At 64.5% G+C, this 56,619-nt stretch carries 54 protein-coding genes (2 of these 54 cut by a window edge); 28 read left to right on the top strand and 26 right to left on the bottom strand.

Annotated features, from left to right (window positions below):
• From CK218_RS03520 to CK218_RS03490, 7 genes are all read left to right on the top strand, one after another.
• On the top strand, positions 1-598 hold the 3' portion of the coding sequence (locus tag CK218_RS03520; RefSeq protein ID WP_095826885.1) for a ThuA domain-containing protein. The gene continues 44 nt to the left of window position 1, outside the view; only the last 598 of its 642 coding nucleotides appear in the window; its start codon lies off the left edge, out of view; it ends in the stop codon at positions 596-598.
• A 169-nt stretch (positions 599-767) separates the two neighbouring features.
• The gene (locus CK218_RS03515) at positions 768-1,511 is read left to right on the top strand and encodes a FadR/GntR family transcriptional regulator (RefSeq protein ID WP_082953630.1); all 744 of its coding nucleotides are present in this window, start codon (positions 768-770) and stop codon (positions 1,509-1,511) included.
• Positions 1,512-1,601: 90 nt separating this feature from the next.
• On the top strand, positions 1,602-2,765 hold the full coding sequence (gene dgoD / locus CK218_RS03510; protein WP_245299514.1) for a galactonate dehydratase: 1,164 nt from the start codon (positions 1,602-1,604) through the stop codon (positions 2,763-2,765).
• Between the two features lie 2 nt (positions 2,766-2,767).
• Entirely contained in the window at positions 2,768-3,544 is a 777-nt protein-coding gene (locus CK218_RS03505; RefSeq protein ID WP_066990055.1) for an SDR family oxidoreductase, read from the top strand.
• 83 nt (positions 3,545-3,627) lie between these two features.
• Positions 3,628-4,620, top strand: coding sequence for a substrate-binding domain-containing protein (locus CK218_RS03500; protein ID WP_082980319.1), 993 nt, complete (start codon positions 3,628-3,630; stop codon positions 4,618-4,620).
• 64 nt (positions 4,621-4,684) lie between these two features.
• A complete protein-coding gene (locus CK218_RS03495) occupies positions 4,685-6,205 on the top strand; it encodes a sugar ABC transporter ATP-binding protein (RefSeq protein WP_095826838.1) in 1,521 nt (506 codons plus the stop codon).
• Positions 6,202-7,191, top strand: a complete 990-nt coding sequence (locus CK218_RS03490) for an ABC transporter permease (protein ID WP_082953629.1) — start codon at positions 6,202-6,204, stop codon at positions 7,189-7,191. Before CK218_RS03495 ends, CK218_RS03490 begins: the two co-directional genes overlap by 4 nt.
• Positions 7,192-7,203: 12 nt before the next feature.
• On the opposite strand, the gene CK218_RS03485 is transcribed toward CK218_RS03490, so the two are convergent.
• The 3 genes from CK218_RS03485 to CK218_RS03475 all read right to left on the bottom strand — a co-directional run bounded on the left by CK218_RS03485 (position 7,204) and on the right by CK218_RS03475 (position 10,544).
• Positions 7,204-8,559, bottom strand: coding sequence for a glutamine synthetase family protein (locus CK218_RS03485; RefSeq protein ID WP_095826837.1), 1,356 nt, complete (start codon positions 8,557-8,559; stop codon positions 7,204-7,206).
• A gap of 274 nt (positions 8,560-8,833) precedes the next feature.
• Positions 8,834-9,532 (bottom strand): GntR family transcriptional regulator, encoded by a 699-nt coding sequence (locus CK218_RS03480; RefSeq protein WP_095826836.1) that lies wholly within the window; start codon positions 9,530-9,532, stop codon positions 8,834-8,836.
• A 202-nt stretch (positions 9,533-9,734) separates the two neighbouring features.
• Positions 9,735-10,544, bottom strand: a complete 810-nt coding sequence (locus CK218_RS03475; protein WP_095826835.1) for a LuxR C-terminal-related transcriptional regulator — start codon at positions 10,542-10,544, stop codon at positions 9,735-9,737.
• 119 nt (positions 10,545-10,663) lie between these two features.
• Between CK218_RS03475 and CK218_RS03470 the strand changes: the two genes are divergently transcribed.
• The 5 genes from CK218_RS03470 to CK218_RS03450 all read left to right on the top strand — a co-directional run bounded on the left by CK218_RS03470 (position 10,664) and on the right by CK218_RS03450 (position 15,467).
• A complete protein-coding gene (locus CK218_RS03470; RefSeq protein WP_095826834.1) occupies positions 10,664-11,800 on the top strand; it encodes an ABC transporter ATP-binding protein in 1,137 nt (378 codons plus the stop codon).
• Positions 11,781-12,944, top strand: a complete 1,164-nt coding sequence (locus CK218_RS03465; RefSeq protein ID WP_095826833.1) for a spermidine/putrescine ABC transporter substrate-binding protein — start codon at positions 11,781-11,783, stop codon at positions 12,942-12,944. Before CK218_RS03470 ends, CK218_RS03465 begins: the two co-directional genes overlap by 20 nt.
• A 74-nt stretch (positions 12,945-13,018) precedes the next feature.
• Complete coding sequence (locus CK218_RS03460) at positions 13,019-13,882, top strand: ABC transporter permease (protein WP_066990457.1); 864 nt, start codon at positions 13,019-13,021, stop codon at positions 13,880-13,882.
• Positions 13,882-14,694 (top strand): ABC transporter permease, encoded by an 813-nt coding sequence (locus CK218_RS03455; protein ID WP_066990030.1) that lies wholly within the window; start codon positions 13,882-13,884, stop codon positions 14,692-14,694. The genes CK218_RS03460 and CK218_RS03455 overlap by 1 nt, the downstream gene beginning before the upstream one ends.
• Positions 14,695-14,705: 11 nt before the next feature.
• Positions 14,706-15,467 (top strand): glucose 1-dehydrogenase, encoded by a 762-nt coding sequence (locus tag CK218_RS03450; protein WP_066990027.1) that lies wholly within the window; start codon positions 14,706-14,708, stop codon positions 15,465-15,467.
• 19 nt (positions 15,468-15,486) lie between these two features.
• Here the strand turns inward: CK218_RS03450 and CK218_RS03445 are convergent, their stop codons facing one another.
• A complete protein-coding gene (locus CK218_RS03445) occupies positions 15,487-15,927 on the bottom strand; it encodes a GFA family protein (protein ID WP_095826832.1) in 441 nt (146 codons plus the stop codon).
• A 498-nt stretch (positions 15,928-16,425) separates the two neighbouring features.
• Between CK218_RS03445 and CK218_RS03440 the strand changes: the two genes are divergently transcribed.
• Together CK218_RS03440 and CK218_RS03435 are read left to right on the top strand one after the other, a co-directional pair.
• Positions 16,426-17,799, top strand: coding sequence for a glutamine synthetase family protein (locus CK218_RS03440; protein WP_095826831.1), 1,374 nt, complete (start codon positions 16,426-16,428; stop codon positions 17,797-17,799).
• A gap of 2 nt (positions 17,800-17,801) precedes the next feature.
• Entirely contained in the window at positions 17,802-19,094 is a 1,293-nt protein-coding gene (locus tag CK218_RS03435) for an FAD-binding oxidoreductase (protein ID WP_066990019.1), read from the top strand.
• 80 nt (positions 19,095-19,174) lie between these two features.
• Here CK218_RS03435 and CK218_RS03430 read toward each other — a convergent pair whose 3' ends face one another.
• From CK218_RS03430 to CK218_RS03405, 6 genes are all read right to left on the bottom strand, one after another.
• A complete protein-coding gene (locus tag CK218_RS03430) occupies positions 19,175-19,681 on the bottom strand; it encodes an L-2-amino-thiazoline-4-carboxylic acid hydrolase (protein ID WP_095826829.1) in 507 nt (168 codons plus the stop codon).
• Complete coding sequence (locus tag CK218_RS03425; RefSeq protein ID WP_095826828.1) at positions 19,678-20,457, bottom strand: ATP-binding cassette domain-containing protein; 780 nt, start codon at positions 20,455-20,457, stop codon at positions 19,678-19,680. The genes CK218_RS03430 and CK218_RS03425 overlap by 4 nt, the downstream gene beginning before the upstream one ends.
• Positions 20,454-21,278, bottom strand: a complete 825-nt coding sequence (locus CK218_RS03420; protein ID WP_095826827.1) for an ABC transporter ATP-binding protein — start codon at positions 21,276-21,278, stop codon at positions 20,454-20,456. The genes CK218_RS03425 and CK218_RS03420 overlap by 4 nt, the downstream gene beginning before the upstream one ends.
• The gene (locus CK218_RS03415) at positions 21,275-22,105 is read right to left on the bottom strand and encodes an ABC transporter permease (protein ID WP_095826826.1); all 831 of its coding nucleotides are present in this window, start codon (positions 22,103-22,105) and stop codon (positions 21,275-21,277) included. The genes CK218_RS03420 and CK218_RS03415 overlap by 4 nt, the downstream gene beginning before the upstream one ends.
• Positions 22,102-23,088, bottom strand: a complete 987-nt coding sequence (locus CK218_RS03410; RefSeq protein ID WP_095826825.1) for an ABC transporter permease — start codon at positions 23,086-23,088, stop codon at positions 22,102-22,104. The genes CK218_RS03415 and CK218_RS03410 overlap by 4 nt, the downstream gene beginning before the upstream one ends.
• 114 nt (positions 23,089-23,202) lie before the next feature.
• Positions 23,203-24,813, bottom strand: coding sequence for an ABC transporter substrate-binding protein (locus tag CK218_RS03405; protein WP_095826824.1), 1,611 nt, complete (start codon positions 24,811-24,813; stop codon positions 23,203-23,205).
• Between the two features lie 342 nt (positions 24,814-25,155).
• Between CK218_RS03405 and CK218_RS03400 the strand changes: the two genes are divergently transcribed.
• Entirely contained in the window at positions 25,156-26,346 is a 1,191-nt protein-coding gene (locus CK218_RS03400) for a Xaa-Pro peptidase family protein (RefSeq protein WP_095826883.1), read from the top strand.
• 183 nt (positions 26,347-26,529) lie between these two features.
• On the top strand, positions 26,530-26,937 hold the full coding sequence (locus tag CK218_RS03395) for a nuclear transport factor 2 family protein (protein ID WP_067318995.1): 408 nt from the start codon (positions 26,530-26,532) through the stop codon (positions 26,935-26,937).
• Positions 26,938-27,077: 140 nt separating this feature from the next.
• Here CK218_RS03395 and CK218_RS03390 read toward each other — a convergent pair whose 3' ends face one another.
• Genes CK218_RS03390 through CK218_RS03380 form a run of 3 tightly spaced genes read right to left on the bottom strand, consistent with a single transcriptional unit; the run spans position 27,078 to position 29,577 of the window.
• Complete coding sequence (locus tag CK218_RS03390) at positions 27,078-27,500, bottom strand: cupin domain-containing protein (protein ID WP_067318993.1); 423 nt, start codon at positions 27,498-27,500, stop codon at positions 27,078-27,080.
• A gap of 4 nt (positions 27,501-27,504) precedes the next feature.
• Entirely contained in the window at positions 27,505-28,368 is an 864-nt protein-coding gene (locus CK218_RS03385; protein ID WP_067318991.1) for a phosphoenolpyruvate hydrolase family protein, read from the bottom strand.
• 12 nt (positions 28,369-28,380) lie between these two features.
• On the bottom strand, positions 28,381-29,577 hold the full coding sequence (locus CK218_RS03380) for a Tm-1-like ATP-binding domain-containing protein (RefSeq protein ID WP_095826823.1): 1,197 nt from the start codon (positions 29,575-29,577) through the stop codon (positions 28,381-28,383).
• A gap of 118 nt (positions 29,578-29,695) precedes the next feature.
• Here CK218_RS03380 and CK218_RS03375 point away from each other — a divergent pair, with 118 nt between their 5' ends.
• From CK218_RS03375 to CK218_RS03345, 7 genes are all read left to right on the top strand, one after another.
• Positions 29,696-30,385 (top strand): TetR/AcrR family transcriptional regulator, encoded by a 690-nt coding sequence (locus CK218_RS03375; protein WP_095826822.1) that lies wholly within the window; start codon positions 29,696-29,698, stop codon positions 30,383-30,385.
• Positions 30,386-30,737: 352 nt separating this feature from the next.
• Entirely contained in the window at positions 30,738-32,054 is a 1,317-nt protein-coding gene (locus CK218_RS03370; protein WP_095826821.1) for an extracellular solute-binding protein, read from the top strand.
• Positions 32,055-32,121: 67 nt separating this feature from the next.
• Positions 32,122-33,027 carry a sugar ABC transporter permease gene (locus CK218_RS03365; protein ID WP_095780122.1) on the top strand — a complete coding sequence of 302 codons (906 nt, stop codon included), beginning with the start codon at positions 32,122-32,124 and terminating at the stop codon, positions 33,025-33,027.
• Between the two features lies 1 nt (position 33,028).
• Positions 33,029-33,985, top strand: a complete 957-nt coding sequence (locus tag CK218_RS03360) for a carbohydrate ABC transporter permease (protein WP_066989974.1) — start codon at positions 33,029-33,031, stop codon at positions 33,983-33,985.
• The gene (locus tag CK218_RS03355) at positions 33,982-34,203 is read left to right on the top strand and encodes a hypothetical protein (RefSeq protein WP_066989971.1); all 222 of its coding nucleotides are present in this window, start codon (positions 33,982-33,984) and stop codon (positions 34,201-34,203) included. Before CK218_RS03360 ends, CK218_RS03355 begins: the two co-directional genes overlap by 4 nt.
• Positions 34,200-35,303 carry an ABC transporter ATP-binding protein gene (locus CK218_RS03350; RefSeq protein WP_095826820.1) on the top strand — a complete coding sequence of 368 codons (1,104 nt, stop codon included), beginning with the start codon at positions 34,200-34,202 and terminating at the stop codon, positions 35,301-35,303. The genes CK218_RS03355 and CK218_RS03350 overlap by 4 nt, the downstream gene beginning before the upstream one ends.
• Entirely contained in the window at positions 35,303-36,406 is a 1,104-nt protein-coding gene (locus CK218_RS03345) for an ABC transporter ATP-binding protein (RefSeq protein ID WP_095826819.1), read from the top strand. The genes CK218_RS03350 and CK218_RS03345 overlap by 1 nt, the downstream gene beginning before the upstream one ends.
• A gap of 33 nt (positions 36,407-36,439) precedes the next feature.
• Here CK218_RS03345 and CK218_RS03340 read toward each other — a convergent pair whose 3' ends face one another.
• Positions 36,440-36,871 carry a DUF4437 domain-containing protein gene (locus CK218_RS03340; protein WP_095826818.1) on the bottom strand — a complete coding sequence of 144 codons (432 nt, stop codon included), beginning with the start codon at positions 36,869-36,871 and terminating at the stop codon, positions 36,440-36,442.
• Between the two features lie 110 nt (positions 36,872-36,981).
• Complete coding sequence (locus CK218_RS03335) at positions 36,982-37,950, bottom strand: AraC family transcriptional regulator (RefSeq protein WP_095826817.1); 969 nt, start codon at positions 37,948-37,950, stop codon at positions 36,982-36,984.
• 138 nt (positions 37,951-38,088) lie between these two features.
• Here CK218_RS03335 and CK218_RS03330 point away from each other — a divergent pair, with 138 nt between their 5' ends.
• A complete protein-coding gene (locus CK218_RS03330) occupies positions 38,089-39,303 on the top strand; it encodes an MFS transporter (protein WP_095783570.1) in 1,215 nt (404 codons plus the stop codon).
• A 59-nt stretch (positions 39,304-39,362) separates the two neighbouring features.
• Here CK218_RS03330 and CK218_RS03325 read toward each other — a convergent pair whose 3' ends face one another.
• On the bottom strand, positions 39,363-39,710 hold the full coding sequence (locus tag CK218_RS03325) for a GFA family protein (RefSeq protein WP_095826816.1): 348 nt from the start codon (positions 39,708-39,710) through the stop codon (positions 39,363-39,365).
• Between the two features lie 113 nt (positions 39,711-39,823).
• Here CK218_RS03325 and CK218_RS03320 point away from each other — a divergent pair, with 113 nt between their 5' ends.
• Positions 39,824-41,119, top strand: coding sequence for an amidase (locus CK218_RS03320; RefSeq protein ID WP_095826815.1), 1,296 nt, complete (start codon positions 39,824-39,826; stop codon positions 41,117-41,119).
• 19 nt (positions 41,120-41,138) lie between these two features.
• Here CK218_RS03320 and CK218_RS03315 read toward each other — a convergent pair whose 3' ends face one another.
• Genes CK218_RS03315 through CK218_RS03300 form a run of 4 tightly spaced genes read right to left on the bottom strand, consistent with a single transcriptional unit; the run spans position 41,139 to position 44,957 of the window.
• A complete protein-coding gene (locus CK218_RS03315) occupies positions 41,139-42,116 on the bottom strand; it encodes a hydroxyacid dehydrogenase (protein WP_095826814.1) in 978 nt (325 codons plus the stop codon).
• Between the two features lie 5 nt (positions 42,117-42,121).
• A complete protein-coding gene (locus tag CK218_RS03310; RefSeq protein ID WP_067318961.1) occupies positions 42,122-42,838 on the bottom strand; it encodes a FadR/GntR family transcriptional regulator in 717 nt (238 codons plus the stop codon).
• 2 nt (positions 42,839-42,840) lie between these two features.
• The gene (locus CK218_RS03305; RefSeq protein ID WP_095826813.1) at positions 42,841-44,010 is read right to left on the bottom strand and encodes a mandelate racemase/muconate lactonizing enzyme family protein; all 1,170 of its coding nucleotides are present in this window, start codon (positions 44,008-44,010) and stop codon (positions 42,841-42,843) included.
• Positions 44,011-44,069: 59 nt separating this feature from the next.
• Positions 44,070-44,957, bottom strand: a complete 888-nt coding sequence (locus tag CK218_RS03300) for a sugar phosphate isomerase/epimerase (protein WP_066989944.1) — start codon at positions 44,955-44,957, stop codon at positions 44,070-44,072.
• A 399-nt stretch (positions 44,958-45,356) separates the two neighbouring features.
• Between CK218_RS03300 and CK218_RS03295 the strand changes: the two genes are divergently transcribed.
• The 3 genes from CK218_RS03295 (at position 45,357) to CK218_RS03285 (ending at position 48,688) form a co-directional block, all read left to right on the top strand.
• The gene (locus tag CK218_RS03295) at positions 45,357-46,412 is read left to right on the top strand and encodes a sugar phosphate isomerase/epimerase (protein ID WP_095826882.1); all 1,056 of its coding nucleotides are present in this window, start codon (positions 45,357-45,359) and stop codon (positions 46,410-46,412) included.
• 152 nt (positions 46,413-46,564) lie between these two features.
• Positions 46,565-47,752, top strand: a complete 1,188-nt coding sequence (locus tag CK218_RS03290; protein ID WP_095826881.1) for a Gfo/Idh/MocA family oxidoreductase — start codon at positions 46,565-46,567, stop codon at positions 47,750-47,752.
• Between the two features lie 84 nt (positions 47,753-47,836).
• Complete coding sequence (locus CK218_RS03285) at positions 47,837-48,688, top strand: sugar phosphate isomerase/epimerase (protein WP_095826812.1); 852 nt, start codon at positions 47,837-47,839, stop codon at positions 48,686-48,688.
• A gap of 472 nt (positions 48,689-49,160) precedes the next feature.
• On the opposite strand, the gene CK218_RS03280 is transcribed toward CK218_RS03285, so the two are convergent.
• The 6 genes from CK218_RS03280 to CK218_RS03255 all read right to left on the bottom strand — a co-directional run.
• Positions 49,161-50,177: a zinc-binding alcohol dehydrogenase family protein gene (locus CK218_RS03280; RefSeq protein WP_095826811.1), complete on the bottom strand. Its 1,017-nt coding sequence runs from the start codon at positions 50,175-50,177 to the stop codon at positions 49,161-49,163.
• Between the two features lie 68 nt (positions 50,178-50,245).
• Complete coding sequence (locus CK218_RS03275) at positions 50,246-51,211, bottom strand: ABC transporter permease (RefSeq protein ID WP_067004136.1); 966 nt, start codon at positions 51,209-51,211, stop codon at positions 50,246-50,248.
• Positions 51,208-52,761 (bottom strand): sugar ABC transporter ATP-binding protein, encoded by a 1,554-nt coding sequence (locus CK218_RS03270; RefSeq protein WP_095826810.1) that lies wholly within the window; start codon positions 52,759-52,761, stop codon positions 51,208-51,210. The genes CK218_RS03275 and CK218_RS03270 overlap by 4 nt, the downstream gene beginning before the upstream one ends.
• A 154-nt stretch (positions 52,762-52,915) precedes the next feature.
• Positions 52,916-53,911 carry an ABC transporter substrate-binding protein gene (locus CK218_RS03265; protein ID WP_067004132.1) on the bottom strand — a complete coding sequence of 332 codons (996 nt, stop codon included), beginning with the start codon at positions 53,909-53,911 and terminating at the stop codon, positions 52,916-52,918.
• Positions 53,912-54,102: 191 nt separating this feature from the next.
• Positions 54,103-55,101, bottom strand: coding sequence for an aldo/keto reductase (locus CK218_RS03260; protein WP_095826809.1), 999 nt, complete (start codon positions 55,099-55,101; stop codon positions 54,103-54,105).
• A gap of 43 nt (positions 55,102-55,144) precedes the next feature.
• Positions 55,145-56,619: the 3' portion of an altronate dehydratase family protein gene (locus CK218_RS03255; RefSeq protein ID WP_067004128.1), read on the bottom strand. It continues 31 nt past the right edge of the window; only the last 1,475 of its 1,506 coding nucleotides appear in the window; its start codon lies beyond the right edge, outside the window — the gene reads right to left on this strand; it ends in the stop codon at positions 55,145-55,147.

The raw sequence follows: 56,619 nt of genomic DNA, 5'->3' as shown, positions 1-56,619 counted from the left end.
ACCCGAAGCCGGGGCGCGAGTCGTCAAAGCTATGCTTGAGGAGCAAGGCTTTGCCGTGCGCTTGGAAAATACGACCGCGGTGTTCGCCGACCCGGCGATCGCCGACCTCAGCCTGATCGTGCCGATCTACACCATGTCCAAGATCGCCAAGGCCGAAGAGGCGAACCTCACCAAAGCGGTCGAAAACGGCGTCGGCCTCGGCGGCTATCACGGCGGCATGGGCGACGCGTTTCGCGAATCGACGGACTACCAGTTCATGTGCGGCGGCCAGTGGGTCGCCCATCCCGGCAACATCCTCGACTATCGTGTGAATATCGTGCGGCGCGACGACCCGATCGTGGCAGGCATCGACGATTTCCAATACCGCTCCGAGCAATATTACATGCATGTCGATCCATCGAACGACGTGCTGGCGACCACCACCTTCTCGGGCGAGCACGCGCCGTGGATCGCCGGCGTTGTCATGCCCGTGATTTGGAAGCGCCGGCACGGCAAAGGGCGGGTGTTCTATTCGTCGCTCGGCCACGCGGCCAAGGAATTCGAGGTGCCGCAGATGCGCACCATCCTGCGCCGCGGACTTGTGTGGGCGGCGCGCTGAACGCGCCCGTCGGTGCGGGCTGACGCCGGTGGCGGCCGGATTTCCCGAACCGAAAGCATCACCGACCCGCTCCTATGATCATAACAGATCATATGAATGAGTGATTTACATAAGACATAAGCTTTCATACAACTGCCGGCAGCAACTTGCTCTATCGGGAGAGGATTGCGTGGAAAATATCGTTCCTTCGGACGCAACCGGGTGGATGCCTTCGGTCGACCAGGGCGGCGCAAGCGTGCACAACGCCGTCGTCAGCGTGCTGGGCAGCCGCATCCTGGGCGGCGACTATGCTCCCGGTGCAGCCTTGCCGCGCGAGGAGGAGCTCTGCGCCATGCTGGGCGTCAGCCGCACCTCGGTTCGGGAAGCGGTCAAGGTGCTGTCGGCCAAAGGTCTTGTCGAGGCCAGGCGGCGGGCGGGCGTGCGCGTGCTGCCGCGCGACAGCTGGCGCCTGCTCGACCCGGTGGTGCTCGGCTGGCACCCTTCCATCCAGGATGACGAGGAGCTGGTTTCCGGCCTGCTCGAGGCGCGCCGCATCTTCGAGCCGGCGGCGGCCGAGCTTGCGGCAAGGCGCGCCAGCGCCGCCGATCTCGCCGAAATCGAACGCGCGGTCGTCGGCATGCGCGACAATATCCCGGGCGACCTCAACGCGGTCTGCCAGGCGGACCTTGCCTTCCACAAGGGCGTCATCGCCGCCAGCCATAATGTCGTGCTCAAGGGGCTGGTCGGCATGCTGGAAGCTGCCCTGCGCGCCACCTTCCTGGTCACCAATCCGTTGATGGAGGCGCAATCGCGCGCGCTGTCGGCGCATGTCGCGGTGCTGGAGGCGATCCGCGTCCGCGATACCGCCGGCGCCCGCGGCGCCATGAACAGGCTGCTTGACATCGCCGCCGACGATCTTCACGCCAGAGGGTGACGTTTCCGGCTTGACGCCATTTTTTATCATATGATATTTCAATTTCATATGATCTAATTAGCGTCATGGGAGGAGTTGCGCTTGAGGATCGTGGCCATCACCACGCGCGTCGTGAACGCGGATATGCGCAACTGGGTGTTCGTGCGTGTCGAGACCGACCAGCCGGGCCTCTACGGTTGGGGCGAGGCGACGCTGGAATGGAAAACCCAGGCCGTCGTCGGCGCCGTCAATGACCTCGCGCCGCTTCTGGTCGGCCGCGACCCGCGCGACATCGAGCAGGCGGTGCGCATCCTCAAAAAGCACTCGTTCTGGCGGCTCGGCGTCATCGGCATGTCGGCGGTTTCCGGCATCGAGCTGGCGCTCTGGGACATTTTTGGCAAATGGCTCGATCAGCCGGTCTGGCGCTTGCTCGGCGGCAAGGTGCGCGACCGGGTCAAGGTCTACACGCATCTCGGCCTCGGCGACATGCGCGCCGTCTACGAAACGTTGGAGACCGAGCCGTTGGTGCGGCGCGCCTCCGAAGTGGTTGCCACGGGCTATCGCGCGCTGAAGGCCGTCTTCATCCCCTACAGCCACTATCATGCGCCGCTCGTCGAGGTCGACAAGGTCGGCCGCCTAATGGAGGCGCTGCGCAAGACAGTCGGTCCCGAAGTCGAGATCATGGTCGATTTCCACGGCCGTCCCGCCTCGGCCTCCACCGCGCTCGCCTATATCGACGCGCTTGCGCCCTACCGACCGATGTTCGTCGAAGAGCCGCTGCCGCCGGGTGAGACCGGCGCGCTGGCGCAGCTCGTCGCCAAATCGCGCGTGCCGATCGCCACCGGCGAGCGGCTGATCGATCGTCCCGAATTCGACGACCTTTTCCGGGCAAGGGCGGTCGACATCGTGCAGCCGGACATCTGCCACTGCGGCGGCCTGCTCGAGGCGAAGAAAATCGCCGCCATGGCCGAGGCGGTCTCGGTGGGTGTGGCGCCGCACAATCCGCTCGGTCCGATCGCCGGCGCGGCGGCGCTGCATTTCGCGGTCTCCACGCCCAATCACCTGATCCAGGAAGAGATGGTCGGTGCCGTGCCCTGGTATTTCGAGGTGGTGAAAGGGCCGATCCGCATGATCGACGGCTGCTGGCAGGTGCCGGATGCGCCCGGGCTCGGCGTCGAGGTCGACGAAGCGGTCGCCGATCGGCATCCCTACAGGCCGGAGGTCATGCACACCACCAATGCCGTCCTTGCCGACGGCACCATCGTGGACTGGTGACCATGGCCGGGCGACTGAAGGACAAGGTGGTGATTGTCACCGGCGCCGGGCGCGGCATCGGCGAGGCGACGGCGCGCGCGATGGCCGCCGAGGGTGCGGCCATCGTCGTGGCCGAAAAGGATGCGCTCAGCGGAAAGAGCGTTGCCGCGTCGCTGGTCGAAGCCGGCGCTCGGGCGCTGTTCGTGGAGACCGACGTCGCCGATATCGCATCCTGCAAAGCGATGGCCGAGCAAGCGCTTGCCACCTTCGGCCGCATCGACGTGCTGGTCGCCAATGCCGGCATCAACGTTTTCCACGAGCCGCTGGAAACCACGGAAGAGGAATGGCGGCGCTGCTTTGCCGTCGATCTCGACGGGGTGTGGTATTCGGCGCGCGCCGTGCTGCCGGCGATGCGGGCTCAGACGCAGGGTTCGATCGTGGCGATCGCTTCGTGCCATTCTTTCGCGATCATCCCCTCGACCTTTCCCTATCCGGTTGCCAAGCACGGACTGCTCGGCCTGGTACGATCGCTCGGCGTTCAATACGCGGCCGAAGGTGTTCGCGTGAACGCGATCGCACCCGGCTACATCGAGACGCAGATCGCGGTCGACTACTGGAACACCTTTCCTGATCCGCAGGCGGAGCGCCAGCGCACCTACGACCTGCACCCGCCGCGCCGCATCGGGCGGCCGGAGGAGGTGGCGATGACTGCCGTCTTCCTCGGCTCCGACGAGGCCCCGTTCATCAACGCGGCCTGCATCGTCATCGATGGCGGGCGCTCGGTTCTCTACCACGAATGAGGTTTCGCACCGGCGGCCGGTCGCCGGAAACGTCTTCAAGCAAAAAGGACTCCCGCCGGCCGGGATCGATGGAGGAGGAAACCATGAAACGCATGATCAGGACGTGGCTTGCTGTGGCCGCGACCGCAGCCGTCGCGCTGACGGTCCACGACGCCGGCGCGCAGGACAAGATGAAGTTCGGCTATATCAACAAGATGGGCGACCATCCCTGGTTCGTCCGCGAGGTGAAGGGCGCCAAGGACAAGGCCGCCGAGCTCGGCGTCGACCTGCTTGTCCAGGACGTTCAGTTCGACGCCAACCTCGCCGTCACCACCTTCGACACCTATGTCGGCGACGGCGTGAAGGGCATCGCCGTGGTGGTACCGGACCGCTCGCTCGGCCCGGTCGTCGCCGACAAAGCAAAGGCCGCCAAGATCGGCCTGATTGCTGTCGACGACGACATCGCCTTCGCCGACGGCACGCCGGTCGCCTATGTCGGCATGAACGCGCTCAACATCGGCAAGCAGGTCGGCGGCGAGATTGCCCGCATCGTCAAGGCCGAAGGCTGGGACAAGGACCTCTCCAAGGTCCGCGTCGGCTCGATCGAGGACCAGAAGGCCGACACCTGCATGCGCCGCAACAAGGGCGCGGAGGAAGCGTTGGTCGCGGCGATCCCGGAGATCAAGTCGCGCATCGTCTCGATTCCCTACGACAATACGATGGTCAACTCGATCGATGTCGTGTCGACGACGCTGACGGCCAATCCGGACGCCGAGAAGTGGATCTTCTACTCCTGCAATGACGACGGCGTGCTCGGCGGCGTGCGCGCCACAGAGAATGCCGGCATGAAGCCGGAGAACGTCATCGGCATCGGCATCGACGGCTCCCGCTCCTGCGAGGCCTTCGGTTCCGGCAAGCCGACGGGCTTCCGCGGCACCATGTGGCTGGACAGCGCCAAGCACGGCGCCGCCGCCATCCAGGCGCTCTACGACCAAGCCACCGGCAAGGAGATGCAGAAGGACTATTTCCAGGACGCCACGCTGATCAGCGGCGAGAACTTCGCCAAGTTCAAGGACACTCTCGGTTGCAAGTCCTAGGCTCCCTTTCGGGCTCGGAGCGGATGGCCTTTGGGCGGGCGGCTTCAAAGGGAGGCTCCCGCCCATGACCGTGCCCGTCGTTTCCGTCGAAGGCGTCAGCAAGCGCTTCGGCGCCGTGCAGGCGCTGCGCGACGTGTCGGTCGCTTTCAACGTCGGCGAGATCACCGCGCTGATCGGCGAGAACGGCGCCGGCAAGTCGACGCTGATGCGCGTGCTGGAGGGCGAGCATCGGCCGGATAGCGGCCGGGTTCTGGTCGACGGGCAGCCGGTGCAGCTCAGCTCGCCGCGCGCCGCACACGGCTCGGGCATCCGCGTCATCCATCAGGAGCCGGAGATCATCCCGGAGCTTACGGTGGCGGAAAACATCTTCATCGGGGACATCAAGGCGCGGGGCGGGATTTTTCTCGACCGCGCTGATCTCGAAAGACGCAGTCTCGACCTGTTGCGCACCTTTGGCGTGGTCGACGTGCTTTCGCCCGGGCAGCGCTGCCATGGCCTGAGCCCGGCGCTCAGGCAGCTGATCGAAATCATGCGCGCGCTGCGGCCGGGCGCGCGGCTGCTTGCCTTCGACGAGCCGACCTCGTCTTTGACGGAGGACGAGGCGCAACGGCTGTTCCGCGTCATCCGGCGCCTGAAGGCCGACGGCGTCGCGGTGATCTACATCTCGCACCGGCTGCGCGAGATCATCGAGCTTGCCGATCGGTGCGTGGTGATGCGCGACGGCAGCCGCGTCGCCGACGAACCAATCGCGGCGCTCGACGAGCAGCGCATGGTGCGGCTGATGGTCGGCAGGCCGGTAAGCGACCTGTTCAACCGAAAAGTGCGCGCGCTCGGGCCGGTCCGGCTGGCGCTCGAAGGCGTCACGACACGCCGCGTCGACGGGATCAGCTTCGAGGTCAGGGCAGGCGAGATCGTCGGCCTGGGCGGATTGGTCGGCGCGGGACGGACGGAAGTCGCGCGCGCCGTCGTCGGCCTCGATCCACTGCTCTCCGGGCGGATGGCCGTCGGCGGCCGGCCTTACAGGCCGCGCGAGCCGGCGGATGCGGTTGCCGCCGGAATCGGGCTGGTGCCGGAGGACCGCAAGCAGGAGGCCCTGCTTTTGATGCAGGCGGTGCGCGACAATGTCAGCCTCGTGGTACCCGACAAGGTGTCGCGCTACGGCTTCTTCAGCCGCAGGCGCGAGCGCGCGCTGGTCGCCCGCCATGTCGCCGAGCTCCGGGTCAAGACGCCGTCGATCGAGCAGGCCGTCGGGAAATTGTCCGGCGGCAACCAGCAGAAAGTCGTCTTCGCGCGCTGGCAGGCACGGGGGCCGGCGGTCCTGATCCTCGACGAGCCGACGCGCGGCATCGATGTCGGCGCCAAGGCGGAGATCTACAGGCTCATCGAAAGCCTGGCCGACCAGGGCCTCGCCATCCTGCTCATCTCCTCGGAGATGCCAGAGCTGCTCGGCCTTGCCGACCGCGTCCTGGTCATGCAGAGCGGCCGCATCAGTGGCGAGCTGCCGTGGCAAGAGGCGAGCGAGGAGGCGGTGCTGGCACTGGCCATGCGCTCGGACAAGAAAGCAATCGAAAGGAGGGTGTCGTGACCGATACCGCGACCGCCGGACGCGAGCGCGCGCCGGCCAGCCTGTTTGGCCGCATCGGCGCGCAAAACATCAGCCTGCTGATCGCTCTGGTCGTGCTGCTGGCGATCTTTGGCGTGTTGAGGCCGGACGTCTTCTTCACGCCGCGCAACCTGATCAACATAGGCCTCGCGGTCACCATTCTCGGCATCCTGGCAATGGCGCAGACCGTCGTCATCGTATCGGGCGGGCTCGACATCTCGGTCGGGTCGATCGTCGGCCTGAGCACGATGGTGCTGGCCGTCGCCGCCCAGGAAACCGGCTCGATCCCCGCCGGCATCCTCGCCGGCCTGCTCGCCGGATTGCTGGCAGGCGCAGTCAACGGGCTGATCATCGTCTACGGGCCGGTCAATGCGGTGATCGCGACGCTTGGCACGATGTCGGCCTTCCGCGGCCTCGCCTATCTGATGAACAACGGCAATTCCATACCGATCACCGGCGACAGCCTGCGCGCGCTGGGCATCGGCACGCTGTTCGGGCTGCCCTTCGCCATCTGGCTGCTGATCGCGGCGATGGCGGCTTTCATCGTTTTCACCCGTGAGACGGTCGTCGGCCGCAACATCTACGCGCTCGGCGGCAATCCGACGGTGGCGCGGCTCGCCGGCATCCCGATCCGCCGCTACCAGATCTCGATCTATGCGATGAGCGGCTTCGCCGCGGCGGTGGCGGGTCTGGTGCTCGCCAGCCGCACCATGTCCGGACAGCCCGCCTCCGGCAGCCAGGGGCTGGAGCTCGAGGCTATCACCGCCGCGATCCTCGGCGGCTGCGCGCTGCAGGGCGGCAAGGGCACGATCATCGGCGCCATGTTAGGGGTGCTGATCATCGGCGTCCTCAACAACGGCATGATCCTGACCTCCGTGCCGACCTTCTACCAGCTGCTCGCCAAGGGCGCGCTGCTGATCCTGGCCGTCATCGTGCAAGAGCGCCAGCGGGCCCGGTCGGGAGAATAGCCCCGCAAGGGGTTAGACGCTTTCGAGATAGGTCTCGATCTCGAAGTCGCTGACATTGAGCGCGAAGGTGTTCAACTCCTGGCGTTTGCAGGCGATGAAAGCGTCGCGCAGCACGGCCGGGAAGATTTCGGCGACGCGCTTGCCGGTCTCGAAGGCGGCGATCGCCGAGGCCCAGTCAGGCGGCAGCTTGGCAAGCGTGAGGCCCTGTCCCTCGCCGCCGGTCGGCTCGCCAGGCGACAGCTGCCGCTCGATGCCCATCAGCGCGGCACCCAGGATCGCCGCCAGCACCAGATAGGGATTGGCGTCGGCCCCGGAAACGCGATGCTCGATGCGGCGCGCGGCAGACGGGCCGCCTGGAATGCGGATCGCCACCATGCGGTTTTCGTAGCCCCAGGCGACAGCCGTCGGCGCATAGGACCGTGGCCGCAGCCGGCGATAAGAATTGAAATGCGGCGCGAACACCAGCGTGCTTTCGGCCATGGCCGCGAGCAGGCCGCCGACGGCGTGGCGCATGGTGTCGGAGCCCTGGTCGCTGCCGTCGTCGAAGATGTTGCGGCCGTCCTTGTCGAGCACGCTGAAATGAACATGGAAACCGTTGCCGGCGCGCTCGCCATAGGGCTTGGCCATAAAGCAGGCGGCAAAGCCGTGCTTGTGCGCGATGCCCTTGACCGTGCGCTTGAAAAGCACGGCGTCGTCCGCGGCGCGCAAGGCATCCGGAACGTGGTTGAGGTTGATCTCGAACTGGCCGACGCCGTTCTCGGCGATCGCCGTATCGACCGGAATGCCCTGCATGCGGCAGGCTTCGTAGATGTCGTGGATGAAGCCTTCGAAATCGTCGATTTCGTCGATCGAAAGCGCGGCATCGGAATCGAGACGCCGGCCGGTGACCGGCGAGACAGGACCGACCGGACGCTGCGATGTCGGATCGACGAGGTAGAATTCAAGCTCGGTCGCGGTAACCGGCGTCAGGCCCAGCCCTGCGTAGCGGTCGAGGATGCGGGCGAGCGCGCGGCGCGGATCGCCGAGATAGGGTGCGCCGGCCTCGTCGGCGAGCCACAGCGGCAAAAGCGCCGTCGGATGCGCCGTCCAGTTGACGGGCAGGATGCCGCGTCCGGTCCAATGGCAAAGCCCGTCGGCGTCACCCGTCGAGAAAACCTGGACGTTGCCTTCGATGTCCTCGCCCCAGATGTCGAGCCCGATCAGCGAATAAGGCATGCGCAGCTTGCCTTCGAGCGCCTTGCGCGCCTGCTCGACCGGGATCCGCTTGCCGCGCATGATGCCGTTCAGGTCGCACACCGCGGCCCGCAGGCTCTGGATGTCGCCTCTGCTTTCAAGCCAGTTCAAAACGTCCGCAATTGCATCGCCCAATTTCCAGCCCCTGTTCTTTCGGAGGTGCTGCAGCCGTTCCGGCTACGATATCCATTTCACAGCTTGTGAGTTTATGAAGGTCGCCATGGATGACTCCAGGCAGCTTTGCTTCATTTTTTCAATTCACTAGCCGGGATATCGGGCGGCATTTGGGGTCCTTTTCCCGCGATCTGCGATCGCAACATAGCTGGCGGGCCAGGGAAAGCCAAGGGGCATTTGTGCGGTCAACGTTGAGGTGGCTGCCGGTGGCAATTCCTCGATCTACGCTGAGGCATTAGTGCCGCAATTCAGGAAACTTGATCTGTTTGAGAATGTGCGTCGCGCCCTCGTCGATGTCGCGCACGATGGCCGCGCGGGCTCGTTCGCCGTCCTGGACCTCGATCGCCGCCACGACCTCTTCATGATAGTCGATGCCGAGAATGGCGGCGAGGTCGTCCTCGAAGCCGATGCGCAGGTTGCGGAGAAAGGGGCCCACCTGCATCCACACGGTCTCGATGAGGAAGATCATCTGCTCGTTGCCGCAGTGGCGGTAGATCGAGAACTTGAAGTCGTGATTCTTGCGCAGGTAATCGTCGATGTCGCCGCTGCGGGCGGCCTGGGTGAGCTCTGTGCAATGTCGGCGGATGGCGCGCAGATTGTTGCCGTTGATGAGGCTGGTGGCGAGCTCGGTGGCCGTGCCTTCCAGGACCATGCGCACGTCGGTGAGCTGCTGGAAACGGTCGGCCGAAATCATCGGCACCTCGACGCTTCCGTTCGGCATCGGGCTCAGCGCCCTGAGCGCCTGCAGCCGCATGAAGGCGCTGCGCACCGGCATGTCGCTGGTGCCGAGCTCCTTGGCGAGCTTGCGCGAGGTCAGCTTCTGGCCGGGCTGGAGCTGACCCGACATCAGCGCACGCACCAGTTCCAGATAGACTTTCTCATGCAGCGGTACTGTGTCGAGGGCAGTCAGTCCGAATTGTGTTTTGTCGGCCATTGGCTATGCGCTACTTCGTCCGTCCCTGAAATCTGTTTAGCCGCTCTGTCCGCAACCGGAGACTTGGCCGGCGGCCCTCGATCCGCACGATAGACGGTTAACGCGCGGCGCCGCAAGTGAGGCAGGGGCGGCCTCCTGACTGGCCCGAACGGCGCCCCTCGGCAAGCGCGTCGTGGAGCGGTTCCATTTGGCTGGAGACGCGCTATCCGATGCGCGCGTCGATGATCTCGACGAAGCGCGCGAAGAGGCCGGCCTGCGACTTGATCTTGAGCTTGCGATAGATGTTGCGGCGATGGACCTTCACGGTCCCTGGGACGATCCTGAGCGCCCTGGCGATCGATTCCGTCGAGTGACCTTGGAGCACCAGGTCGACGACCTGTTTCTCGCGCGAGGTCAGCGACAGACTTCGCCAGATATGGGCGCGATCCAGCTCATTGGTCACCGCCGCGGCTTCGCCCGGCGGCGCAACCGTGGTCTCTTCGGCAGGCAAGGCTGGCCAGCGCTGTCGGCAGAAGCCGACCACCGCGGGAGCCATGTCGCGCAACAGCCTAGCGTCGGCTGTTCCGAACGGCCCCGAGGCGCGCAGCCGCATCAGCGACAGCACCAGCGCATCCTTGCCGGCCAGCGGAACGAAGAAGCCGACCTCCTCGGCGAGCCGGGTCTGGCTGTAGTACGAGCGGTAGTACTCGCTGGCATAGAAGCGGTCCGGCGCCAACTCGCGCATGCGCCAGAAGCCTTCCCTGCGCTCGACCGCGGCGTGATGGAAGGGGTCGAGCAGATAGGGCCCTTCCTGATAGAGCGCGACGAAGATGTGGCTTTCGGCCGGCGAGAAGGTCTCGAACAGAAGCGGCGGCCGCGCAGCACCCCGATAGCCGAAGACGACGCAGTGATCGAAGCGGACATGCCCGCGCAGCCAGCCGACGATCGCCTTGCCGAAATGATCGCCGGTCTCGCGCGCCGCGGCAATCACGGCGCCGAGCGCGTTGTAGTCGTCGCTGCGGGAGGCGCTCAATTCATACCCCTCGAAATGCTAAAATCAATTAAATATACCACCCGCGAGGTATATACTAGGCGCCATTGGCTCTGCTAGCTTTGCAAAGATTGCCTCACGCTGTCGCTGGAGCCCGTGGCTTGACTGCAGTGCCCGATATCGAGTTTCGCGCGGTCACCAAGCGCTACGGCGCCGTCACGGCGGTCAGCGGCATCGACCTTGCCATCCCGCCCGCGGCCTTCGTCGCCCTGCTCGGACCATCCGGCTGCGGCAAGACGACATGCCTGCGTATGATCGGCGGCTTCGAGCAGCCGAGCGAGGGGCAGGTGCTGATCCGCGGCCGCGACATGGCCGGAACGCCGCCTTACCGGCGTCCGGTCAACATGGTGTTCCAGCAGTACGCGCTGTTTCCGCATCTCGATGTCGAGGAGAACATCTCCTACGGACTGCGCCAGGCAAGGCCGCGTCTGTCATCGCGCGAGATCAGCCTGAAGGCAGGCGAGGCGTTGGCCATGGTGCAGCTTGCGGGCTACGGACGCCGCAAGATTCACGAGCTTTCCGGCGGCCAGCAGCAGCGCGTCGCGCTCGCCCGGGCGCTGGTCAACAAGCCTGCGGTTCTGCTGCTCGACGAGCCGCTGGCGGCGCTCGACAAGAAGCTGCGCACAGACATGCAGATCGAGCTGCAGAACCTGCAGCGCGAAATCGGCATCACCTTCGTTCTGGTCACCCACGACCAGGAGGAGGCGCTGTCGATGAGCGACTTCGTGTGCGTCATGAATGGCGGCCGCGTGGTGCAAATCGGCCAGCCGAGCGAGATCTATGACGAGCCGGCCGATCTGTTCGTCGCCGATTTCGTCGGCAAGACGAATCTGCTCAGCGGCAAGGTGGCCGGGCTCTCCGGCGACCTCGTCGACGTGGCGCTCGCCGACGGCACGGTGATTTCGGCGCGCAAGCGGGTACCGCTCAGCCGGGGCGAGGCCGTATCCGTCAGCCTTCGGCCGGAATCGCTCAGCCTCTCGGCGCCCGGAGGCGGCGGACTCAAGGGCATTGTCCGGAACCGCATCTTTCTTGGCTCGACCGCGGAATACGCGATCGAAGTGCAGGGCATTGGATCATTGCTTACCAAGACCGATCACGTGACTGGCCGGGGCAACCTTTTCAAGCCGGGCGAACCCGTCGCCATCGGCTTCGCCGCCGGAGCGCCGCTGGCGTTTCCGCGCCCTAAGAACAACGGGACCAACCAGAGGGAAGACCAACATGTCAAAATTCTATCGTGACGGACTGCCGATAAGCCCCGAAAAATTCGTCGACCAATTGATGCGCCTGAAGCGCGGATCGATCAGCCGGCGCGACTTCCTTGGCCTCACCGGTCTTGGCGTCGCGACCGCGGTGATGGCGCGCGAGCTCGGCATCAGGCCGACACCGGCCTTTGCTGCCGAGAACCTCGGCGACCGCATGTCTATCGCCACCTGGCCGAACTATCACGACCCGCAGACCTTCGAGAACTTCAAGGCCGAGACGGGCGTGGCCGTCGAGGTCAACGTCTTCGGTTCGAACGAAGAGATGCTGGCCAAGCTGCAGGCCGGCGGCTCGGGCTGGAGCCTGTTCGTGCCGACCAACTACACCATCTCGACCTATAAGAAGCTCGGCATCATCGAGCCGCTGGACATGGCCAAGCTCGGCAATTTCGACGGCAGCAAGGAAGATGCCCGCTTCACCGCGGAAGGCACGATCGACGGCACGATCTACGCCGTGCCGAAGAACTGGGGCACGACCGGCTTTGCCGTCAACACCAAGAAGCTCGCCAAGCCGATGTCGAGCTGGAAGGAATTCTGGGATACTGCCATGGCGGAAGGCGATGGCCGCACCATGGTGCACGACTACCAGCTGACCACGATCGGCAATGCGCTGAAATATCACGGCTACTCGTTCAACTCGCTGAAGCAGGACGAGCTCGCCAAGGCCGAGGAACTGCTGCTCAAGGTCAAGCCGCATCTGTTCGCGGTGTCGAGCGACTATCAGCCGTCGATGCGCTCGGGCGACGCCTGGATGACGATGTGCTGGACCAATGACGGCGCGCAGCTTCATCGCGATATTCCTGAGATCGCCTATGTGCTCGGCAAGGAGGGCGGCGAGATCTGGACCGACTTCTACGCCATCCCGAAGGACGCGCCGAACAAGCCGGCCGGCTATGCGCTGCTCAACTACCTGATGAACCCGAAGGTCGCCATCAAGGAGCATCTGGCCAATGGCGCGCCCTCGACCGACGCGCGGGTCAACGCGCTGCTGCCGAAGGAGGTGCTCGAGAACCCGATTCTCTATCCGGCCGCCGAGCTTCTGAAGCCGCTCGAGTTCGGCGCCGCCGCGACGCTGACCGATCCGGGCCGCGCCGAGCTGATGGCGCGCTTCAAGGCCGCGTGAATCAGGGCACCAACTCCGGTCAAGTTCTTACCGCCGGCGGGCAGAGGCCCGCCGGCGCCGAAGCGGCTTTTTCAATGCGCGGCAGGTTCCTTCGCAAAAATCTTCTGACGGCCCTGCTGCTCGCTCCGGCGACGCTGTGGCTCGTCGTGTTCCTGGTCTTGCCGTTCGTCGCCATCGCCGTCTTCAGCGTCGGTGAGCGGGCACCCGAGGGCGGCTACCAGGCAGCGTTCACCTTCGCTCAATATGCCAACCTGCCGGCACGGGCGACCGCCTTCTGGAACACGATGGTGCTGGCGCCGGTCGGCGCGCTGGCCTGCCTCCTCGTCGGCTATCCTGTCGCCTACTACCTGGCGCTGCGCGCGCCGCAGCGCTGGCGGCTGATCCTGCTCGCGCTGATCGTCATCCCGTTCTGGACCAGCCTTCTGATGCGCACCTATGCCTGGATGTACATCCTTGGCGGGCGCGGCATTCCCGCCCTGCTCGCCTATATAGGCATCGAGGATCTCAGGCTGATCAACACGCCTGGCGCGGTGCTGCTCGGCATCGTCTATGGCTATCTGCCGCTGATGATCCTGCCGATTTATGTCAGCCTCGAGCGGCTCGACCGGCGGCTGCTCGAGGCTTCCGCCGATCTGGGTGCTACGCCGCTATCGACCTTCCTCGGCGTCACGCTCCGGCTGTCGTTGCCGGGCGTGATGACCGGATTTTCGCTGGTGATGATCCTGCTGCTCGGCGAGTATCTGATCCCCACGCTGCTTGGCGGCGGCAAGGTGTTCTTCATCGGCAACGCCTTGGTCGACCTCTTCCTGCAGTCACGCAACTGGCCGTTCGGATCGGCGATTGCCATCACGCTGGTGCTGGTCTCGGTCGTGGTGCTGATCATCGCCAACCGCATCTCGACCCGGCTTTCCGGCGCCCGCCGCGTGGACCTGATCTGATGCGCGCCTTCGTCGTTGCCGTCTTTGCGTTCCTCTATCTGCCGATCGCGCTGGTCGTGCTGTTCTCCTTCAATGCCGGCCACCACGCCAGCGAGTTCACCGGCTTCTCCGAGCAATGGTACGGCAAGGCGCTGTCGAACCCGTTCCTGGTCGAGGCGCTGAAGAACAGCCTGTTCATCGCCACCACCAGCGCGCTGCTCGCGGCTTTCTGCGGCACTGCCGCGGCGCTCGGGCTGCAGCGTGTCGGCGCGCGGACAAGGGGCGTATTCGACGCATTGCTGGGTGCCGCGATCGTTGTGCCGGGTGTGGTCATCGGCATTTCGACGCTGGTAGCCCTGGTGCAGCTCTTCGCCGTCGTCAATCCGTTCCTCGCTTCGGTTTGGCCGACCGACCAGCCGCCGCGCCTGGCGCTCGGCTACGGCTCGATCATCGCCGCGCACGGCCTGTTCTCGATGGCGCTGGTGACGATGATCGTCGGCACGCGGCTCAGCAGCCTTGACCGCAACCTGGTCGAGGCCTCGAGCGATCTCTATGCGACACCGTTGACGACGTTCCGCTCGATCGTGCTGCCGCAAATCATGCCGGCGGTGATTGCCGGTTTCCTGCTCGCCTTCACCTTCTCCTTCGACGACTTCATCATCGCCTTCTTCGTCGCCGGCGCGCAGACGACTTTGCCGATCTATGTCTTTGCTTCGATCCGACGCGGCGTGACGCCGGAGATCAACGCCATCGCGACGATCGTGCTCGCCGCCTCGGTGCTGCTCGTCCTGCTCGCGCAATGGCAGCTCGGCCGACGAAAACCATCGCCTTGAAAGACAGATCCATGATTTTGAAAGATCGCATCGCCGTGGTGACGGGCGCCGGGTCGGGCATCGGGCGCGCCGGCGCCATGATCATGGCGCGGGAAGGGGCTGTCGTGGTGATCGCCGACCGGGATCCGGCGGCAGGCGAGGCCACGGCGGCCGCTATCCGCGCAGCCGGCGGCCGCGCCGAAGCGGTTGCGACTGATGTCGGCAACGACACGGCGGTCGAGGACCTCATAGCGGGAACGCTCGGCAAGCACGGCCGGATCGATATCCTGCACAGCCATGCCGGCATCCAGGTCGGCGGCACGCTGACGGAAGTCAGCACCGACGGCATGGACGCGTCGTGGCGGATCAATGTGCGGGCGCAGTTCCTCGCGGCGAAGACCGTCATGCCGGCGATGATCGCGCAGGGCGGCGGCGTCATCCTCAACACTGCGTCCAATTCCGGCGTCTTCTACGATCGCGAGATGATCGCCTATGCCACGTCCAAACATGCGGTGGTGGCGATGACCAGGCAGATGTCGCTCGACTACGCCAAGCACAATGTGCGCATCAACGCGCTCTGTCCGGGCTGGGTCGACACGCCGTTCAACGAGCCGTTCATCACCCAGATGGGCGGGCGCAACGCAATTGAAAACTATGTCCGTACCAAGATCCCGATGGGGCGCTGGGCGAGCGCGGAGGAGATCGCCGAAGCAATCCTGTTCCTGGTCTCCGACCGCTCGTCCTTCATGACCGGCCAGGCGCTGGTCGTCGACGGCGGCGAAAGCATCGGCTGAGGCGCGCTTGGCGAGCGATCTACCGGTCGACGGGATTTCCAAATGCCGGATCGCGGCGTCGCGAGTAGGTGTCGATACGCGGCAGATCGTCGGAAAATTCCAGCCAGGGCAGACGCAGCCGCCAATAGGCGTGGGCTTGTGGCCGAAACCGTTCCGGATGGTCAAGGAAGCCGATCGTGACATAAAGCTCGTCGTTCAGTCCCTCGTCGCGATAGGCGATCGAGGTGCCGCATTTCTCGCAGAAGCTGCGGACGATGCCCCGGGTCTTCGAGAATTCCCTGGGCTGGCCGCGGGTCAAGCGGAACTGGTCCGGCCGGTAACCGATCCAGATGGTCAGCGGGCTTCCGATCGCCCGGCGGCAGTCGTCATCATGGTCGAAGCAGATCCAGAACGGATCGCCCTGCATCTCGGCCGCGATCGCTCCGCAAAAACATGCCCCCGTTTCGATCCTGCTTTCCATGCCATCGCTCCTGATCGTGCTGAATTCCGTCGGCCGCGCTGTGCGCCGGTGGCGTGCTCACTGGGAACATCAAAACCGGCAGCGGGTTCCTTCGGCCGTGCAACGCGCGGAGCTGCCCCAGCGGGTGGGCTTGCGCCGGAAGCAACGATCGGTCAAACCATAGTCGAGGTTCCTTGAAGAGGTTTGCCGCGCAAATGGCAAAAAGACGCTCCGGCTCTCGGCTGTTTTCAATTTCGGCCGCAAGAAACCGTCTTTCGGCGGGGCATCACTAGTCATGCGCTGTTGCCGGCACGAGAATCTGCAACGCGCGGAGGAGACCAAGGTCGGTTCCCACGTCGTTCGCGACGGCTGGACCGAGGGGTATGCGGAGCGCTCGATCCGGCCTGTTGGCCAGCCATCAGGCGGGCGTCCGTCGTTCAGATCACGTAGCTTACTCAGCGCTCAAACCGAAACGGACGTGCCCGCCGAAGCGATTTCTCCTTCGTACGGACATGACCGATGCCTGACAAACTGAATTTCTCATTTCCCAGCGCCGATCCGCAAAGCTGGCTGACCACGCATGGAATAAGCGAGGTCGAGTGCCTCGTGCCCGATGTCAACGGTGTGCTGCGCGGCAAGGCCTTGCCGGCGGCCAAGTTCCTGAAGTCGCTCGAGGACCGTGCGCTCTACCTGCCCAGTAGCGCTTTCCTGGTCGCGATCGACGGCCGCTATTCCGGCTCCATCGATGAAGGGTTCGCCTATCAGGACCCCGACATGCGCATGGTGCCCGACCTGTCGACGCTCAGCGTTGCGCCGGGCGGCGGAGCCGGCAAGGCCTATGTCTTTGCCGATACGTTTCACATGGACGGCCGGCCGTGGATGGCTTCGCCGCGCCATGTGCTGAGGGCCGTGCTCGATCTTTACCGCCGGCGCGGCTGGCACGCCGTGATGGCGCCGGAGCTCGAATTCTACCTCACGGCGCCAAATCCCGATCCGGATCGGCCGCTGACCGCGCCAGTCGGGCGCAACGGACGGCCCGAAAGCGTGCAGCATCCCTACGACATGCAGGCACTGGAGGAGTTCGAAGCGGTGACGCGTCGCCTCTACGACCACGCCGCGGCCGCCGGCCTGCCGCTCGACACGCTGATCCACGAATCCGGCACGGCGCAGCTCGAGATCAACTTCCTCCATAGCGACCCGCTGGCGCTGGCCGACAAGGTGCTGTTGTTCAAGCGCATGGCCAGGCAGGCGGCGCAAGCGAGCGGCATGCATGCCACCTTCATGGCGAAGCCGATCGCGGCGCAGGCCGGCAGCTCGATGCATCTGCACATGTCCATCATCGACGAAGGCGGCGAGCCCCTGTTTGCCGGCAAAGACGGCGAGGACACAGAAATGTTCGCGCACTTCATCGGGGGCCTGCAGAAATACGTGCCTGAAATCATGCCGCTGTTTGCACCGAACGTGAACTCGTATCGCCGCATCCGGCCGGGCCACAGCGCGCCGGCCAATATTGAATGGTCGCATGATAACCGCTCCTGCGGCTTGCGGGTGCCAATGGGCGGGCGCGCCGCGCGGCGGGTGGAGAACCGGCTGCCCGGCGCCGACGCCAATCCCTACCTCGCCATGGCCGGCTCGCTCATCGCCGGATATCTCGGCGTCGAGGAGAAGCTGGCCCGCTCGCCGGAGGCCTTCGGCAACGCCTATCGCAGCCAGAGCACGCTGCCCAAGACCATGGAGGAAGCGCTCGACCGTTTCGCCGCCTGCGAGCCGGTGCGGCCGCTACTCGGGGAGGATTTCTTCCAAACCTATCTGCGCGTGAAAAGCGTAGAGCTCGACCTGTTCCAGACCGTGGTGACGTCGTGGGAACGCGACCATCTGCTGCTCAAGGTGTGACCATGGCTTCGACGGGTTTCAATTCCGGTCTTGATATCGGCAAATCCTATTATGTGGCGACTGCCAATGCGGCGCCGGACCATCCGGCGCTTACCGGCGATGCAGAAGCCGACCTGGTGGTCGTCGGTGGCGGCTGCACCGGGCTTTCGGCGGCGCTCCATGCGGCCGAACGCGGCCTTAAAGTGGTGCTGCTCGAAGGCGGCAAGATCGGCTGGGGTGCCTCTGGGCGCAATGGCGGCCAGATAATCCCCGGTCTGCGCAAGGGCGCCAAGGAGCTGGTCAGGGCGTTCGGGCCGGAGCGGGCGAAGGCGCTGTTCGACCTCGCCTTCGAGGCGCGAGGCTTGGTGCTCGACATTATCGAGCGCCACGGCATCGAGTGCGACTTGCGGCTGACCGGCCATCTGGTCGGCGCGGTCAACGGCTCCGACATGCGCGAATTCGAGGAGGAGGCCGAGTGCCTCGCCAAGGTGATGGACTTCCCGCATGTCGAGATCCTGTCGGCGGCGGAGGCGCGGCGCATGGTCGATACGCCTTATCTCGGTGCATCCTTCGAGACGCTCGGCGGACACATGCATCCGCTGAACTACACGCTGGGGCTCGCCGGGGCCGCTTCTGCCGCTGGCGTCACCATCCACGAGAACTCGGTCGCCGTCCGGCTGGAGCGCGAGCCCGCTATCCGGGTGTTCACCGACAAGGGTTCGGTCCGTGCCAGGCATGTGGTGCTGGCCGGCGATGCGCTGCTCAACGGGCTCGAGCCGCGCGTCAACAGCCGCATCATGCCGATCGGCAATTACATCGTCGCTACCGAGCCGTTGGGCGCGCGCAACGTCATCCCGTCCAACGCCGCGGTTTCGGACACGCTTTTCGTGGTCAATTACTACCGCATGTCCGCGGATGGCCGCCTGCTGTTCGGCGGCGGCGAGCGCTATACGCCCTCGCCGCCCGCCGACATTGCCGGCTTCGTGCGGCCGCATATGGAAAAGACCTTCCCACAGCTTAGGGGGTGCCGGATCGACCATGCCTGGGGCGGGCTCGTGTCGGTGACGACGTCGCGCCTGCCGCATGTCGGGCATTATGGCGAGGTTTATTTCGCGCATGGCTATTCCGGCAAGGGCGTCATCCTGTCGACGCTGTCGGGCAAGCTGCTCGCGGAAGCGATCACCGGCGATGCCTCGCGGCTCGACCTGTTCTCGACGCTGACGCCGCTGCCGTTCCCCGGCGGCACGGCGCTGCGCGGGCCGCTCTATGTGCTCGGCATGCTGTGGTATGCGATGCGGGATCGCCTCAGGCATTGAGGCGCCGACTTTCCCGTCGGTGCCGGCGACGAATCCAGCGCGAAACTGCACGTCGTCGCCAAAATCAAATCGTCGGCTTGCTAGGTGTCGCGGTTGGTCAGCGCGATGTGGCAGCAGCCGGAGCCGTGGCCCGGCGTCCAGGTCACGTTGGCGAAGCGCACGCCGGTTGCTTCGAACAGACCGCGGTCGAAGGCGCCGGCGATGCGGCAGAGGGTGGCAATCTTTTCCTCTCCGACGCCGGCCTCGACCCAGGCATCCTTCAGCGGGCAGCGCTTCACCTTGAAAGCGATGCGGTCCGGCCCGCGCTCGACCTCGGTCGGATACATGCGCCCGCCATCCGGGCTGATGGAAAGGAACGCCTCGCCGATCGCCAGCGCATCATTGGGGCCGAAACCGGCGAAAGCGGCCGCTGCAACTTCCCGGCCGCGCTTTTCGATGGTGCGGATCATTAATGCTTCGGCCTTCTCGGCGCCAAGCTCGGCGGTCAGCTCATCGAGGAAGAGGCGATAGAGATCGCCCCGGTTGCGAAAGGCGGAGTCGAGCTCGCGCGACAGTTTTTCGGCAATGGCTGCGTCGGAGTCGGTCATGGTGTTTTGATCCTATTCAGCCTCGGGGTTGCCGCCACCAGCGCCTTGCCGACCGCCGATTGCGGGCTGGCGATGACGGTGCGGGCGTCGCCGCTCTCGGCGACCCGGCCGGCTTCGAGGAGAACGATGCGATGCGCGAGGGCGCGGATTACGCCGAGATCATGCGAAATGAAGAGATAGGCGATCCGTTCCTGTCTTTGCAGGTCGAGCAGCAAGTCCAGGATCTGTCCGCGCACCGAAACGTCGAGCGCCGAGACCGCCTCGTCGAGGACGATCAGCGACGGTCGGGTGGCGATGGCGCGGGCGATCGCTACCCGCTGGCGCTGGCCGCCGGAAATCTCGTGGATCGCGCGCGCGGCAAGGCCGGCATCGAGGCCGACCCGCTCCAGCAGGGCTGCTATGCGGCGCGGGCGCTCCGAGCGCGAGGCGATGCCGTGGATGCGCAACGGGTCGTCCAGCGCACGCGTCACTGTGGAGCGCGGGTTAAAGGCGGCGAGCGGATCCTGGAAGACCATCTGGAGGCGGGCACGGCGGGCGCGCAACGCGGCGCCCGACAAGTTAAGGAAGTCTGTGCCCTCGAATTGGATGCGCCCGGCGTCGGGCTCGAGCAGGCGCAGCACCAGCCGCGCAACGGTCGACTTGCCACTGCCGGACGGACCGGCGAGGGCCAGCGTTTCAGCCGGGCCGATCTCAAACGAGACATCGTCGACGGCCGCAAAGGGTTTGCCGCCGCGGCGATAGCGCTTGGAGAGATTGGAGACGGCGAGCACGGTCATGCCGAGGCGCCTTGCCGGTCAAGAAGCGGCTTGGCGTCGAGGCCGAGATGGGCATCGAGCAGCGTGCGCGTATAGGCATGGCGCGGCGCGTTAAGGATCTGGTCCGTGTCGCCCAATTCGACCAACTCGCCATGACGCAGCACCGCGATGCGTTCGGCGAGCGTGGCGGCGAGCGCGATGTCGTGGCTGATGAAGGCGAGCGTCAGGCCGTCCTCGTTGACCAACCCGCGGATCAGGGAAACGATCTCGGCCTGGACGATGGTGTCGAGCGCGCTGGTCGCCTCGTCGGCAATCAGCAGTTTCGGGGCGGCGGCGATGGCCGCGGCGATTGCAACGCGCTGCTTCTGGCCGCCGGACAGCTGGTGCGGATAGGCGCGCAAGACGGCTTCGGAGTCGGGCAGGCGGACGCGTCCGAGCAGGGTTTGGGCTTTGGCATAGGCCTCGCGCCAGGTGAGGTTGAGATGCGTGCGTGCGACCTCGGCGATTTGCTTGCCGACCGGTATCACCGGGTCGAGGCTGGAGGAGGGGTCCTGGAAGACGAAGCCGATGTCGCGGCCACCTAAGGGCTGAAAATGCGAAGCTGTCACGGAATGAGACGATCGAGGTTTCTGCCACTCGATCGAACCTCCAACCTCGGCCGCTTCCGCCAACAATCCCGCAACCGCCAGCGCCAGCGTGCTCTTGCCCGAGCCGCTCTCACCGATGATCGCAAGGCGTTCCCCGGCTTCCACATCAAGGCTGATGCCCTTCAGCGCCGTTGCCTCGACGCCCTCGCGCCGATACCGCACCGTCAGATCGCGGATCGAAAGCAGCGCAGTCACGAGAGGCTCCTGCGTACCGCGGTGCTTTCCACCACGCCCTCGCCGGCGAGGTAAACGCCGAGAACGGTCAGCACCAGCGCGATACCGGGAACGATCGACAGGAAAGGCGCGGTGCGCAAGACAGTGCGGCCTTCGGCGATCATGCCGCCCCAGGTGACGCGGTTGGGATCACCGAGGCCGAGGAAGGAAAGCGCTGCTTCGGTGAGGATGGCGGCCGCGACGATCACCGAAGAAAGCGCCAGCACCGGCGGCAGCGCATTGGGCAGCACCTCGCGAAAGGCAATCTCGAGCGGATGCATGCCGATGACACGAGCGCCGGCAACATAGTCGCGCTCGCGGATCGACAGGACTTCCGCGCGCGCCACCCGCGCCGGCCCGGTCCAGGCGCCGAGCGCGATGGCCGCGATCACCACTCCAAGCGAGGGGCCGACGATGCTGACGAAGGCCAGCGCCAGCAAAAAACTAGGCACGGTCTGGAAGGCGTCGGTGATGCGCATCAGCACCTCGTCGATCAAGCCACCGGCGAAACCGGCCAGCGTGCCCACCACCGCGCCGACCAGAAGCGCCGCGGCGGCCGCCGCTAGTCCAACCGCCAGCGAGGTGCGCGCGCCGTGGAAAAGTTCGGCCAGCACGTCGCGGCCGAGCCGGTCGGTGCCGAGCGGCAGCGACCAATTTTGCAACGGCGGCAGCAAGGCCGGGCCGGCGATCGCTTGCGGGTCGCCCCGAAAGAGCAGCGGCGCTGCCAGCGCGATCGCGACGAGCAAGGCGAGGATGAGTGCGCCGGCGATCGCTTCCGGCGTCTGGAAAAAGCGATGCAGCCTCTTCATGCGACCGCCTCGCCGGCACCGACGCGCGGATCGAGGATGGCGTAGGCGAGATCGACCAGGAGGTTGATGACGATAACGAGCACGGCGCTCACCAAAATGATGCCGAGCAGCAGCGGCGTGTCGCGTCCGGCGACGGCTTCCTGCGCCAGCCGGCCGAGGCCGGGGACGGCAAAGACGCTTTCGATGACAACGCTGCCGCCCAGCATCTGCGCCGATTGCAAGCCGAGCATGGTGACCAGCGGCAGCAGCGCGTTGCGGGCGACATGCGCAAGCACGATGCGCCGGCGCGGCAAGCCCCTGGCACGGGCGGCAAGCACGAAATCCTGCCGCCAGGCTTCCGCCATGCCGGCGCGCATCATGCGCAAATAGAGCGCGAGATAGATGAAGCCGAGCGCCGAGACCGGCAGCACAAGATGGGCGGCGATGTCGCCGGCCCGCGCCACCCCGGTCTTGGCCGATGCGACGGTCTCGATGCCGCCGATCGGCAGCCAGCGCAGGTCGACGGCAAAGACGACGATCAGCACAAGGCCGAGCCAGAACCCCGGCACGGCGTAGAGCGCGAGCGAGCCGATCGACAGGAAGCGGTCGCGAAAGCTTCCGGGACGCGCGCCGGCATAGATGCCGAACGCCGAGCCGAGGCCGAAGGAGAGCGCGATGGCGCTGCCCATCAGGATGAGCGTGGTCGGCAGGCGTTCGAGGATGACGTCGCGGATCGGCCGCGAGAAGGTGACGGACTGGCCAAGGTCGAGGTGCAAGAGCGCCCAGAGATAGTTGGCGAGCCGGGTCAGCTCCGACTGGTCGAGGCCCCAGCGGTGGCGCAGCAATTCGATCATGCCGGCATCGCCGCCGGTCGAGACGATATAGGCGTCGACCGCGTCGCCGGGGGCAGCTTCGAGCAGCAGGAAGCTGCCGATGACGACGATCAGCAGCACGAAGACGCTGCCGACGAGACGGCGGCGCAGGAGGGTGAGGGCTCGGGTCATGGCGACGCCATATCAGGGCCAACCCTTGGATGCCGCGTCCGGCAGGACAGAGGGGGGCGACGGAACTCTCATTCTCAAAGCTCAGCACCCAGGCAGGCAATCCGCAAGTGCGGATCAACCCGCCAAAAAGGTGTCCGCCCAGTTCGATACCGCCCAGCGCGGGTTGTTGGCGATGTTGCCGACAGTGTCGCGGGCGACGGAAATGAAGCTCCACTCGGCGACGTTGATCAGCGGCAGGTCGGCCGCCACCATTTTCTGGAATTCCTTGTAGAGCTCGGTGCGGGCGGATGTGTCGAGCGTCTCTGACGCTTTGGCGATCAGCGCATCCAGGTCGGCGTTCTTGTAGCCACCCTGGTTGGAGAAGGGCACGCCGTCGGGGATGCCGCTCTGCACCAGGATGGTGGTCGAGATCGCCGGGTCGCCTCGGAACACCGGCGGGCCGACGGCGAGGTCGAAGGCATGGTCGGTATAGACCGCCTTCATATGGGCGGCCGAGTCGTTATTGACGATTTGGGCGTCGATGCCGATTACGGCTAGCGCCTGGCGCAGGTAATCGCCGAACTGCTTGGTCTCATTGAAGTAGGGCGCCGGCAGCAGCTTCAGTGCAAAGCGCTTGCCGTCGTCGGCCCGTTTGTAGCCGGCCTCGTCGAGCAGCTCGTTGGCCTTGGCGACGTCGAAGGGGTAGATCGGGACGTCAGCAGTGTAGAATTGCGGATCGTTCTTCGGCACCGGACCGGTTGCGGTCGCGGCGTAGCCGAGGAAAATTGTCTTGACGACGAAATCCTTGTCGATGGCATGCGCGATCGCCTGCCGCACTTTCAGGTCCGCCAGTTCCTTGCGGCGATGGTTGATCTCGACGACGAGCTGGTAGGTCAGCCCCTCATAGCCCTTGGTGATGACCTTCAGACCCGGCACCTTTGAGATGCGGTCGAGGTCGGCGAGCGGCACGGCGGAGAAGGCGGCGAGCTGGATTTCTTCCGCCTCGAGCGCCGCAGCCGCAGAGGTTCGGTCGGGCAGCACCTGGAAGACGATCTCGTCGAGATAGGGCTCGTCCTTGTCCCAATAGGCATCGTTCCGGGCAAGCCGATAGTACTGGCCGGCCTTGTATTCGGCGAATTTGAACGGGCCGGTGCCGACCGGAGCGTTGTTGGCCGGGTTGTCCTCGATCTTGCCCATCTCATAGACGTGCTTCGGCACGACGCTGCTCAATGCCGGCAGCGCGTTGCGGATCAGCTGGAACGGCGTCGGCTTGGCGAATTTGAACACGGCCGTAAGCTTGTCGGGCGTGTCGACGGCTTCAAGGTCCTTGAACACCGTGCGGCCGAGATTCTGCAGAGGCTTCCAGACCTGCAGCGCGGAGAAGGCGACGTCGGCGGAGGTGAAGGGCTTGCCGTCATGCCATTTGACGCCGTCGCGCAACTTGAAGGTCACCGACCGGCCGTCGGCCGAGCCTTCCCAGGAAAGCGCAAGGCGCGGCTGAAGCCCGTCCTTGCCGTCGAAGGAGGCCTCAGCCAGCGTCTCGACCACCTTGCTGGAGATGAAGAAGACGCCGTTGGAAGCGACAATAGCCGGATTGAGGTTGCGCGGCTCGGAGTCGGCGGCCACGATCAACCTGCCACCCTTCTTCGGCGTCTGCGCCCGGCCGATGGCCGGCAACGCGGTCGAGGCCAGAAGCAGTGCCGAGCCGGCCAGCAGGCCGCGGCGTGAAATCGGCAATCCGGACATCCTCAAGCTCCCCTCTTCACCCGCGACCGGCGCGGGCAACCTCAAAATCAGCGGGATTATGGCCCTTGGGAAAGGTTTCGCCAGAGACGGATTTGGCGCATGCTGGCTTGGCTCTGAAATTTTCGTCCGCTGGACCAGTTATATTCGGTCTGCGGTCGCGACTATCTGGTAGGACCAGACTAAGCCGTACGCGGCCTCAGGCCAAGTAGGAGAGGGCGGGATCAGGCGGATGCTGTCAACGCTGGCTGGACCAGAACGGTCAAGATGGTGCAGATTTGGCCGCAAACGGCAGTTTCAGGATGTTTGACTGCTTGAGCGGCCGAGGAAATCAGGGAGGGAATGATGAACATCGCTCCGGGCAAAACCGAGGCCAGCGGCATCCCGTTCGACCAGGCCCGGGTGGACCGGCTGATGGAGGAGGCCGGCATCGATGTGCTTTTCGCCACCTCCAAGCACAACACGCAATATCTGCTCGGCGGCTACAAGTTCATCTTTTTCGCGGCGATGGACGCCATCGGCCATAGCCGCTACCTGCCGATCGTCCTCTATGAAAAAGGCGGGCCGGAGCATGCGGCCTATATCGGCAACAAGATGGAAGGCGGCGAGCACGAGAACCATCCGTTCTGGACACCGACATTGCATGCGGCCTGCTGGGGCACGCTCGACGCCGCCAACCTTGCCGTCGAGCATCTGCAGAAGATCGGCAAGGGTGCTGCCCGCATCGGCATCGAGCCTGCTTTCCTGCCCTCGGACGCTTACTCGCTGATCCGCAAGGCCTTGCCGGATGCAAAGCTGATCGATGCCACCGGCATGCTGGAGCGCATGCGCGCCGTCAAGACCGAGGCCGAACTGGAGAAGCTGCGCATCGCCTCGGAACTGATCACCGATTCGATGCTGGCGACGATCGCCTGGGCGCGCGAGGGCACGACCAAGACCGACATCATCGAGCAGTTACGGCGCGAGGAGACCAATCGCGGCGCGCATTTCGAATATTGTCTGCTGACACTGGGTGCCAGCCACAACCGTGCTGCGTCGAGCCAGGCGTGGAAGCAGGGCGAGGTGCTGTCGATCGATTCCGGCGGCAACTATCACGGCTATATCGGCGACCTCTGCCGCATGGGTATTCTTGGCGAGCCGGATGCCGAGCTCGAGGATCTGCTGTCCGAAATCGAGTCGGTGCAGCAGGCCGCGTTCTCCAAGGTCAAAGCCGGCACGCTCGGCGGCGACATGATCGCGCATGCCGAGAGCGTGCTGAAAGCCTCGAAGGCCGCGGCCTATACGGATTTCTTCGCTCACGGCATGGGGCTGATCACGCATGAAGCGCCGTTTTTGATGACCAACCATCCGGTCACCTATGAAGGCACCTATGCGGCCAAGCCGCTGGAAAAGAACATGGTGCTTTCGGTCGAGACCACCATGCTCCACCCGACGCGCGGCTTCATCAAGCTCGAGGATACCGTGGCGGTGACCGATACAGGCTATGCGATGTTCGGCGATCGCGGGCGTGGGTGGAACAGGGGTGGGGTAGCCTAGAGCGCGCTCGGGAAACCAATCACTCCGAATGACCGAGTTCAAACCTCGGGGCGGCTTCTGCGGATTGATGGGAAACAAGCTTCGTCGTGCGCGCCCGCCGTCCCGGGTGTATCTTGCTACTTGAGTTGTGGCCCGGCGCCTCCTACCAGACCGATTACGTCGGGCCGGTAGCAGGAGGAAGTTATGGCAGACGTAACATCAAGAAATCAGAACTCCGAGCTCATTCGGCGGGGTTACGCCGCCTTCAACTCTGGAGACATGGACACGCTTGCGCAAATCATCGACGAGAAATGCACGTGGCACAGCCCGGGAAGGAATCCGATCGCCGGGGACTACAAAGGCCGTGAGGCCACTTTTGCCCAGTTCGGCCGTTATGGCGGGCAAACCCTTGGCACCTTCAGGGCGAATCTTCTGCATGTCATGGAAAGTGAGGACGGACGTGTAGTCGGCGTCCATCGCAATACCGGGGAACGCAACGGCAAACAGCTTGATGTGCTCTGTTGCATCGTCTTCGACATCAGGGCCGGCAAGGTAGTCGATGGCCGGGAACACTTCTACGACCTCTACGCCTGGGATGCATTCTGGGCTTAGCCTGGAGGTGCTATTCGCGGCAACTCGCACGAGACTGTTCGCGATGCCTCCGCACACCTGTTCGCTGGGCCCCGTACATACCTCGAAAGGTGATTGCCAAGCAAACCGGTGGGCGAATAACGCCCGCAAGCGATTTGCCATCAATTGCTTGCCTCTCGCGGCAGCAGCTTGAAATCCGGCAGGTCACGCAGCGCCAGCTCGGGGCCGGCCGGCGAATAGACGACGAAAAGCTGCATCGGCTGATCGCCCGTGTTGAGCGTCGAGTGGAAGCGGCTTTCCGGCACATAGACGGTGCAGCCGGGACCGACCTTGGCGACCACCGGATTGCCCTTCTCGTCCTCGACCATCTGTTCGCCATGGCCGGAGATCACGAAGATGATCTCCTCCGCGCCCGGGTGGTTGTGGCGGGTGTGCCCCTTGCCGGGCGGCAGGTCGACGACGCCGCCGGAGAAGCGCTCCGCGCCGTTCACTTCCGGCGCGACCGTGAGGGCCAGCTTGCCCCAGTCGAAGCCGAAGGCGCTGACCTCCTTCGGATAAACGAACACCTTGCTCTTGTCGGCCATTGCCTCATCCCTTGCTAGTTGCTGGCATTTTCGCTTTGCCGATTGCCGCTGCCTTGAAATCCGCCGTCTGCCTGGCGATCGCCGCCTCGGCCGGCAGCCGTTCCATCGAGCTTGCGCCGTAGAAGCCGTGCAGTCCTTCGCAGCGCTCGAGGATGTAGCGCGCGTCATGGGGCATGGAGATCGGCCCGCCATGGCAAAGCAGGATGACGTCCTTGCGCACCGAGCGCGCGGCGTCGGCAATGGCGTCGATCTCCTCGACGCAGGCATCCAGCGACTTCGCCGAGGTCGCGCCGATCGAGCCGCCTGTCGTCACGCCCATATGGGCTACGACCACGTCGGCGCCCGCCTTGGTCATGGCGCGCGCCTCGTCGGGGTTGAAGACGTAAGGCGTGGTGAGCAGGTCGAGCTTGTGCGCCTCGGCGATCATGTCGACCTCGAGGCTAAAACCCATGCCGGTCTCCTCGAAACTCTGCCGCATGGTGCCGTCGAAGAGGCCGATGGTCGGAAAATTCTGCACGCCGGAAAAGCCCATCGTCTTCAGTTCGGCGAGAAACAGCGGCATGATGACGAAGGGGTCGGTTCCGTTGACGCCGGCCAGCACCGGCGTCTTCTTTACCACCGGCAGCACCTCATAGGCCATTTCCTTGACGATCTCGTTGGCATTGCCATAGGCGAGCAGGCCGGCGGCCGAGCCGCGCCCGGCCATGCGGTAACGGCCGGAATTGTAGATGATGATGAGATCGATGCCGCCGGCTTCCTCGGCCTTGGCCGACAGGCCGGTACCGGCACCGCCGCCGACGATCGGAACGCCATCGGCGATCATCTTGCGGAACCTTTCCAGTATGGTTTTGCGCGGGATGGCGGCCATGTTTGTGGGATCTCACTTCTTGGCGATGTCGAGGAAAGCCTCGGCCGCGGCCTTGGCGAATGCAGGATCGTTGATGTGCAGCGGCAGGCGCGTCACGATACGGTTCCCGGTCGGCTTGATGGTGTGCTCGATGGCCTCGAACAGCGCCGCATCGGCTTGCGGATCGAAGAAGGCGCCGCCTTCGACATCGAGCGCCGACACGCCTTTTTCCGGGATCAGGAAGCGCACCGGGCCGTCGCAACGGGCGAGGCGGCCGCCGATCCATTCGCCGATCCGGCGGCTCTCCTCGGCGGTAGTGCGCATCAGCGTGACATTCGGATTATGCTCATAGAACAGCCGCCCGCGATATTTGTCGGGGATGGTCGGCGCCGCCCAGAAGTTCACCATGTCGAGCGCGCCGACCGAGCCGACATAGGGCAGTCTCGTGCGAGCAATGGCGCCGAAGCGGTCCTCCGTCGCCGGCAGCACGCCGCCGAACAGCAGATCGCAGACCTCGGTTGTAGTGATGTCAAGGACGCCGGCGAGCAGGCCGCTATCGGCAAGCTTCTCCATCGAGCGGCCACCTGTGCCGGTGGCGTGGAAGACCATGCAGTCATAGTCGGCGCGCAAGCGCTCGACGATTGCCGTGACACAGGGCGTGGTGACGCCGAACATGGTCAAGCCGAGGGCAGGCTTGCCGGCAGTTGACGGGGCCGGCCTCGCCGCCATGCCGGCGATCGCCTGGGCGGCGTTGTGCAGCACGACGCGCGACAGACGATTGAGGCCGGCCATGTCGGTTACCGACGGCATCATGACGATGTCGGAGACATCGACATAAGGCGCGGTGTCGCCGGAGGCCAGCGTCGAGACCATGATCTTCGGTAGACCGAGCGGTAGCGCGCGCATCCCGGCGGTGACAATCGATGTGCCGCCGCCGCCGCCAATGCCGATCACGCCGGCGACGTCGTCGCGCGATTGGATGAAGCGGATAAAGGCGACACCCATGCCGGCAACGGCGAGTCCGCGGTCGTCAGTGCCGAGCACGGCGCCGGCTCCATCGGGATGATGCGCGGCGACCTCGCTTGCCGCGACATCCACCGGGACGGTCGCGCCGCGTGTGCCGATATCGACGCGGACGACCGAGCCGCCGCCGGCGGCGACGGCGTCGGCCAGGAAGGCAAGCTCCTCACCCTTGGTGTCGGCGGTGCCGACCACATAGATACGCTTCATTCGCCTTTCCCCGTCGTCTCCTCGGTTAGCCGGCCTGCTCGGCGGTGCGGCCTGCCGCTTCGGGCCCGGCGCTTGGTCCGGCCATTGCAATTTTTTGAGACGCGCGTATCGTATTGATATGGATGTCTCACGTCAACAAGCCGCTTCCGATGACGCCGAGCAGCTGAGAGCCGGGAAGGGGGCCCGCGCCCGTACCAGGCGGCTGATGCTGGAAACGGCGACGCGGCTGATGCAGTCCGGCGTGACGCCTTCGGTCAGCGAGGTTGCAGAGGCTGCGGAAGTGTCGCGCGCGACCGCCTATCGCTACTTTCCGAGCCAGGCCGCGCTGGTGCAGGCGGTCGTCGACGAGGGGCTCGGACCGATCCTGACCTGGAAATCGAATTCGCAAGATCCGGAACAGCGGGTCGCCGAACTCTTCGCCTCCGCCATGCCGCGCATCGAGGCTTTCGAGGCGACGTTCAAGGCGGCGCTCAAGCTTTCGCTCGACCAGTGGGCGAGACAGCAGGCTGGCACGCTAGGCGCCGAACCGGCTTTCAAGCGCGGCCATCGGGTCTACCTCCTGAAGGACGCGATCGCTCCGCTCAAGGGTCAACTCAAGCCACGCCAGTTCAAGCGTCTTGCCCAGGCGCTGTCGATGATGTTCGGTGTCGAAGTGCTGATCGTGCTGAAGGATATGTGGGGGCTGGACAGCCGTGACATGATGGCGGTCGCCGAGTGGGCGGCGGGCGCGCTGGTGCGCGCGGCGGTGGCGGAATCAGGAGCGAAGGCGACTGGAGGTTCTGCATCAGCTGAAATAGACATGCCCTGAATCTGGTTCGACCAGATTGGAGAGGATGTCAACAACAATGACTGCAATACATCGCAGGAGACAAGGTCTCCGCATATCGAAGAGTAGGAAAAATTATAGAAAACAGAGAGATATCGCTTTGAGCGGCTTGTGGAGCCGTTTTGGACTGCACAAGAAAGAACTTGACGTCCCTCTTGAATTGGTAATACCAGATCAGGACGCGTAAAGCGGAGCGAAGGTGAAGGTTGCGATCGATTTTTCCGGCCGGGCGAGGAGGCCCGAACCGGAAAATGCCGTCACAGGAGGAACTGCCAGGGCCGACCGCTATGCCGGCCCGCATGACAAGGTAGAAGGCGCACAAGGGAGGAAAACTATGCGCAAGATAGTGACCAGCGTGATCGCTGGTATCGGGCTGGCGCTTGCCTGCGGGACATCCGTCCGCGCGCAAGACAAGGAACTCACCATCTTCTGGGCGGAATGGGATCCGGCGAACTATCTGCAGGAACTCGTCAACGACTACACGGCCGAGACGGGCGTGAAAGTCACGGTGCAGACCACGCCGTGGCCTGATTTCCAGACCAAGGCCTTCACCGAGTTCAACGCGCATGGCGACGCCTACGACATGGTGGTCGGCGACTCGCAATGGCTGGGCGCCGGCTCGACGCAGGGCCACTATGTGGATCTGACCGACTTCTTCAACAAGCATAAGCTTGGCGATGTGATGGCGCCCGCGACCATCAAATATTATGCCGAGTACCCGGGCGGTTCCGGCAAGTACTGGGCGATCCCGCTGGAAGGCGATGCGATCGGCTGGTCTTACCGCAAGGACTGGTTCGAGGAGCCGAAGGAGAAGGAAGCCTTCAAGGCGAAGTACGGCTACGACCTCGATGTTCCGAAGACCTATGCGCAGCTGCGCGACATCGCCGAGTTCTTCCATCGTCCGGACCAGAAGCGCTACGGCGTCGCGATCTACACCGACAACTCGTATGACGCGATGGCGATGGGCGTCGAAAGCGCGATCTTCAGCTATGGCGGCGATCTCGGCGACTATGCGACCTACAAGGTCGACGGCATCACCAATTCCAAGGAGGCCGTCGCCGGCCTCGAAATGTACAAGGAACTCTACAAGTTCACGCCTCCCGGCTGGGGCAAGACGTTCTTCGTGGAAGACAACCAGGCGATCACCGGCGGGCTCGCCGCGATGAGCATGAACTTCTTCGCCTTCTTCCCGCCGCTGGTGAACAAGGCCACCAACCCCTATGCCGACGTGACCGGCTTCTTCGCCAACCCGGCCGGTCCGGACGGCAAGCGCTTCGCCGCTCTCGGCGGCCAGGGCATCTCCGTCGTCTCGTACTCGAAGAACAAGGACGAGGCGATGAAATTCCTTGAGTGGTTCATCAAGGACGAGACCCAGAAGAAGTGGGCCGAGCTCGGCGGCTATACCTGCAGCCAGGCCGTGCTGAAGTCGGAGGCCTTCCAGAACGCTACGCCGTATAACAAGGCCTTCTACGACACGATGTTCATGGTCAAGGACTTCTGGGCAACGCCTGAATATGCCGAAGTGCTCGATCAGCTGAACCAGAACATCTATCCGTTCGTAGTCGGCGGCAAGGGCACCGCCCAGGAAGCGCTCGACAAGACCGCCGCCGACTGGAAGGCGACGTTCACCAAATACAACCGCTACAAGTAGGCGTCACAGTCAGAATGCCGGAGGAGGGTTTCCCCTCCGGCATTCCTGTTTTCAGGGAGAACGACCGTTGGCTTCGGTAGCCCTTACCAATCTTGATCCAGCATCCAGGGCCGCCGCGCGAGGCTGGTCGGATCTGACCATCCGCAACATGTTCATCATCCCGACGCTGGTTTTCCTGATCGTCTTCAACATTTTTCCGCTGATCTATTCGCTCGGCTATTCCTTCACCAACTTCGCCGCGAACCGCAGCGAGCCCTGGCAGTTCGTCGGCCTGCAGAATTACCGCGAGCTGCTCAGCGACGATCACATCTGGTCGAACTTCGTCATCACCGCGAAATATGTGATCGTGTCGGTGGCCGGGCAGATGATCGTCGGCTTCGGCCTCGCGCTTCTGCTCAACCGCAGCTTTCCGATGAAGGGCCTGATCACGACCTTGCTGTTGCTGCCGATGATGATGTCGGCGGCGGTCGTCGGCCTGTTCTGGCAGCTGCTCTACAGCCCGTCCTGGGGCCCGATCAATTACGTCTTCGGCCTCGGCGACTTCGCCTGGCTCTCCAATCCCGACAGCGCGCTCTACGCCGTCGCGATCACCGACATCTGGATGTGGTCGCCCTTCGTCATGCTGCTGTCGCTCGCCGGCCTGTCGGCGGTGCCGCAGCACCTCTACGAAGCCGCCGCGATCGACCGCGCCAGCTGGTGGTACACCTTCACCCGCATCACGTTGCCGCTGGTCTCGCCGATCCTTTTGATCGCGCTGATCTTCCGCACCATGGAAGCCTTCAAGACCTTCGACATCGCCTACACGATGACGACCCAGCCGACCGCCGAGCTGATCGCGATCCGGCTCTACAAGCAGGCCTTCCAGCAGTGGGACACCGGCAAATCCTGCGCGCTCGCCTACATCGTGCTGATCATGGTGCTGGCCATCACCAACCTCTACGTGAAGTATCTCAACAAGGTGAAGGAGCGTTGAGATGGCCGCTGTCCGCACTTCTTCCGAGGTCGCGCTCAACCGTGTCGCCATCGCCGCGGTGCTGATCGCCACGCTGGTCTTCCTCGCACCGATCTATTGGATCGCCTCGACGGCATTCAAGCCGAAGGAGCTCGCCGTCAGCGTGCCGCCAACCGTGCTGTTCGAGCCCGAGGTGACGCCGTTCGTGCGGCTCTTCACCAAGCGCGTGCAGATGCAGAAGACCGTCGACCCGCAAGTCTACGAAGCCGCGCCCTGGTGGGAAAAGCGCATCTACGACGGCGGCGAGCGGGTGCTGAAGGTCGGCAAGGACGTGCAGCTTTCGCAATATCCCGACCGGTTCATGAACAGCCTGATCGTGGCGGTGGTCAGCACCGTTCTCGCCGTCGGCATGGGAACCTTCACCGCCTACGGCTTCTCGCGCTTCAAGATCGCCGGCGAGGCGGACCTTCTGTTCTTCATCCTGTCGACGCGCATGCTGCCGCCGGTGGTCGTCGCCATTCCGATGTTCCTGATGTACCGGGCAGTTGGCCTCAACGACTCCCATATCGGCCTGATCATCCTCTACGTCGCCTTCAACCTTTCCTTCTCGGTCTGGCTGATGAAGGGCTTCATGGATGAGATCCCGAAAGAGTATGAGGAGGCAGCACTTGTCGACGGCTATACGCGCATGCAGGCCTTCTTCAAGATCGTTCTGCCCGAGGCCGCAACCGGCATCGCCGCCACCGCCGTGTTCTGCTTCATCACCGCCTGGAACGAGTACGCTTTCGCGCTGATCATGACCAACCGGCGCGCCCAGACGGCGCCGCCCTTCATCCCATCGCAGATCGGCTCCGGCCTGCCGGACTGGACCACGATCGCGGCGGGCACGTTCCTGTTCCTGCTGCCGGTTGCGATCTTCACCTTCCTGCTGCGCAACCACCTGCTTCGCGGCGTGACTTTCGGAGCGATCCGCAAATGAGTTTTCGCGCCGTCAACGAGAAGTACCTTTTGCCGGCATCGCAGATCCTCATGGTGCTCGGCATCGTCGCGCTCTGCCAGCCATGGAGCCTCAGCCTGCATTCCTATGGGGTGACGATCATCCTGATCGGGCTGATCGGCTTCAACATCACGTCGAAAATCGCACCGGAGCAGAGAGAGGAAACCGGCGCCGTGACGCATGAGGGGGCCGGGCAGTGACGCAGATCGAACTTCGCGGCATCGAGAAATTCTTTGGTGCGGTCCAGGTCATCCATAATCTGAACCTCGCCATCGCCGACAACGAGTTCATCGTGCTGCTTGGACAGTCGGGCTGCGGCAAGACGACGACGTTGCGCGCGATTGCCGGGCTCGAGACGATCGATAAGGGCGACATCCTGATCGACGGCCAGGCGGTGCAGCATCTGAAAGCTGCAGACCGCGACATCGCCATGGTGTTCCAGTCCTTCTCGCTCTATCCGCATATGACGGTGTTCGAGAACATCGCCTTTCCGTTGCGGGCCACGCGGATGAGCAGCAGTGAAGTCGACACCTCGGTGCGCGAAATCGCAAGGGTGTTGCGGATCACCGACCTGCTCGACAAGCGGCCGTCTGCGCTTTCGGGCGGCGACATGCAACGCGTGGCGATCGGCCGCGCGCTGGTGCGGCGGCCGAAGGCGATGCTGATGGATGAGCCGATCGGCGCGCTGGACGCCAAGCTGCGCGAGGAAATGCGGGCCGAGATCAAGCGGCTGCACATCAAGCAGGGATCGACCACGATTTATGTCACCCACGACCAGATCGAGGCGATGAGTCTGGCCGACCGCATCGTCATCATGCACGAGGGCTTCATCCAGCAGGTCGGCACGCCGGACGAGGTCTACTCGCATCCGGCAAACCTGTTCGTGGCGCAATTCGTCGGCAGCCCGGTGATGAACATCGCCGAGGCGAGCGTCGCCGATCAGGCCGGCGCCGCCTCCGTCAGCGTCGGCGGTGCGCCGACGGGTTTCGAGTTCCCGCGCGAGCTCCTCTCCAGGCTCAACGGGCATTCCAATGGTGGCTTGACGCTCGGCATCCGTCCGGAAGGCGTGCTCGTCCGGCATGATGCCGCTCCCGGCTACGTGCCGGTCGAAGCGCAGATCATCGAGCCGCTCGGCTCCTTCGACATTGTCGACCTCAAGGTCGGCTCCAAGATGCTGCGCGCCCGCACCAAGGCCGGCTACGTGTCGGGTCCGGGCGAGAAGGTTCATGCCCGCATCGACCCCGAGCAGGCGCATTTCTTCGACACGGCAAGCGGCAAGTCGCTGGGAGTAAGGCTGTAATGGCCCATATCGAACTGAAGAACATCACCAAGAAGTTCGGCGGCCATACCGCGCTGACGGGTCTCAACCTCAATATCGCCGATGGCGAGTTCTTCGTGCTTTTGGGCGAAACCGGCGCCGGCAAGACGACGACGCTCCGGATGATCGCCGGCCTCGAGAAACCGACCGAGGGCCAGGTCTTCATCGACGGCGTCGACGTCGCCGACTGGAGCGCGGCCGAGCGCGACGTGGCCTTGGTGCTGCAGCAATATTCGCTCTATCCGCGCTACACGGTGCGGCAGAATCTCGAGTTTCCGCTGAAGCCAAAGATCCGCCGGCTGCCGGATGCCGAGATCAAGGACCGCGTCGCGCGCGCCGCCCGCACGCTGCGCATCGAGCACCTGCTCGACCGCAAGACCGACCGGCTCTCCGGTGGCGAGATGCAGCGAGTCTCGATCGGCCGCGCGATCGTGCGCAAACCACGCGTGTTCCTGATGGACGAGCCGCTGTCGGCGCTCGACGCCAAGCTACGCGAGGCGCTGCGCACGGAATTGAAGAACCTGCAGATGCAGCTCGGTGCCACCTTCCTGTTCGTCACCCACGACCAGATCGAAGCGATGTCGATGGGCGACAAGGTCGGCGTGCTGAACCATGGCCGCATCGTTCAGACCGGCACGCCGCAGGAGATCTACAACAATCCGCGCGATACCTATGTCGCAAGCTTCGTCGGCTCGCCGCCGATGAACCTCATCGACGGCACGCTGGTCGACGACCGCGCGGTGATGGCGCCGATGAGTTTCGAATTGCCGGTTGGCGGGGGGGCCAGGGCTTCTTGGGGGCTAAAGACGGGGGGCGCGACCGACGGTCGCCCGCTCGTCTTCGGCATCCGTCCGGAGGACGTCTACCTGGAAGGCGGCGCGCCGGTCGAGGCCCGCGTCCACGATGTCGAGAACCACGGCGTCGAAAAGATTGTGACGCTGAGGGTCGGCGACACGATGCTGCGCGCCACGGTGCCGGCGAGGACCAGTGTCGAGATCGAACAGCCGGTCCGCTTTGCCTGGAACGCGGACAAAGTGGTGCTGTTCGATAAGGGCACCGGCGTCAGCTTGCGGCACGCCGGATAGCGGGCGGACCGGCCGAATGCTGTCGGCTTGCACTTACTTTGGCAGATAGGTCTCGTAGGGCGTGTCGTTGATCAGCAGGATCACGCATTCGGTGTCGGACAGGCAGGCATCGTCATGCATCTCGTTGGCTTTCTGGGTCCAGTAGGAGCCCGGCGGCAACTCGACCCTGGTCGCCTCGCCGCCTTGGATCTGCCAATGCGCCCAGAGCCCCTTGATGACCACGGCGCGATAGTCGGCGGTGTGCGCGTGGACCGGTGCGCGCCAGTTCCCGGGAACTTTGAGCAGCGTGCCGGCCGCGCCCTCGGTCCGCGAGCCCCATAGCGGGCCGAGGCGCTGCGGCTGGTCCGGCGCTTCAACGACATAAGGGATCTTGTCGGCCGGCAAATAGCTGTCTTCGAGTCCGAATGCCTGCCCCGGAGAGATGGTGAGCGCGGCGAGCGCAAGCGCTGCGAGTTGATTAGCCATGAGCGGTTCCTCCTGCGGTCAGCTTAGGCAATCCCTGTCGGTGAAGAATGACGCGTCGTCCAAAAGACTTGGCAATTCCTCCAGCCTGGTAGCGACCTGAACGCCGGCTGTCAGGATTGCTCGCCGCCGCCGCCGTTGCGCAGATGGCTCGGCGCGACACCCATCACCCGCTTGAAGGCGCGGCTGAAGGAAGCTTCCGAATCGTAGGCCAGTTTCGCCGCCACGACAGACACCCGCAGCCCGTCGCGGGCGAGCCATTGCCGTGCCTGATGCATGCGCACGCGCAGCACATATTTGGCCGGCGTCTCGCCGACCACGGTGGCGAAGCGCTGCGCGAAGGCGGAGCGAGACGCGCCCATCAATCGGGCCAGGCCCCCGACCGTCCAATCGCGGTCGGGCTGCAGATGAATAGCGGCGAGCACCTTGCCGACGTCAGGATTGCGCACCGCGGCGATCCATCCGGTCGCGTCGCCGCAGCCGTTCTCTACCCAGGAGCGGATGATTGTGGCGGCGAGCACGTCAGCCAAGCGGGCGAGAATGCCGCCGGAGCCGACCCGGTCCATCGTCACCTCGCCGGCCATCGCATCGAGCAGATGCTGGATGCCCGGGGCGTTCGCCATCAGCTTATGCGCCTGCATCAGGTCGGGCATCATGTCGAGCAGCGGATGCGAGCCGTCGAGATTGAAATGCATGCTGCCGCAAAACAGCAAGGTCTTGCAGCCGTCGCAGCCGTTGGAGACGTCATAGATGTTCTCGCAGACCGGCTCGATCGTGTAGCGGCCGATCGGCACGGGCGGAACGCCCGGCGCGCTCGCCAGCACATGCTCGTCGCCACGCGGGATTAGGAGCGCGTCGCCGACCGAGAGCTCGATCCATTCCTTGGCCGGTGAGAACAGCCAGCAGCCCTGTTGGCCGATGAAATGGAACCGCGCCGCCTTCTGCGCGGGGAAGGAAACGGCCCACGGTTCGCCCAGCACGCAGCGGCCATAGTCGACGCCGTCGAGCCGCAATCCGCGCAGCATGTCGGTCAGCGGATCGCCGGACGCCGGGAATGTGGTTTTGGACGAATTGTAATTCATTTCGGCGTTTCTAACATGGAAACTCCAGCCGGTCACTCCCTATGTTGCGATGCAGCGTCGCGCGCCAGGCCTGTAACGGGTGGATCCCGAACTGGCGGTCTTCCAAATGGCGCCGCAAAACAGATCGGAGATTTTCCCATGACCGAACCCGCCACAGGCGTCATCGATGCCGCCGTTCTCGATAGAACCGAAGCCGAGGAGCGAAGCGAGCCTGTATGGGGCGCGGTGGTCTCGCTGGCGCTCGGCGTGTTTGGCTTGGTGACAGCCGAATTTCTGCCCGCCAGCCTGCTGACGCGGCTGGCGCAGGATCTCGGCGTCAGCGAAGGCGCCGCCGGCCAGGCCGTGACGGCGACGGCCGTCGTCGGCGCGATCGCAGCACCCACGATGGCCATCGTCACCAAGCGGCTGGACCGCAGGCTGGTCATGTGGCTGCTCACCGTGCTTCTGATCGTCTCCAACCTGCTTGCCGCCTTCGCCTCCTCGCTCACGATGCTGCTTCTGGCCCGCGTGGTCCTGGGCGTCGCGCTGGGCGGCTTCTGGTCGATGTCGGCCGCCATGGCGATGCGGCTGGTGCCGATGCGGCTGATGCCGCGCGCCATGTCGATCATCCTGACCGGCGTATCGGTGGCGACCGTCACCGCGGCGCCGGTCGGCGCCTATGTCGGCGACATCTGGGGCTGGCGCACGGCCTTCATGATCGCGGCGGTCGTCGGCGCGCTGACGCTGCTCGTACAGCTTGCCACCATCCCCAGCCTGCCGCCGACGGCCGTGGCGAGCTTTCGCACGCTGATCGAGGTACTGAAGCGGCGGACGATCCGCATCGCCCTGCTGGTCGTGCTGCTCGTCGCCTCGGGACAGTTTGCCGGCTTCACCTATGTGCGGCCATTCCTGGAGACGGTGCCGGTCATGCCGATCGAGACCATCTCGCTGGTGCTGCTCGCCTATGGCATCGGCGGCTTCTTCGGCAATTTCGCCGGCGCCTTCCTGGCCGAGCGCAATCTGAAGCTTGCGGTCGGATTGGCGCCGCTGCTGATCGCGCTGTCGGCGCTTGCCATGCTCACCATCGGCGCTTCACCGGTGATTGCAGCGATCGCAGTTGCAGCATGGGGCTTTGCCTTCGGCGCGGTGCCGGTCGGGCTGCAGACTTGGCTGGTGCGCGCCGCTCCCGACCAGGCCGAGAGCGCCGGCGGCCTGATGGTCGCGACGTTCCAGGTGGCGATCGCGCTGGGCGCAGTCTTCGGCGGCCTGCTGGTCGATCATGCCGGCGTCGCCAGCGCATTCGGCTACGGTGCCATGGCAACGCTGCTCGCGGCGCTGGTGACTTTCGCCGTCGGGCCGAAACAGGTTGATTAACCTTGGGCCGACAAGCCAGCCGGTACGGCCGGCTTGTCGGCAGAGCGATGCAGTCTGGACTAAGCCGAGCGGCCGTCGAACTCGAATACCTCGATGGCGGCGTGATCGATGCCGTCGAGGCAATTGATGTTGATGTAGGCGCTGCGCTCGCTGCCTTGACTGACATCCTCGGCGAAGGGATGGATGCCGCAAGTCCGGCAGAAGCGATGCGCGATCAAGCCCTTGCCGAAGGTGTATTTGCCGAGGTCGTCGCCCCAGGCAACCAGGCGCATGCTGGCGTGCGGCACGGCCCAAAGCAGCGCCCCCTTGCGCGCGCAGATCGAACAGTTGCAGCGCACGGCGCGGCCGAGCTCGCCTGCGACCTCGAAAGCCACCTTGCCGCAGTGGCAACTGCCTTTGTACAGCATCAGTCTCTTTCCTATCGCTGGCAGGTGCAAAGGCACCCTTGCCGGGTTATCCATCCGCTAGCCAAATCGGCTGCCTTAAAAGACGTTGCATCCTTGCGGAGTCCGACATCGACATGCAATCCGTGCGCGACCGTCTCGAAATCATCCTGTCACGTCTTGCCAATCGCGCGGCTGACGAAAAGGTCTACGTCAAGCTCTATGCGCAGGCGGCGCTCGCCGCAGCGGATGCAGCCGACGCGCGGCAAAGAGCCGGCGTCTGCCTCGGGCCGCTCGATGGCGTGGTCGTGTCGATCAAGGATCTGTTCGATGTCGCCGGCGAGCCGACCCGGGCAGGCTCGGAGATGTTCGCCGGTGCTCAGCCCGCCGCGCAGGACGCGGCGATCGTGCGCCGGCTGCGCCAGGCGGGCGCGGTCATCCTCGGCAAGACCAACATGACCGAATTCGCCTTCACCGCGATCGGCGACAACCTGCACTACGGCACGCCGGGCAATGCGGCGGATGCCAGCCTGATCCCGGGCGGTTCTTCATCCGGCGCCGGCGTTGCGGTGGGCGAAGGCAGCAGCCAGATCTCGATCGGCTCGGACACGGGCGGCTCGGTGCGCATTCCGGCCTCGCTCAACGGCGTCGTCGGCTTCAAGCCGACGGCCCGGCGCGTGTCCTTGGACGGCGCGTTTCCCTTGTCGGCGACACTGGATTCGATCGGTCCGCTCGCCCGCAGCGTCGCTGATTGCGCGGTTGCCGACGCGATCATGGCGGGGGAGGAGCCGGTTCCCCTCCAGCCGATCCCGCTCGCCGGTCTGCGCATCGGCGTTCCGCGCGGCCGGCTGTTCGACGACACGCTAGCGGAGGTCGCCGCGGCCTTTGAGGCCTGCACCGGCCAAATGGAGCGGGCAGGCGCACGCGTCGCCGATCTGTCGATCGATGACCTTATCGGCGGGATGCGCGCGGCGACCGTGCGCGCCTCGATCGCGTCGATGGAGGGTGCGGAGGTGCATGCCGACTGGCTGGCGACCGGCGCCTCGGTGCCCGTGGACCCACATGTCAGCGGGCCTTTGTCGCGCGCGCTGACGGTTCCCGCTTCCGCCTATATCAGGACAATCCGCCGCCGGGCGGAACTGGTCGCGGCCATGGCGGAACGGCTGCAAGCGGTCGACGCGCTTGCTCTGCCGACCGTGCCGATGGTCGCGCCGTCGATCGCGGCGATGGCCGGCGACGAAGCGCTACGCGGCAGGACGGAAGGCTTGCTCCTGCGCAACACGCAGGTCGCCAACCAGTTCGATCTCTGTGCAATCTCGCTGCCGATGCCGGGCACGAAGCTGCCGGCTGGGCTGATGCTGGTGGCGAGGCATGGGCACGACCGACGTCTGCTCGGAATTGCTGCCGCGGTGGAGGCTTTGCTGAGCGGTTAACGTCGTGACAGGGACGCAGTCAGGGGGCAGGAAAGCGCCGACGGTAACGCTCGATCACTTCCGGATTCCGCAGGTTGACCGGCAGCTTGTCGGCAAGCACCAGCAAGGCCTCGTTCGCCGCGCCGACGCCCATGCGCATCATCGATTCCTCGGTGATGCCGGCCATATGCGGAGTGATGATGACGTTGTCGAAGCTGAAATAGGGATGGCTCGGCGGCAGCGGCTGGGTCGCAAAGACGTCGAGCGCCGCACCGCCGATGCGGCCACTTCGCAGGGCTTCGATCAGCGCCTCGTCATCGACCACCGGCCCGCGCGAGACATTGATCAACAGCGCATTGGGCTTCATGCGGGCGATGCGCTCGCGGCTGATCAGGCCGCGGGTCTCCTCGGTCAGCGGGCAGCAGAGCACGATGATGTCGCTCTGCTCGACCAGCGCGTCGATCGACAGGAAGCCGACGCGCTCGGGCGCCGGCCGCAGGCTACGCGTCGTCGCCACGACATTGAGGTCGAAGCCGTGCGCGGCGATGTGGCCGACGGCCTGGCCGACGGCGCCAAGGCCGACGATGCCGATCGTCTTGCCGGCGAGCTCGCTGGTCGAATTGGCATGCTCGCGCCCGGCGAGCCAGCCCCTGGCGCGCAGGACGCGATCCATCATGCGGAAGCGCCTGAGCAGCGCCAGCGCCGTGAACATTACATGTTCGGCCACCGAGCGGGCATTGACGGCCGGCACGTTCGCCACCAGCACGCCGGCGGCGGTGGCCGCCTCGACCGGGATCATGTCCAGTCCCGCGCCATGGCGGATCGCGGCGCGCAACAGGGACGCGCCTGCGAACAGCTCCGGCGGCAGCGGCGCTCGGACGATGACGATGTCTGCGTCTTTCGCCTCGGCAGCCAGTGTTTTTGCATCGAGCGCGGAGGCGACGACCAGCCGGCCGGCTCCCGCCAGCATGCTTGTCGCGCGCGGATGTAGCGGGTGCGTCGACAGGATCTTGCGCATGAAGCTCAGGCCCTTTCGAGCGCCGCGCTTTTCGGCTCGGTCCAGCGACCTTCGATGATCCCCTTCCAGTAGCTCTCGGCGCCTTGCAGGTGCGCACTCATCAGCGCCTGGGCGAGGTTGCCGTCGCGGCGCAACAGCGCCTCGTAGATCTGGATGTGTTCGGCATGCGAGCGCATGCTGCGCTCCAGATCGTTGAAATAGATCGGCAGGCGCTGCTCGCCCATCAGGTAGTAGACGCTGCAGATGTTGTGAAAGACGCCGTTCTTGGTCGCTCGCACGATCTCGAGGTGGAACTCGCGGTCTTCCTTGGCGAGGCCTTCGCCGGCGGCGATGCGCTCCTCGGAAGCCTTCAGGATCTCGCGCAGCCGCTCGAAATTCTCCTCGGTGGCGCGTGAGCAGGCAAGCTCGGCCGCCTTGATCTCGTGGATCTTGCGCAGCTCGACGGTCTCGTAGATCTGCACCGGATCGAGCGGCAGGCCCGCGCGGGCGAAAAGCGCTAACGCTTCCACGCTCGCCTGCTTGGTATCGATATAGATGCCGGACTTGGCGCGGCGCTCGACGATGCGCATCGCTTCGAGGATGGCAAGCGCCTCGCGGATCTGGCCGCGGCTGACGGCGAAATGCTCCGCCAGCTCGCGCTCCGACGGCGTGCGGCCCGACTCCTTGTCCGAGTTGGAGAACAGATAGGCGGCGAGTTCCGCAAGAAGGTTCTTTTCTTTCATCGTCAAATGCGTAGCGCGTGCGCCTCCAGGAATCGCTCCGAAACGGTGAAACCCAATCCGGGCTTTTCAGGGATCGCTATCATACCGTCCTTTGCTTCGACAGTCTCCTCGACGAGATCGTGGATCATCGGATTGGCGCCGAGCGAATACTCGACGATGAAGGTCGCGGGGGAAGCCGCGCAGACATGCAGTCCGGCGAAGAAGCAGGGCGCGCCGGCCCACAGATGCGGCGCGAAGCGCAGGTTGAAGGCGCTGGCTATGGTGCCGATCTTCATCGCCTCGCTGATGCCGCCGCAGAAGGCGGGATCAGGCTGGAAGATGTCGGCCGATTTCAGCACGGCCAGATCGCGAAAGGCATAGCGGGTCGCCTCGCTCTCGCCGGTGGCGATCGGGGTCGAACCGGACGCGCGCACCTCGGCCATGCCGGGCTTGTCGTCGGCGATCACTGGCTCCTCGAACCAGGCCAGATCGAGATCGGCGGTGAGGCTGATGAAGCGCTTGGCCTCGGCGACGGTGTAGGTGCCGTGCGCGTCCACCATAAGTTCGACATCAGGGCCGATCGCTTCCCTGGCGGCGCGGACGCGCGCGGCCGAGATCTGGGGCGCGCCGTCCATGGCGCCGATGCGCATCTTCAGCGCCTTGAAGCCGCCTTTAGCGATATAGGACTTGAGCTGGTCGCCGATGGTATCGGCTGGCGCCCAGCCGCCCGAGGCATAGGCCTGCATGCGCTCGACCTTGCGGCCGCCGAGCAGCCGCCAGACCGGCTGCCCCAGCGACTTGCCGAGAATGTCCCAAAGCGCGATGTCGACGGCGCTGATCGCCGCCACGCTCATGCCGCGCCGCGCCAGCTGGGGCATGGCATGGCCGGCATGGGCCGCCGTGTGGTGTCGCACGCCGTTGTAGAGCATCTCCCAGATGATACCGATATCGGCCGGATCGCGGCCGATGAGCTGCGGCGCAATTTCGTGGTTCAGCATGTGGACCAGCGCGCCATAGCTGCCGGCGCTGCCGGCGGCGTTCTTGCCCTCGCCCCAGCCGACCAGGCCGTCATCGGTCTCGACGCGCAGGATGGCGGCGTCGAACGTCGTCACCTGACCGAAGTCGCTGCGATGCTGCTTTGCGACTTCGATCGGTATGCGAACCCACCAGGCCTGGACGCTTTTTATACGCATCTTGATCCCCGGACCCGCCGCCCAGCGAGGACGGTAGGGCTAAGCTCCAATCGGACCGTCTACTTGATCAGCGGCAGCAGCGTTTCGGCGGTGATGCGCATCTGATCGGTGTAGAACTTCTCGGTGAGCACGCTGGAGCCGTGATCCTGGATGAATTTGAGCTGCTCGGGCGAGATGTCGACCGGGTTGCGCTCCACCATCTCCGGATAAGGGGCGGCCGGCGTGCGGTCGACCGGCGCGACGAACTCGTTGGTCAGCGCGCCGTCATAGCCGATCTCCTTCAGCGTGCCCACGATCTTCGGCCAGTCGATCTGGCCGAGACCCGCGGCAAAGCGGTTGTTGTCGGCGACATGGAAGTCGTAGAGGCGCTTGCCGACCTGGCGGATGGCGTCATAGACGTTAAATTCCTCCATATGGATGTGGTAAGCGTCGAGGCAGACGCCGCATTCCGGGCTCACCGCATCCGCGAGCGCGAGCGCCTGGGCACCACGATTGAAGAGGTAGGTCTCGAAGCGGTTGAGCGGCTCGACGGCGATCTTGACGCCGACCTTCTTGGCATGCGCGAAGCATTCGCGCGTGGCGTCCACCACCCAGCCCCACTCTTCCGCCTCGGTGCCGTCGGGCACCACCTTGCCGACGGTGGCGGGAACCAGCGTGATGATCTCGCCGTCAAGCTCGCTCACCATGGTCAGCACGTCCTTGACATATTGCACCGATCGCTCGCGCTGGCCCTGGTTCTTGGCGGCAAGGTTGCGTTCGCCCAGCATCAGCGTCACCGAGCCCCAGCAACGTATGCCGTGCTCCTTCAGGAGCGCGCGCGTTTCCTTGGTCTTGTACTGCTCGGGCTCGCCGGAAATCTCGATCGACTCATAGCCGAACTTCTTGATGCGCTTCAGCGTCACCTCCAGCGGCTCCGCCCGCATCCAGTTGTGCGTCGAAAGATGCATGGTCTATCCTCCCAGAATTCCCCTGTCACGTTTTTCGCGGCGTTCTCCACCGAGCCCGTCGCATGATCTCCTCCCCACGGCGTTCCAGTGCTTTTTTCTCGAAACTGGTTCGACCAATTGGGCCTGACAGAACCTCTACAGCAAATTCACAGTAACGGCAAGGAGACCGCCTATTGGGCTCAGCTCATCAATCAATTCTTTGATTTGAATAGATTAAGCTGCCTTTCAGCAATCGTGCGGATCGCATTCCAGTCTTCTCTGGCCGCTTGACCAAACAGCCATATTTGGTAATACCAGAATGCCGCTGCCTGTCGGCGCTGAGACGAACGATCGAAGAGGCTAGCCCTCGCTTCAATCGGCGCTATGCTTGGTCCATGAAAACGAGAGAGGAGGATGCCGATGCCGACGACGATGAAGGGTCCCGGCCTGTTTCTGGCGCAGTTCGCGGGCGACGCCGCGCCGTTCAATTCGCTGGCCTCGATCACCAAATGGGCGGCCGGGCTCGGCTACAAGGGCGTACAGATTCCGACCTGGGACGGACGGCTGTTCGACCTGAAAAAGGCGGCGTCGTCGAAAAGCTATTGCGACGAGGTCAAGGGCATCTGCACTGAAGCCGGCGTCGAGATTACCGAGCTGTCGACGCACCTGCAGGGCCAGTTGGTGGCGGTGCATCCGGCTTACGACGCGCAGTTCGACGGGTTTGCGCCGCCCGAGGTGCACAACAATCCGAAGGCCCGGCAGAAATGGGCGGTCGAGCAGATGGAATTCGGCGCCAAAGCATCGAAGAATCTCGACCTCAAGGCGTCGGTGAGCTTCAGCGGCGCGCTCGCTTTCCCATACCTCTATCCGTGGCCACAGCGGCCGCCTGGGCTGATCGAGGAAGCGTTTGCCGAGCTTGGCAAGCGCTGGAAGCCGATCCTCGACGTCTATGATGAGAACGGCGTCGATATCGGCTACGAGATCCATCCAGGCGAGGACGTGTTCGACGGCGCGACCTTCGAGATGTTCCTCGACGCGGTCGGCGGCCACAAGCGTTGCAACATCAATTACGACCCGTCGCACTTCCTGTTGCAGCAGCTCGACTATCTCGAGTTCATCGACATCTACCACGAGCGGATCAAGGCCTTCCACGTAAAGGATGCCGAGTTCAACCCGACCGGGCGCCAAGGCGTCTATTCGGGCTATCAGGGCTGGGTGAACCGTGCCGGGCGTTTCCGTTCACTCGGCGACGGGCAGGTCGATTTCAGCGGCATCTTCTCCAAGCTCACCCAGTACAACTACGATTCCTGGGCGGTGCTGGAATGGGAATGCTGCCTCAAGCATCCTGAAGACGGCGCGGCCGAAGGCGCACCCTTCATCCAGCATCATATCATCCGGGTCACCGAGAGGGCCTTTGATGATTTCGCCGGCGGCACCAGCGACAAGAAGCTGCTGCGCGCGATGATGGGGATTTAGCACCTTTATCCTCCCCTCGAGGGGAGAGTGGCCCAAAGGGCCGGGCTGGGTCGGTTTATGCCGAGATCCACGCCCGGCGACCCCACCCGATCCGCTGTGCGGATCGACCTCCCCTCAAGGGGGAGCTAACCAACATGAGGGAGAACGAAAGCATGGTCGGCGCATCGAAATCGGAAACGGGAGGCGGCCCGATCCGCTACGGCATGGTCGGCGGCGGGCAGGGCGCTTTCATCGGCGCGGTGCACCGGATTGCGGCGCGCATGGACAACGACTTCGTGCTGGTGGCCGGCGCGCTGTCGTCGGACCCGGCGCGCGCGAAGGCCTCGGCCGAAGAACTCGGGCTCGATCCGTCACGCAGCTACGGCTCATATGCCGAGATGGCCAAGGCCGAAGCCAAACGCCCGGACGGCATCGAGGCAGTGGCGATCGTCACGCCCAACAATGTGCATGTGCCGGCGGCCAAAGCCTTCCTCGAGGCGGGTATCCACGTCATTTGCGACAAGCCGCTCGCGACCTCGCTCGCCGAGGCGAAGAAGCTTGCCGCGCTGGTCGAGAAGGCTGGAAAGGTGTTCGTGCTCACCCACAACTACACAGCCTATCCGATGGTGCGGCAGGCGCGCGAGATGGTGGCCAAGGGTATGCTCGGCGACATCCGCATCGTGCAGTCGGAATATCCGCAGGACTGGCTGACCGAAGACCTAGCCGCGACCGGTCAGAAGCAGGCCTCATGGCGCTCCGACCCCAAGCAGGCCGGCGCCGGCGGCGCGCTCGGCGACATTGGCACGCACGCCTACAACCTCGCCCGCTTCGTCTCGGGGCTGGAGCTCGATTCCCTTTCGGCCGACCTCGACGCCTTCGTGCCGGGACGCCAGCTCGACGACAATGTCAATGTGCTGTTGCGCTTCAAGCCGGTTGGCAACAAGCATCCGGCCAAGGGCATGATCTGGGCGAGCCAGGTGGCGCCCGGCCACGAGAACGGGCTGAAGCTGCGCATCTACGGCTCGAAGGGCGGGCTCGAATGGGTCCAGGCCGACCCGAACTATCTTTGGTACACGCCCTTCGGCCAGCCGAAGCAGTTGCTGACCCGGGCGGGCGCCGGCGCGATGCCGGTAGCGGCGCGCGTCAGCCGCGTGCCCTCCGGCCATCCGGAGGGCTATCTCGAAGGTTTTGCCAACATCTACCAGGAGGCGGCCCGCGCCATCCGCGCGGCGCGCAAAAAGGGCGCCAAGCTTGCCAAGGATGTCGCCTTCCCGACGATCGCGGACGGCGTCGAAGGCATGGCCTTCATAGAGGCGTGCGTGAAGTCTTCGAAGAAGAACGGGGCGTGGACGAGGCTATAAAGGCGGGCTCGGCGACGGCACGGGCCGGATGAGGGGGATTGTGACCCGCTAGCGCAAGTGGTTGGCCGCAGAGGAGGGGTGTCGATGAAAATCGGCATGTGCATGTTCTTGTGGACGACGAGCGTCTCGAAAAAGCACGAGGCGCTGCTGAAGGACATCAAGGCAACCGGCTTCGACGGCGTCGAGATACCGGTCTTCGCGGGCGAACCGGATGACTACCAGAGGCTCGGCGAGATGCTCGATCGTATCGGACTGGAGCGCACCGCGGTCTCGGCGATGGGCGACCCGGCGATGAACCTGATCTCTGCGGATACCGCGACGCGCAAGGCCGGCATCGATTACATGAAATGGGCGATCGACTGCAGCGCGGCGCTCGGCGCGGACAGGCTGAGCGGGCCGCTGCATTCCACGCTGGGCGCCTTTTCCGGGAGCGGGCCGACAGCGGCCGAGAAGAAGCGCTCGGTCGCCTCGCAGCGGGCCATTGGCGATCATGCCGGCAAGAGGGACGTCACCATCGGGCTCGAAGCGCTCAACCGCTTCGAGTGTTATCTGGTCAACACGATGGACGACCTGTCCGAGCATATCGACGCGATTGACCGGCCGCACATCAAGGCGATGTACGACACTTTTCACGCCAATATCGAGGAGGCCGACCCGATCGGCGCCTATACGCGCAATCGCCGGAACGTCGTCCACATCCACATCTCGGAAAACGACCGCGGCGTGCCGGGGCGCGGCAACATCCCCTGGAAGGAAACTTTCGCGGCGATCCGCAAGAGCGGCTATGACGATTGGCTTACGATCGAGTCGTTCGGCCGATCACTGAAGGATCTGGCGGCTGCGACCAAGGTGTGGCGGGATTTCGCAGAGAGCCCGGAGGCAGTTTATCGCGAAGGGTATCGGCATATCAGAGATGGGTGGAAGGCTGCCGCTTAAATGCCCTCTCCATTCGTCATCCACGGGCGGAGCGGGAGCGAAGCGGACGCCGAGACCCGAGGATCCATTCCGTGACGTCGACGCTCCGCCACGATGCAATTCTGCACCGGCTGCATTCTACGGCTTAGGGAACGGCATTACTGTGTTCATGCGAAGGCTGTTTTGTCTCGAATGATGGCATTGAGGACGACCAGGAGCTTCCTTGCAACGGCGATGATGGCCAGTTCTTGGACCCTGAGCGGGCTGCGAGGTTTGTGCGGCATCGAGACGATCGGTCCTGGCGCGCCGTCTTGTCGACTTCGCATAGTGGTGGGTGTGTGCCGGGTTGTGCGGCGAGAACGGCACGCCGGACTTGGCCAGCGCATGGCGCAACAACCGCTCATGGACGCCCGTCGCCTCCGACTAGCCTTCGACATCCGTCATCAAGGGCGACAACCCCTGAGGTCGTCATCCACGGGCGGGTCGGGCCTCCCTATCCGACCTCGATAACCGCTTTGATCAACCCGGATTTTTCGTGCGCCCAGCGCGCTAGATCGCGCGGCGTATCGGCAAGGGTCGTGCGGTGGGTGACGAGTTTCTCCAGCGGCACGGCGCCGTTGCGGATCGAGGCGGCGACATGGTCGAAGTCTGCTCTGAGCGCATTGCGGCTGCCGACCAGCGTCATCTCGCGCTTGTGAAACTCGGGATCGGAGAAGGTGATGTCGTCCTTGACGACGCTGACCAGCACCAGCGCTCCGCCATGCGCGACATGGGTGAAGGCGGACTGAACCGACTGCGTGTTGCCGGTGGCGTCGAACACAAGGTCGAAGCCTTCGCCGCGGGACGCCTGCCGCACCAGATCGGCAGCCGGCGCTTTCGAGCCGTCGAGTGCGGCAAAGCCGAGCTCGCTTTCGGCGAAATCGAGCCGTTCGGTGCTCATGTCGAGCAGGCTGACATCGAGGCCGGCGATGCGGGCGAACAGTGCCGTGCCAAGGCCGATCGGACCGGCGCCGATGACCAGCGTGCGCTGGCCGGGCGCACTCAGCGAGCGCCGCACGGCGTGTGCGCCGATGGCCAGGAATTCGACGGCGGCGGCATCGGCCAGCGATAGGCCATTTGCTGGATAAAGGTTCTGCCCCGGCACCAGGATCTCGTCGCACATGGCGCCGTCGCGATGGACGCCAAGCACCTCGATCTGCACGCAGCAGTTCGGCTTGCCGTGCCGGCAGGCAACGCATTTGGCGCAGGCGAGATACGGGTTGATGATCACCGGCTCGCCGATGGCAAGCTCGACGTCTTCGCCTCGCTCGACGACGGTGCCCGAGACCTCGTGGCCCATGATGCGCGGATAGGCGAGGAACGGGTGCTTGCCTTCGAAGATGTGATAGTCGGTGCCGCAGATGCCGACATGGCTGACTGCGATCCGCGCCCAGCCGGGCGGCGGCGCGCCAGGTTCGGCGCGGTCTTCGAGAACAAGGTCGCCAGGCGAGCGGCAGACGACGGCTTTCATGCGCTGATCCAGTGTTTAAGGGGCGTCGGCCCCGCTCGATCGGGGCCGGCGCGTCATTTCAGGAACGATTATTTGCCGCGACGGCGCAGGCCGTCGAAGTAGACGATGACGATGATCAGCAGGCCGGTGATGACGCGCTGCCAGAAGGTGTTGACGTTGAGCAGGTTGGCGCCGTTGTTGATCGTCGAAAGAATGAAGGAGCCGATCAGCGGTCCATGCACCGAGCCGATGGCGCCGAACAGCGAGGTGCCGCCGATCACCGACGAGGCGATAGCCTGCAGCTCATAGGTGTCGCCCTGGGTCGGGTTGCCGATGCCGATGCGCGAGGCAAGCAGCACACCCACGAAAGCCGCGAGCAGGCCGGACAGGATATAGGCCATGAAGATGGTGCGCGGCACGTTTACGCCGGAAAGGCGCGCTGCCTCCGCATTGGAGCCGACCGAGAATAAATAGCGGCCCCAGCGCGTGTGGTGCAGGAACACGTAGGACGGTATGGCGACCAGGATCACCATCCAGAACAGATAGGGGATGCCGAGAAGCGAGCCGCGCGAGAAGGCCTGGAAAGGGTCGCTGTTGATCGAGATCGAATTGCCGTTGGTCATCAAGAGGCCGATGCCGCGCAGCGACGTCATCGTGGCCAGGGTGATGATGAAGGGCGGCAGGCCCATCTTGACGATGCCGAAGCCGTGGAACAGGCCGATGGCGACGCCGGCGAGCAAAGTAATGAGCACAGCCGCCCAGATCGGCCAGCCGGCATTGATCAGAAGCGCCACGATGACGGTGGTGAAGCCGACCACGGCACCGACCGAGAGATCGATGCCGCCGGTGATGATGACGAAGGTCTGGCCGACCGCGAGGATGGCGATCAGCGAACCCTGACGCAAAAGATTGGTGATGTTGAGCGTCGTGGCGAAGGAGGGTGTGGCGACCGCCAGCACGATCCACATCAAAAGCAACAAGCCGAGCAGCGTCAGCCCGAACAGGGCGTTGTAATTGCGCTTCGGCTTTTCGGCGGGGATCGCCTCGGTGCTCATTTTCGTCCTCCCGTCTTTTCTTGTTTCTCGGCCAGCGCTTGGCCCAAAATGTCCTCATGGCTGGCGGTGCGGAAGCCATGCGTGGCGACCAGCTTGCCGCGGCGGAACACATGCAGCGTGTCGGCGAGCTCGTAGACTTCCGGCAGGTAGGACGAGATCAGGATGATGCCGGCGCCCTTGGACAGAAGCGTCGAGAACAGCCGGTAAATCTCGGCCTTGGTACCGACATCGACGCCGACCGTCGGCTCGTCGAAGATGAACAGCTTGGCGCCATGCGCCAGCCATTTGCCGATGACGATCTTCTGCTGGTTGCCGCCCGACAGGCTGGAGGCCAGCGCGTGGCGGGTCGGCGTCTTGATCCTGAGATCGGTTATCTGGCGATCGGCCTCGGCCTTCTCGCGCGAGCCTGAGATCAGAAGATTGCTCGAGATGCGCTTGTAGATCGGCAGGTTGAGATTCGTGCCGACCGGCAGGTTGAGGCAAAGGCCTTGGTCGCGGCGGCTTTCGGGGGCGAGGGCCATGCCGAGCCTTATCGCGTCATGCTCGGAGTTGACTTGCACCTCCTTGCCTTGCCACAGGATCTGACCGGCCGACTTCCTGTGGCGGCCGTAAAGCGTGGTGACGAACTCGCTGCGGCCGGCTCCGATCAAGCCGTAAAGTCCGACGATCTCGCCCGCGCGGACAGTCACCGAGACGTTCTCGAAACCCTTGCCGGAGAGATTCCGCGTCTCGACGATCGTCGCGCCCGGCGTGAAATGCTCCTTGTGGTAGATCTGCTCGATCGAGCGGTTGATCATCAGCTTGACCAGTTCCGGCTCGCTGGTCTCGGCTATGTTGCGCGTGCCGACGAGCGTGCCGTCGCGCAGCACCGAAACGCGATCGGCAAGCTCGAACACCTCCTCCATGCGGTGGCTGATATAGATGATGGTGACGCCTTCGCCCTTTAGCCGGCGGATCAGCTTGAACAACTGGTCGGCCTCCTTGCGGGTCAAGTAGGCGGTCGGCTCGTCGAAGATGAGGAACTTTGTGCCGCGTACCGTGGCGCGGGCGGCGGCGATCAGCTGCTGCTGGCCGATGGTGAGGTCGCCGAGCATAACATGCGCTGGCAGGTCGAAGCCGAGGCCATCGATTATCTTCTGCGCTTCCTTCACCATGGCGCGCTGCTGCAACAGACCGAAGCGGGAATTCTCCTCACCGAGGAACATGTTGGCGGCGACGGTGAGGTGGCGGCAAAGCACGACCTCCTGGTGGACGGCATTGATGCCGAGCGCCATCGCCTCGTGTGGCGTGGCCAGGGCCTCGGGCTTACCTTCCCAGACGACTTCGCCGGAGGTACGCGGCATGACGCCGGTTAAAAGCTTTATCAGCGTCGATTTGCCGGCGCCGTTCTCGCCGACGATGGCGTGGATCTCGCCCGCCTTGAAGGCAAGGTCCACCGGCTTCAGCGCATGCGTGCCGGGATAGCGCTTTTCCAGGCCTTTCAACTCGAGGATGGTCCTGCCCGGTTTCAGCGTGGGGGGCGGGTGCAGTTCCTGCGCCGTCGACGTCATGACAATCCTCCCAGATTGATCCAACCGTTGGATACGCAGCGATGCGTCTGGCGCGCATCTAGAAGGCAGAGCCTAAAGCTAGCCGGCGGATTTCCAAACTGTCCGCCGAGATGTTTCCGGGGCGGCGAAGCCCCGGAAACGAATGTCGCGAAGATCAGTTGAGCTTCGGGTTGAGCAGCGCGTCGATCTTCGGATCCTTCATGTTGTCCTTGGTGACGAGATTGGCGCCGGTGTCGACATTGGCCTCGACCTTCTCGCCCTTCGAGGCGGCTAAAGCGGTCTTGATGCCGTCGTAGCCCATCCGGTACGGATCCTGGACGACGAGGCCGGAGATGACGCCGTCGTTGAGGAACTTGATCAGCTTCTCGTCGCTGTCGAAACCGATCAGCGCAACCTTGCCGGCGAGGTTGTTCTCGGCGATCGCCTGGCCGACACCCTGCGCCATGATCAGGTTCGAGGCGAAGATGCCCTTGAGGTCCGGATTGGCGGTGATCAGGTCGGTCGCGATGTTGAGGCCGGTGGTGGCCTGACCGTCGGCATATTTGTCGGCGACCAGTTCGAGGCCGGGATATTTCGCCTTGAGCTGTTCCTTGAAGCCTTGCGCACGCTGCTCGAGCGAGCCGGCGCCGGGCAGCGCGGTGATCAGCGCAACCTTGCCCTCGACCTTGCCGCCATTGGCGGCGCCGATCGCGGCAGCGAGACCGTCAGCGGCGACACGGCCGCCCTGGACGTTGTCGGTGGTGAGGAAGGAGGTGAAGGCCTTGGATTCGGCGCTGGAGTCGATGCCGATGACCTTGACCTTGGTCGCCGCTTCGTCGATCGGCTTGCCGAGCGCCTTGGCCTCGGTCGGCGCGATCACGATCGCGGCCGGATTGCCGGCGACGGCGTTCTCGAGGATCGAGATCTGACCGTTGACGTCGGTTTCGGCCTGGGCGCCGAGTTCCGGCACGTTGATGCCGAGATCCTTGCCGGCCTTGCGGGCGCCGGCCAGCACGATCTGCCAGTAGAATGAAGTGGTGTCCTTGACGATGATTGGGATGGTCACGTCGGCCGCCGAGGCGGGTGCCGAATGCATCGCACCGGCGAGCATTGAGGCGGCGGCTAAAGCCACGAAGGCGCGGCGGTTGAGAAGGCTGGTTACGAATTTCATTAGGTTCCTCCCTAAAATCGCCCGGTGAAGGTTCGGAAGCTCCATCTGGATAGGCGCAAGCCAAACAGAACTTTATCAATAAAAAACATTTGCTCGATTTTGATAGTGCATTGCCCGGATCGATGCAAGCGGTGTCTCATGCCGTTTGCGTGATGGCGTGGCAGCTGATCGGTCTGCTGGATCTCCGCATCTCAGCCAAGCTGCTGGACGATCGTATAAGGATCGTATTTGGCAAATTCCGCCGCCGCTACCTTGACATCCAGCAGTTCGAGATTGCGCGTCAGATTAGCGGGCTTGGCGGTGCCGGTCAGCACCGAGGCAACGACAGGCTCGTGCAGAGGGAATTGGAACGCGGCAGCGGCCAGCGGATAGCCACCTCCGATGGCGATGCGCTCCATTGCGCTGACGCGGTCGAGAATATCCCTGCTCGCCGGCAGATAATCGAAATGCGCGCCATGCACCGGTCCCGTCGCCAATATGCCCGAGTTGAAGACGCCGCCGATGATCAGCGAGGTCCGCCGCTCGCGGCAAAGCGGCAGCAGGTCGGCCTCGGCGCTGCGGTCAAGCAGCGAATAGCGGCTGGCGAGCAGGATGCAGTCGAGCGGCGCGCGGCGAAGCACGTCGAGGCAGATCTGGACCTCGTTTACGCCCAGGCCGTAGGCGGAAATCGTGCCGGACGATTTCAGCTCCTCCAGCGCCTTCAGCCCGCCGTCCATCAGCTGACGGAAATGCAGCTTCGTCTTTTCGACGCCATGCGTGTAGACGCCGATGTCGTGGACGAACAGGATGTCGATCTTGTTGAGGCCGAGCCGCGCGTAGGAAAAATCCACCGAGCGCATGATGCCGTCATAGGAATAGTCGTAGTCGAGCGCGAAGGGCAGCGGATCGACATAGGAGTGATCGGGAACCTGGTCCTCCGGCACCGGCCGGAACAGGCGGCCGACCTTGGTCGAGAGCACATAGGAGGAGCGCGGCTTCTCACGCAGGAAATCGCCTGTGCGCCGCTCCGACAGGCCGAAGCCGTAGAAGGGCGCGGTGTCGAAGTAACGCAGCCCGCCGTCCCAGGCCGCTTGCAGCGTTTCCATTGCGGGCTCGCGCGGACAGGCGCGATAAAGGCCGCCGATGGCGGCGCCGCCGAAGCTGACTTCGGTGACTTCGAGCGCGGTCGTGCCGATCCGGCGTTTGTTCATCAAAGCCTCCCTTTGCCGTTCGACCGGCGGTCGTTTCGAATGTCTAGAGCGTCGCGCCGAGATGCCAGGGCACGAACTCGTTGTCGCCGTAGCCGAACGCCTCGCTCTTGGTCTTGCGTCCGGACGCCGTCTCGATGATCAGCTCGAAGATCTCGCGGCCCATGCCGGCGATCGTCTTCTCGCCGGAAGCGATGACACCGCAATTGACGTCCATGTCCTCTTCCATCTGGTGGTACATGGTCGAGTTCGTGGCGACCTTGATCGACGGCGTCGGACGGCAGCCGAAGCAGGAGCCGCGGCCGGTGGTGAAGACGATGACATTGGCGCCGCCGGCCACCTGGCCGGTGGCCGAGACCGGATCGTAGCCGGGCGTGTCCATGAACACCAAGCCGCTGCCGCTGACCTTCTCGGCGTAACCGAAGACGCCGTTGAGCGGCGTCTGACCGCCCTTGGCAACAGCACCCAGCGACTTCTCCAGGATCGTGGTCAGGCCGCCGCGCTTGTTGCCCGGCGAGGGATTGTTGTCGATCGAGGCGCCGTGCTTGGCTGTATGGTCCTCCCACCATTTCACAAAGCCGTCGAGCTTGGCGGCGATCTCGGGCGAGGCGGCGCGATAGGCAAGCAGATGCTCGGCGCCGTAGATCTCGGTCGTCTCGGACAGGATGCCGATGCCGCCGCAGCCGGCCAGAATATCGACCGCCGCGCCCAGCGCCGGGTTGGCGGTGATGCCGGACATGCCGTCCGAGCCGCCGCATTGCAGGCCGACGACGATCTCGCTGACCGGGATTGGTTCGCGCTGCAACTGGCCGACTTCCTCGGCGATCTCGGCCAGCACGCCCATCGCCCGCTCGACGGATTTGCGCGAGCCGCCGGCCTCCTGGATGTTAAAGTGCCGTTTTCCCGCCGCGACGCCCTTTTGGCCATAAAGGGTGAGCTGGTTGACCTCGCAGCCCAGACCGACCATCAGCACGCCGCCGAAATTCGGGTGGCGGGCATAGCCGGCCAGCGTGCGGTGCAGCACCATCATGCCGTCGCCGGTGGCGCTCATGCCGCAGCCCTGGCCGTGGACGATGGGCACGAAACCGTCGATGCCTGGATATTTCGGCAAAAGCGTGCGATTGGCCTCGTCGGCGATTGCATGGCAGACGGTGGACGAGCAATTGACGCTGGCGATGATGCCGATGAAGTTGCGCGTTCCGGCGCGACCATCGGCGCGGCGATAGCCCATGAAGGTGCGCTTGCGGTCCGCTTCGGTGGCGTGCTCGGCCTCGCTCGGCGGCACCACCGGCAAGCGGCCGCTCTCGAACACCAGATTGTGCGAGTGGACGTGCTCGCCCGGCGCAATGGCTTGAGTGGCGCGGCCGATCGCCTGCGCATATTTCACCACCGCTTCGCCCGCCGCGATCGGCTTGATTGCCACCTTGTGCCCTGGGTCGATCGCCGCCACCGCAACCGCGCCGCCGGGCAGCGCCGCACCGATCTCGATGCGGCCATTGGCGACCGCGACATTGTCGGCGG

Origin of the sequence: Mesorhizobium sp. WSM3879, assembly GCF_002294915.1 — a bacterium.
GTDB lineage: Bacteria > Pseudomonadota > Alphaproteobacteria > Rhizobiales > Rhizobiaceae > Mesorhizobium.
Note: the sequence above shows the minus strand (reverse complement) of the source record. Positions and strands in the feature narration are given on the sequence as shown.

Bases quoted from the DNA above. Each gene is read 5' to 3' on its own strand.
- CK218_RS03285 (WP_095826812.1), top strand. From the start codon at position 47,837: ATGAAAATCGGCATGTGCATGTTCTTGTGGACGACGAGCGTCTCGAAA.
- CK218_RS03450 (WP_066990027.1), top strand. From the start codon at position 14,706: ATGATTTTGAAAGATCGCATCGCCGTGGTGACGGGCGCCGGGTCGGGC.
- CK218_RS03260 (WP_095826809.1), bottom strand. From the start codon at position 55,101: ATGAACAAACGCCGGATCGGCACGACCGCGCTCGAAGTCACCGAAGTC.
- CK218_RS03500 (WP_082980319.1), top strand. From the start codon at position 3,628: ATGAAACGCATGATCAGGACGTGGCTTGCTGTGGCCGCGACCGCAGCC.
- CK218_RS03275 (WP_067004136.1), bottom strand. From the start codon at position 51,211: ATGAGCACCGAGGCGATCCCCGCCGAAAAGCCGAAGCGCAATTACAAC.
- CK218_RS03340 (WP_095826818.1), bottom strand. From the start codon at position 36,871: ATGGCTAATCAACTCGCAGCGCTTGCGCTCGCCGCGCTCACCATCTCT.
- CK218_RS03415 (WP_095826826.1), bottom strand. From the start codon at position 22,105: ATGAAGAGGCTGCATCGCTTTTTCCAGACGCCGGAAGCGATCGCCGGC.
- CK218_RS03460 (WP_066990457.1), top strand. From the start codon at position 13,019: ATGCGCGGCAGGTTCCTTCGCAAAAATCTTCTGACGGCCCTGCTGCTC.
- CK218_RS03370 (WP_095826821.1), top strand. From the start codon at position 30,738: ATGCGCAAGATAGTGACCAGCGTGATCGCTGGTATCGGGCTGGCGCTT.
- CK218_RS03465 (WP_095826833.1), top strand. From the start codon at position 11,781: ATGTCAAAATTCTATCGTGACGGACTGCCGATAAGCCCCGAAAAATTC.
- CK218_RS03505 (WP_066990055.1), top strand. From the start codon at position 2,768: ATGGCCGGGCGACTGAAGGACAAGGTGGTGATTGTCACCGGCGCCGGG.
- CK218_RS03315 (WP_095826814.1), bottom strand. From the start codon at position 42,116: ATGCGCAAGATCCTGTCGACGCACCCGCTACATCCGCGCGCGACAAGC.
- CK218_RS03410 (WP_095826825.1), bottom strand. From the start codon at position 23,088: ATGACCCGAGCCCTCACCCTCCTGCGCCGCCGTCTCGTCGGCAGCGTC.
- CK218_RS03300 (WP_066989944.1), bottom strand. From the start codon at position 44,957: ATGCATCTTTCGACGCACAACTGGATGCGGGCGGAGCCGCTGGAGGTG.
- CK218_RS03430 (WP_095826829.1), bottom strand. From the start codon at position 19,681: ATGACCGACTCCGACGCAGCCATTGCCGAAAAACTGTCGCGCGAGCTC.
- CK218_RS03355 (WP_066989971.1), top strand. From the start codon at position 33,982: ATGAGTTTTCGCGCCGTCAACGAGAAGTACCTTTTGCCGGCATCGCAG.
- CK218_RS03280 (WP_095826811.1), bottom strand. From the start codon at position 50,177: ATGAAAGCCGTCGTCTGCCGCTCGCCTGGCGACCTTGTTCTCGAAGAC.
- CK218_RS03400 (WP_095826883.1), top strand. From the start codon at position 25,156: ATGAACATCGCTCCGGGCAAAACCGAGGCCAGCGGCATCCCGTTCGAC.
- CK218_RS03270 (WP_095826810.1), bottom strand. From the start codon at position 52,761: ATGACGTCGACGGCGCAGGAACTGCACCCGCCCCCCACGCTGAAACCG.
- CK218_RS03335 (WP_095826817.1), bottom strand. From the start codon at position 37,950: ATGAATTACAATTCGTCCAAAACCACATTCCCGGCGTCCGGCGATCCG.
- CK218_RS03455 (WP_066990030.1), top strand. From the start codon at position 13,882: ATGCGCGCCTTCGTCGTTGCCGTCTTTGCGTTCCTCTATCTGCCGATC.
- CK218_RS03425 (WP_095826828.1), bottom strand. From the start codon at position 20,457: ATGACCGTGCTCGCCGTCTCCAATCTCTCCAAGCGCTATCGCCGCGGC.
- CK218_RS03445 (WP_095826832.1), bottom strand. From the start codon at position 15,927: ATGGAAAGCAGGATCGAAACGGGGGCATGTTTTTGCGGAGCGATCGCG.
- CK218_RS03345 (WP_095826819.1), top strand. From the start codon at position 35,303: ATGGCCCATATCGAACTGAAGAACATCACCAAGAAGTTCGGCGGCCAT.
- CK218_RS03495 (WP_095826838.1), top strand. From the start codon at position 4,685: ATGACCGTGCCCGTCGTTTCCGTCGAAGGCGTCAGCAAGCGCTTCGGC.
- CK218_RS03395 (WP_067318995.1), top strand. From the start codon at position 26,530: ATGGCAGACGTAACATCAAGAAATCAGAACTCCGAGCTCATTCGGCGG.
- CK218_RS03330 (WP_095783570.1), top strand. From the start codon at position 38,089: ATGACCGAACCCGCCACAGGCGTCATCGATGCCGCCGTTCTCGATAGA.
- CK218_RS03390 (WP_067318993.1), bottom strand. From the start codon at position 27,500: ATGGCCGACAAGAGCAAGGTGTTCGTTTATCCGAAGGAGGTCAGCGCC.
- CK218_RS03265 (WP_067004132.1), bottom strand. From the start codon at position 53,911: ATGAAATTCGTAACCAGCCTTCTCAACCGCCGCGCCTTCGTGGCTTTA.
- CK218_RS03295 (WP_095826882.1), top strand. From the start codon at position 45,357: ATGCCGACGACGATGAAGGGTCCCGGCCTGTTTCTGGCGCAGTTCGCG.
- CK218_RS03480 (WP_095826836.1), bottom strand. From the start codon at position 9,532: ATGGCCGACAAAACACAATTCGGACTGACTGCCCTCGACACAGTACCG.
- CK218_RS03325 (WP_095826816.1), bottom strand. From the start codon at position 39,710: ATGCTGTACAAAGGCAGTTGCCACTGCGGCAAGGTGGCTTTCGAGGTC.
- CK218_RS03380 (WP_095826823.1), bottom strand. From the start codon at position 29,577: ATGAAGCGTATCTATGTGGTCGGCACCGCCGACACCAAGGGTGAGGAG.
- CK218_RS03290 (WP_095826881.1), top strand. From the start codon at position 46,565: ATGGTCGGCGCATCGAAATCGGAAACGGGAGGCGGCCCGATCCGCTAC.
- CK218_RS03405 (WP_095826824.1), bottom strand. From the start codon at position 24,813: ATGTCCGGATTGCCGATTTCACGCCGCGGCCTGCTGGCCGGCTCGGCA.
- CK218_RS03305 (WP_095826813.1), bottom strand. From the start codon at position 44,010: ATGCGTATAAAAAGCGTCCAGGCCTGGTGGGTTCGCATACCGATCGAA.
- CK218_RS03320 (WP_095826815.1), top strand. From the start codon at position 39,824: ATGCAATCCGTGCGCGACCGTCTCGAAATCATCCTGTCACGTCTTGCC.
- CK218_RS03385 (WP_067318991.1), bottom strand. From the start codon at position 28,368: ATGGCCGCCATCCCGCGCAAAACCATACTGGAAAGGTTCCGCAAGATG.
- CK218_RS03440 (WP_095826831.1), top strand. From the start codon at position 16,426: ATGCCTGACAAACTGAATTTCTCATTTCCCAGCGCCGATCCGCAAAGC.
- CK218_RS03310 (WP_067318961.1), bottom strand. From the start codon at position 42,838: ATGAAAGAAAAGAACCTTCTTGCGGAACTCGCCGCCTATCTGTTCTCC.
- CK218_RS03435 (WP_066990019.1), top strand. From the start codon at position 17,802: ATGGCTTCGACGGGTTTCAATTCCGGTCTTGATATCGGCAAATCCTAT.
- CK218_RS03375 (WP_095826822.1), top strand. From the start codon at position 29,696: ATGGATGTCTCACGTCAACAAGCCGCTTCCGATGACGCCGAGCAGCTG.
- CK218_RS03360 (WP_066989974.1), top strand. From the start codon at position 33,029: ATGGCCGCTGTCCGCACTTCTTCCGAGGTCGCGCTCAACCGTGTCGCC.